Source organism: Streptococcus gordonii (assembly GCF_001553855.1).
Classification (GTDB): Bacteria; Bacillota; Bacilli; order Lactobacillales; family Streptococcaceae; genus Streptococcus; species Streptococcus gordonii.
This window is the reverse complement of record NZ_LQWV01000012.1, coordinates 346,029-403,699: the sequence shown is the minus strand read 5'-3', so window position 1 is coordinate 403,699 and position 57,671 is coordinate 346,029. Positions and strand designations below refer to the sequence as shown.

The window sequence follows — 57,671 nt, the reverse complement described above, 5'->3', positions numbered from 1 at the left end:
CCAGTAAATATCCTGCATGCCTGAACCCATTACAGTGACACCATATTCTTTGGCCAGCTTGTCCAAGCGGTTTGTTTCGGATGGCGATGTCGTCCAAGGATAGATAGCTTCCTCACAGGTCGTGATGATATTAACTCCATGTTTGATGGCTCTTTCAAAAAAATCATACATTTCCGGCATATAGGAAGCAATGGTGACAATGGCAATGTCAGCGTCACACTCTCCAAAGACACGTTCAGCATTATCAGAAATCAGGACACCAGTCTTATAGCCTAGCTCTGCAAAATCACCAACATCCTGTCCTACTACAGCAGGATTGTTATCAATAGCTCCGACAATTTCTACACCGTGATCCAGTAGGTACTTGAAAATCACTTTAGACATCTTGCCGCAGCCATACTGGACAGCACGAATTTTTGTATTTCTCATGGCAAACCCTCCATTAATTGTTATTATTTTCACAATTATAGTATAATATCTCTAGTAACTAGAGAGTCAATAGAGGGTTTTAAAAAATGAAAAAAATTTTGCGTATCGGAGAATTTTCCCAAATAAATCAGATTTCCATCCAAACTCTACGATTCTATGACCAAATCGGTCTTTTAAAACCCTATAAAGTCGATCCAGAAACCAACTATCGCTACTATCACATCAATCAATCTTCTCTGGTTGACTCCATCCAGTACCTGCGTCAACTGAATTTTTCTCTAGAAGACATCAAAGAAATCCTATCTGACAAGGACCATTTTCAACTGCGCCAGCTTATCGAAGAGCGCTATCAGCGCCTTCTAGAGGAAAAAGAGGATTTAGAAAAACAAATCCAAGAAATCGAAATCTTTCGGTCTGGTGCCCGTATCTATGGCGAAAAACAGAGCGAGCAAGAACTGGAAATCCAAACTTTTCCTGAACGGCAGCTGCTTATTTTTGAAATTGCTCAAAATATTTATCAAATGAAAAGTGAAGAATACGAACTTGCTCTCCGCTGCTTCAAGCAAGAAATCCTGCGTTACAGTCCTTTTTTCACTCATTTCAGCCGTGTTGGTTCCATTATGAAACAAGAAGATTTCCAAAAAGAAAGATGGATTTCCAAGCAACTCTGTCTCTTCCATCATACTCCCAATGAACTCCCTCACTTAAATCGAATGTTGCTACCGGCAGGAAATTATGCTGTTGCTTACTGCTCTTCCTTTGCAGATGAACTTAAAGTTCTGCCGCATTTTTACCAGGCTCTGACCCAAGCTGGACATACTCCTGTGGGCGATTATATCTGCGAGGTCATTCATGAACAGCCACAACTCCAGGAGCAGCACCGCGATATGTTCATCCGGATGCAAGTTCGGATAGAGAATTAAAAAGCAAGCAGATGGATGTAGCGGAATTTCTTGCCAGATACTGGAGCATGCTCAGCCAAAAACGAATCACTTCACAAGCCGTAATTATATCAAAAAAGGACGGGAAAACACCCATCCTTTTTATGTGCAAATAACCATTGCTTAGCACCTTAGTCTCCTTGTTTCTTCCTTCCAGCTAGAAGACCCATTCCCAGAAAAGCTAAACCAGCCAGAGGCAGAAACTTATCTTCTTGAGTGCCAGTCTTAGGCAGAGCTGAGTCGGGAGCTGACTGCAATCTCGACGTCGGAATAACTTTTCCTTCCTCACCTTGCTTCAGAGCTTGAGGCTGGGTCCTTGTCAAAGGCTGTTTAGTACTTTCAGCCACCACCACCTTGCTGCCAACTTCTACTAGTTCGTCAACTGCTAGAGAGAGCACTTCCTGACCGAGGATGGTTCTCTGACCCTTCAAGACTTCTACAAAGACTCGCTTTTGACCCTTTTGGCCGGCTACAAGTATCCGCCGCTGCCCTTGTTCCAGTTCTGGATTTTCCTGTTCTCGGGTCTGATATGCAATCTCTTCCATTACGATTTCTAAGAAAGGCTTTTCTTCCACTAGATCCTTTATCCCTTCTTCTGGAGTGACCTGATGACTTGGTTTCACAGCCAGAGTAGCAAGAGCTGTCTTCAGATCCTGTTCTGCTCTATCTAAATCTGCCTGCTCCGCTTTTTCATCTGCCAAGAGAGTCTGGGCTCGAGCCAAGGCTGAATGGTAAGCCTGAACTGCCTCATCTGTGTAGAGGCTTGGATCTAGACTAGCCGTACTGTCTACCACTTTCTGCAGAGAAGCCTTATTAACTGCTGGGGCATGAAGATTGGTCACAAAGAAATTGCGAGCTTCCAAATCCCCATCCCAGAGTCCCAGACCGACGTAGGCATCATTATAATAAGGCTCAACCGCATCAAATTGGTGGTTCAGGTATTCTACACCGTCCACAGATACACTGACACCATTTTTAGTTTTCACTAGCTTAACATGGTGGAACTGGCCGTCATTAAGATGCTTGCTATTCATGCTATTTTCTGCAATCGTCTCCCCCATAAAGCGGTAAAGTCTAATCTTATCATTATCGCCAAATTGAATAGAATAGGCATTGCGAGGGTCAACATTTTCAGACGCATAGAAAATATTAATCAAGCCTTTTTGATACTTGAGCTCCACATCCAAGTTATACTCAGGGAAAGGAATCTTCTGACCTCCCATATAATAATCATTGGCGCTGGTATTCTGATTATAGAGACTTTCACCGTCGACATACCACTTACCGGAAACAGCTTTTAGATCTGGAACATTGGTCTTAAAGTCATTACGGCTAATATTGATGGTGAAGACCTTGGAAAGGCTTGGATTTTCCTTAGAGGTCGCCGTTACCTTGACCACACCCCTTTGCAGAGCAGTCACTCGCAGCTTATTGCCATCTTCCATGACAGAGACCAAGTCTGGCTGATCCACACTCCAGCTGACCGCTTGAGAGACACTTGCTGGCATGATATATGCTTTCAAATCCAAACTATCGCCGACATAAATATTATTTGTTACAGGAGAAGCCTGCACTAGTTCCAGTGGTTTGGTCACTGCCTGTTTGTCTTTCCAGATGCCCTTCAGCGGATAAAGAGCAATGTCAGCCTTAGCTGCACCACCTTCTACAAAAACACTAGCCGCAAGGCTATTTGGTGCAGGGAAAATCTGATTGGCACCCGCTACAGTATACCCTTTTGCAAAGACTTCTAGGCTGGAGCGATCCACATAGAGATGCAGATCTATGCTGCCATCCGCATTGCGCTTGACAGACTGACTATCCACCTGAGCAAATTTATTACTGAGAAGAATGCCGGACTGGCTGCGGTCAATAGAGAGTGTTTCCTTTTCTAAATCATAGGTAACTCTAGTCACTTCTCCATCTCCAACCCGCAGGTTAAAACCGACTTTCTTGGTCGTTTCACTCGGACGGAAAGTAGAGACAATTTCATACTGATCACCGGAAAAATCTTTCAACAGCCCATTCTTCTCACTAACTTCCACGTCTTTATACAACACAGCCTTGTCTTCCTGACGCAGAGACTGATAAGCTGTAATTGGCGTCTGAGTCAGCCGATAGCTGCCGTCTTGCTTGATAAGGCCTAGTTTGAGGTTAAGATTGAAGGTCCCGTTGAACTTCTGACCGACGGTATCAGCTACCAGATTACAGTAATCTTCCCAGGTATTCATCCAGTTAGACGCGATAATGTCGGGTAGGGTTGGATTAGCCTTACTACCAAAGTCCTGAACGTAGTAAGTCATGGCCGCATAAGAATCTTTACCAAAGTTCATGACCTGATCAGCCTGAGCAAACTCAGCATCTGGGACAAAGGTCCACTTGCCCTCCATCTGTCTAAAATCACCGACCTTATAGGAGCGCCCGCCACGAGACAGGACCCATTTTAGACTACCATCATCTGCCAGTAGAGGATAGAGATCTGGGCACTCCGTATGGAGATCCGCATAAGTTGACTCGACCTTCCAATTACGCAGATTATCAGACGAATAAATTCTCAGCGGTCCGCCTGCAACGACCATAAACCATTTGCCCTCCCAACGGAAGACCTTGGGATCACGAAAATCCTGAGACTGCAATGGATCATCCGTCCAGTCAGCTGCAATTTGATCAAGCTTCGTCCAAGTCCGGCCCTCATCTTTACTATAGGCCAACTTGATGCGCTGACCGTTTCCGTCGGCAGTAATCAGTGCGACTAAACCGCCCTGGTCATTGTCAAATAAACCAGAGGAATTGGTAGTATCTGCTACGATAGAGCCTGAGAACATAGCCCCATTAGCATCCGGATAAAAGGCAATCGGCTGTTCTTCCCAATGAATCAAATCCTTGCTGGTCGCATGACCCCAGTGCATAGGTCCCCACTTGGTATCGTCGTAAAACTGATAGAAGAAATGATAGACTCCCTTATAATAAACCAGCCCGTTGGGATCATTGGCCCAACCGTCCTTGACCGAATAGTGGTACTGACCGCGATAGAGCTCATTGTAGTATACCTCATCTGCCTGCCGACGATGGACATTGAGCCGGTAAGTCAGGCTGACCTCCTGCCCATCCGCATCCGTCACAGTGCTGGTTACAGTCAGATAGTTTGCCCCCACTGCCAGCGGAATATTCTTCAAATCACTATAAACCCTACCTGCAGCATCCGTCACGCTTACCTTAGCAGCAGGATTTTTCGCTACGACAGTCAAGTCTACAGTCTCAGCATCATGTTTGACATACTGGATGGTAATAGGAGCAGTAAACTGACCTTTCTGTTCCACTTTCCCAACCGAAGAAGTCACCCTTATATCCTCCAACTCGGGATTAGACTGAGGAGTGATTTCTTTATAAAAGGTATTTTGAAAAAGCAGCTCACTGTTCCAGTTAAGTAAGCCAAAATAGCCTTCTGACAGATAAGTATTCTGCCCCTTATCATCTCTCTGAAGCGTGTAATCTCCTGAGCTGGCCACTAGTATATCATTGACATAGTAAGATACCCAAGAGCCGATAGAAACGACCTTGAGCCGATATTTATTGTCATCCGTTGGCTCAATATGTTTTTCATTGATAAACTGATAATCACGCCCGCCTTGCCAACGCCAAAACTTCACATTGTTGCTGCCACCATCAATATTAACTGCATAGCTGCTCTTGTCATCCGGATTATTATTACTGCGGAAAATGAGGGCTGCCGCCCCTTCCTTACTGAGGAAAGTTACATCCGTTGAGTAAACAAAATCCTTACCCTGACTTTGAGAGTAAAGGAAACTATCACCTTTGCCTCTGGCATCACTATAAAGTCCTTGCTCTCGGACTTCCCAAACTCCATTTTTGTCTCCCTTGGCTTCTGCCAAATTAGTATTGAAGCCTGGCTGCTTATCTACAGTCTCTATGGCAGGGAGTTTTTCCGAAGCAACTTCCTTCGCTGCTGGCTGTTCGTCTTCTTCCTGTTTGGTCTCTTTAGCATTTGCTGTGGCTTGATTTTCCTTATCAGCCTTTTGATTGGCTGACTCTACTGCTGCATCCTGACCACTCGCTTCCATCGCAGCAGTCTCTCCAGCTACAGAGTTTTCTGTCTTATCGGCATTACTTGTAGGAGCAGCTGTTTGCCCACTTTCAGGCTCCGAGACAGCTGATGAATCAGCCTGCAAGACCTGAGCAGGGGCCGGATTAGCCTTACCCTCATCTGCATAAACCACTCCACCGCCATCTAACAAGAAAGCTCCAAAAGCCAGCAGGGCACACCCAAAAAACCAACGCTTACCGCTTTTTCTCATAAACCAATTTTTACACACTTTTTCCTGATGATTTTTCATGACACACCTCAATATTCTAAAAATAAAGTCAGACTCCTCACAACCAAATTACTTCTACATAACGCACTCCTTTCACCTTTTCTTGTTCAAAATGAACACCTTGTTTAGCACCTAACTCCTTTATAAAAAAGAAGCAATTTCAATAATCTAAATATAACAAATCTTTGTATGCGCTTCATCTAACGTTTGTCACAAAAACAAAATGACAGATGTCATATTTTAGAAATGAAGAAAAAACAAAAAGCCTCCAAAACGGAAAGCTTTTGTTTGTTTTAAATTTATTCTGAATAGGATGCTACCAGCTCGTTCTTTAGATATTCTGCCAAATGCTGATGAGCAAAAATCCCTGCTTTTTCTTCAGCTGTAGGATTATAGTTGGTATTGGTGTTCACATCATAGACATAGAACTGACCCGCCTCTGACTCTACCCACTCAATAGCAGCCACATCAATACCAGCCTGAGCTAAGAAGGTTTCATAAGCCTGTCTTTGACTAGCAGGTAGCGGATCTGTGATTTGAAACTTATCCGATGTTTCCAACTGAGCAGGTCTTTGTCCAATCTGACACCCATCTGCCGGACAAAGCTGAAAACCATCTGATGAATCAATCGACACTGTATAAAGAAACTTCTGATTGATGAATTCCGAACGACGAATACGACCATCCACCGGCTTGATATAAGCCTGAAGCAGAGTAATCCCATCCACAGAAGGCTCAAAAGCAGGACTGTCTACATAAGCTTTTAATTCTGCCTCACTATTAAAGAGTTGCACTCCCAAACCTTTCCCAGCGCGATTATGCTTGGTAATCAGAGGATAAATATTGAGTTTTCTAGCTGCTTCCAGAATATTGTCCTGCCCCAAAACAGCTACAGTCTCTGGAGAAGCAATCCCAGCTTCAGAAAGCTTCAAATATTGCTTAATTTTGCTAATTTCTAGATTGATAGCTCCAGTACCATTGACGACCTTACGGCCATGAGCTTCCAGCCAAGCCAGAACCTGCTCTGTAAATTCTGGTGCGTAGCGATGACCTCGAGTATGAGAAGAGGCTGACATCCGATTATAGAAAATTCCTGCTGGAGGCGGACTCTGCAGATCTAAGATCCCACTTGACAAATCCCACAGCTCATAAGGGACATTTTTCTCCTCTAGCCACTTGACCAAGTGCTGCGTCCACTCCAAATTTTCATGAATAACGTATACTTTTGCTTGACTCATAAGTCTTCTCTCCTTTAAGAATACCGAACAGCCAGTTCGCTGCTTTTTGATTCTTCCACTACGTGACCTTCTGTTTTTTCAATCACACTCACAGCCAAAGCCTGTCCTAGAACATTGAGGGCAGTACGACCGGCATTAACAAAGAAATCAACCGCAAAAATCAAGGCAACTCCTTCCACTGGCAATCCCAATTGAGGCGCTGCAGCCAGCAAGACAACAATCGCTCCAGAAGGCACTGTTGCAGCAGTCTTTCCAACCAAGGTTAAAAGTAAGATGGTAAATAAGAGACCAGAAATAGAAAATGCAATTCCATAAGCATGAGCGATAAAGATAGTAGCTACCGAGAAATAAACAGCAGCTCCCTCAAGATTAAAAGTATACCCCAAAGGCACAACCAGGTCGATGACATGTTCGTCGTGACCCTGCTTCTTTAAATCTTTTAACAGGGGTGGCAGAACAACACTGGAGCTACCAGAAACAAAAGCCAAAGTCAAGAGGCTCCAGTTCTGACGAATGCTTGTCAGATAAGGAACTCCGAAAACCAATGCAATCAAAGGAAAAATCACTAAAGCTAGAACCACATAGGCCAGATAAGTTCCTGCTACAAATTGACCCAAACCAATCAACTTATCAACTCCTGTTGTGGCTACATCTTTGGCAATAAAACCAAAGATCCCAATTGGTGATAGCTTGATAATCACACCGACAATTTTGTATATCGCCTCAATCCAAATTTGCAATAAATCAATAAACTTCTGTGACTTGTCTTCCTTAAGACTTCCAAGACCATAAGCCAAGAATATCGCAAAGACGATGATAGGAAGCAAAGCCCCTTCAGAAAGCGACTTAACAATATTAGCCGGAATGAAACTGAGAAAGAACTCATTTAACTGGATACTCTTAGCAATCCCATCAATATTTCCTCCAGTCTGACCGATATTGACACCTTGACCAAAACCTAGATAATAAGCAGCAAAGACAAAGATCAAAGTAATCACCGTCGTGACACCAAAGAAATAGAGCAAACTCTTTGTCAAAAGCTTCCCAAAAGATTTCTTACCAATCACACCAGCCACCGCTACAACAACCACAGGAAATACCAACGGAATAATCACCATATTAATCAGACTGATAAAAGCTTGTCCCAAGAATTGATAGAAAGCCGAAAACTGCGGCCAAATCAATGCCGTTAGCACACCCAGAATCAAGGCAATCAAGAGTTGCAACCCCAAAGAAACCTTTGACCATAAAGAAAAAATTTTCATCCCCAAACTCCTTTTTCTATTTTGATAGCTATTCTACTATGATTCTCCCAACCTGGCTAATATATATTTTCTATGAAAGTAATAGAAGAATTTTATGGGAGAGCCAAATAGGTAAAAAAAAGACACCCAGGAGAAAATTCTTGAATGTCTGTACAGATCGATAACTCCATTGGTTCTGCCAGTAAACTAGAAATGATGATATTATGGTCTCGTTATCTCAAATACTGCTGTATGCACCCACTCATTATGAATTTGTAAGTCATTTTCTATAATCTTACTAAATGTAAAACCATTTTTTAAAAGCACTCTCTGAGAAGCCAGATTATCCCTTGCAGTTCCCGCAATGATCTTATTTAAACCATAAGTATGAAATGCCTTGTCTAAAACAAGTTTAACCGCTTCGCTTGCATAGCCTAAATTAGTGTAATTTTCTCCAATCCTATATCCAAGTTCCGCTGTTTTTTGATCATTCTCTAAGACACTTAAATTGATCCTTCCGACCAAAGCACCTTGCGAATCTCTAATAAGATGCATGTAGACATCCCGACTCGTTTGTTCCGTTAACAATTCCCTTGTAATTTCTTTAAAACCTTCTAAATCAAAATAGTTAGTTGGTCTAGGAGGCAAACTCTGCTCAAAATACTCCCGATTTTCTTTTTCAAAAGAATAGACATCTATACTATTTTCTTCAGAAAGTAGCTCTAAACTTATCAATGTAAAGCACCTCCCATCATCATCTACATCCATATTTTCTGATGTTTACCCAAAATAGTACCCCTATATTTTGCTAATTCTTCATATATCTCAAATAATTTTGCAACAGTACACTATGAACTATGCCTTACCTCTGTTTTGATGGCTTTGAAAAAATTAGTAAATATATTCCAAATACAAACTTAATTGCTGAGTCAATATATGCGATCACCTCTAATGGAATATCCGTAAAAATATATCCTACAGAAATATTAATGACACAAATAAGACCTAAAGATATCATTGATTTTCCATGTACAAAATAATACGGAAAAAAATGTAGTGCAGTTGCCATTAATGCCCCCAACCAAATTAATCTCCAATTTTCAGTCGCAAAAAAAGGACCACCTAGTAAAAACATTAAAATAAATAGTAAAAAAATAGCATATAACGATACTTTATTTTGAAATGTATTTGAAGAACCGTTGGATAATCTATTCAATACTTTTTTATTCATATTGATTGAGAAAAAACTAATAACATACCCAATACTAAACACTGGCATATTTATTATTTGTTTCCCTCCTGTTAAGGTAGCTACTGAAATAATCACCGCTACTACAATTAACCATAGTCCACATGCTCTCTTATAATTAAATTCTAACTTTTCATCTTTATTGTAATTTAAAAAAGCCATAAATACCTCCAGCAACCTCAAATAATTTCTCTTATTATACCACTAGATTATTATTTATTTAAAAATTTTGTGATAGAGTGAGGATATTATGACATCGTCACAATTAACAATTCAAAACACCAATATTTCAATCATAAAAATCATGTTGATTTTTGGACAGAAGATGAATTTCGAAAAGTAATACAATCCCTTGATGAAGCAAATTACTTTTTCAAATAAATACATTGATAGAAGTAACAAATTGTTTTATAATAGCTTGAATTCAAAATTAGGAGAAATGTTTATGAAATTCTATTCATACGACTATGTACTGAGTCAGATAAGCCAACAGAATTGGATCATGATTCTTATATCAACCTTGTTGGTTTTTGTGACTGGATTTTTCGCCTTCAAAGCTTATAAAAATAAACAAGGAAGCAAGTTTCGTGAATTATCCATTATTTCTATTTTAACTTTAGTTGCCTTTGTTCTGATTGCCATTAGTAATTTCCAAAACAATCAATCAAATGATAATCAATTTCGTAGTTCCTTGCACTTTATTGAAATTGTCTCAAAAGAACTAGGAGTTGAAAAAGAAGAAGTTTATGTCAATACTTCGGCTATGACTGACGGGGCAATTATTAAGGTTGGGAAACAATTCTACCGCGCCATTGGCGGAACAGAACAAGATAACTATCTGTTAGAAAAAATTGAATTATATAAGTCAGACGTTGAACTTGTGGAGGTTGAAAAATAATGAGCTTTTTTATCACAATTGCTATTAAGTTAGCTTTGGGACTTGTTTCCTTAGTTTTTGTTATTAATGTAACAGGAAAAGGAAATCTTGCGCCAAATTCGGCAACAGACCAGGTACAAAACTTCATTCTTGGTGGAATTATTGGCGGGGTCATCTACAATAGTTCGATAACAATCCTTCAATATGCTGTTATTCTAATTATTTGGACGATTCTTATCCTGCTATTAAAATGGCTTAACACCAATGTTTCCTACATCAAGCACTTGATTGATGGAAAGCCAACCATCATCATCAAAAATGGACAATTAGATCCAGAAGCTTGTCGCTCAAAAGGACTTTCAGCATCAGATGTCGCTCTTAAATTACGTTCTCAAGGAGTCTTTCAATTGAAAGAAGTCAAAAGAGCCGTAATTGAGCAAAATGGCCAATTAATCATTGTGAGAATGGGTGATGAAAATCCTAAGTACCCTATCGTTACCGATGGTGTTGTTCAGATTGAAATTTTAGAGACTATTGGTAAAACTGAAGAATGGTTAATGGATGAACTCAAAAAAGAAGGATTTGACGATGTATCAGATATCTTCATTGCAGAATATGACAAAGGCGAAATCAATGTGGTGACCTATTAACCCATCATTATTTGCTGTCTAATAATGACTCGTTCCTGCTTTCAGAATACCGTAGCAATAATTTGACTTATCATTTTAAAAAGAATATACTCGTAATAATCTGAGATGAATATATTTAATTTTTAAAATCAACTGTATTGAATTCAGAGAAACAAATCATTCACTTAATGGAGGTGACACTATGTCATTAGAAGAAAAATTTAACCAAGCCAAAGGTTCTGTTAAAGAAGGAGTCGGTAAATTAACTGGCGATACAAAAACACAAGCTGAAGGCGTTGCTGAAAAAGTTGCTTCAAAAGCAAAAGAAGTTGCAGAAGATGCTAAAGGTGCAGTTGAAGGAGCTATCGAAGGCGTTAAAAACATTATCAAAAAAGACGATAAATAATCATCGTCTGTCGTTCTTATAAAAAACACTCTTATCCTACGGTTTTAGTAGAACTATGGATGAGGGTGTTTTTAAATATTGCTAAGGCATTTGATTTTAGAATATAAGAAAAGCATCCCAATAAGGAGATGCTTGGAATAGACCTAAATAAATTTTAACGTATTGAGGCAAACGACTTCGTCGAATTGCAGCTGTATTTCTAAGTGGCTAAAGCCACAACAACTACGTCGACTGCCACAATTTAGGATGAAAGCACAAAAAGAACACCTCGAAAGGTGCTCTTTTTAAATATTGTAATTCTTTCGAATTAACGTTTACTAAATTGTGATGCTTTACGAGCTTTCTTAAGACCTAGTTTGGAAAGTACGAGTTTCAGTTGGATTAAAAATAGCGTAATATCAAGGCTTTTCAGAACGTTATCTACTCATTCATTTCATAAAATTTGAATCAATAAATTATAAATAGGGGAATAGTTTAGGTCTGTAAGCATTAAAATAATACACCTAACTTTGGGCACCGTTTTCTAGTTATTCACTCTTTTTTCAGATAGTGTTTTTAAAGTTATGATGTAAAATGCCGCAATTAAAACACTATACATCATAATCGGAGGATAGAAAATTAAGGATAGAATCAATCCCACTCCTTTAATTATTAGGTCAGGTATCAATAACTTTCTATATTGTGCGGTAGCTTCAAGTAATTCTTTCTGATCTATATTGGGTTTATCAATTACTTTATGTAAAAACCAGTTTGCTACCGTTGAAACAATAACGATCAGTCCATAAAAGAGCTGTGCCGTATGATTCATGAAATGACTACTAACTATTCCAGTAGCATAGGGCATAAATGAAACAAAAAATAAAAGAAACAAATTCCACCAAACAATTTGTTGAGAAATTTTCTCAACCTTTTCCCACAATGTATTTAGTGCCATCCATAACGATCCCAACCAGAAAAAAGAAAGAAAATAAGCAAAGAAATTTTGCCGTAAATCCCAAAAAGCTTGAAGACTTGGTGTCGTTGGTTTTTCTAATTCTAAGATTAGGATAGTCATTATAATTGCTAGAACCGCATCTGTCAATGCAATTAATCTATCTTTCTTCATCAGATTACATCGCCTTTCATTTTGTAGCATTCTATCTCATCGTATAATATTTATTAATCTTAAATATTGGATAGTCACTTCATATTTTGAGTACAAACAGGATACACTAAAAAGCATGTATCTGTCATATTTTATTTAACTTTAGAAATATTCATCCATCTAATCAATAAATATATCATATTTCACAATAAATGACTACTATCAAAGATACATTTTCTTTCAGATTTCTTCCTTTTCAACTTGGCTAACTTGACCTGCATTACCTAGGTCGCTTTGCTTTAAATTATACTTTTTTCTTAAACATTTGCTATGAGTAGTCTTTCTTGTGAGTAATTTTCATCAAAAAATTTCATAGATAAGTCCTATATATAATCATGATAAAGTAGTAAAAATAGTTGTTATCCTAGTTGATTAAAAAAGTCTTTGATTTCCTCATCTTTTATAAAATAATATATAATTTTCCCCTCTCTTCTAGTATCCAAGATGTTTTGATTGGCTAGTTTACGAAGATGGTGGGAGGCAGATGCCATACTGAGATTTAGTAAACAGGCTATATCACAGACACAGAGTTCTTCAACAGCAAGGAGATAAAAGATGATATTTATCTGTTTATTATCGGTAAATTTTGATAAAATGCGAAGTGATTTTTGGACTTTTTCCTTTTTAAGGTAGTTCGTTGCGGTTTTAACATTTTGTTGATTAATAACATCCACTTGACAGATACTATCTTTTTTCATAATTTTTTCTCCTAGCCTAACACAGCCCTTAGCATGTCAAAGCTGTTGTTTTCAATCAGGATATACATCCCCAATCCTAAATAGACAACGGCAATAAACCATCTGCTATATTTTTCCAAAGTTTCTCCAACAGAAGGGACTTGTGCCAATTTTTGGGCAGAAAAAACCAAGAGATAAATCATGACTAGAAAGGTAAGTAAAGCCACAATCAAATTCGCTAAATTTAAGGTAATAAAATATGGGACAAAAACACCAATATTGTCAGCACCACAACTTGCAAAAGTAATCATAGCGACTAGAAAAATCAGGTTTTTATTATCTTTGCGCAAACCATCTTTTGCAATAGCTTCTCCATCAGAATCTCCTAAAAGCAAAACTTTGAGTCCTAGGAAAATTGGAATCAAACCGAGCAAACCTAAAATCTCTTTACTAGGAATATAATTTAAGACAAATGCAAAAAGCAAACTTAGGAATATTAGACTAACAGAGCCTAGAAATTGTCCTAAATAGATGTTAATGATGTCCTTTCTGCTTTTTCTTTTGGCAAAAAATAACATTAGGATAATAAGTAAGTCTACAGCTGTCCCAGAATACAGGATTATTGAAGTAACAATATTTTGAATCATAAAACACCTCATTCAAATATATTTTTGAATGTATTCTAACATTAAACTTTGTAGATGTCAACTTAAAATCCACCAATTAATAATTGCATGTCAATATTTGTATTGTGAAACTAGTTTCAGAAATATATAGTCTTAAAGTATGTCCACTGCCAATGGTTTTTTCAATATTTAAGAGGAGATTTATAATGGTTCATTTCTATAAATTTATAAACGAGTTATATATTTTGTTTAACCAATTATTAACTATTTTTATCAATAATCACTTCATTAATTTGTACTTTTTAATTTTGATTTATTTTTCGTGCATATTTTATATGAATTTAATTCTAATACATTTTAAATAAAAAATACGCAATTTTAATTGGCACTGACCCCCGTAAATGAGAATTAAATAAAAACACCTCCAAGTTGGATTCGGTACAATATAATCAAATGCTCATGGAGGTGGCTTTTTATGGTTAAAAAACGTGTGGAGACGGTGGTATTATTGTCAAGAAAATAGAATAACATGCTATAAAACTGTCGAAATAGGTGGCTTTTAGGATTTTAACAGAAATCAGTTCTATAATAAATTAAAAATCGTGTTGGTAGAAAAATCGTCTACTTCTACCAACACGATTTTACAAAGAGCCATTACTTACATCTCTTTTTCTCCTGTAAAACTATTGTATCTTGATACTTTAAGGAGTTTCAATCATTCGATCTGTTAACCGTTATTTTTTGGATCTAAACTTAATAACATAGCATTAATGGCGACGATGACTGTTGACACAGACATTAGGATTGCTCCTAATGCAGGGCTTAATGTGATACCAATAGGAGCCAAAATTCCTGCAGCTAGAGGGATAGCTATAAAGTTATAACCAGCTCCCCAAAATAGGTTTTGTTTCATTTTACGAGTTGTTTTGTGTGCTAATTCAATGAATGATTCAATATCTCCTGGATCTGATTGAGTCAATATGACATCAGCTGAATCCAATGCAACTTGAGTTCCAGCACCTATAGCTATACCAACATCTGCTAAGGCAAGAGAAGGAGCATCATTTACACCATCACCTACCATGATAACTTTCTTTCCTTCATCTTTAAGTGTTTTAACTAACTCATATTTGTCTTGTGGAGATTGATTTGATCTATATTCAATCCCTAAATCTACTGCCGCGCCTTGAGCCGCTTTTTCATTATCACCTGTTGCCATAATTGGTTGAATATTGTTCTTTTTAAGAGCTTTAATTAACTCTTTACTCGTTGGTTTTAATTCGTCCCCTAAAGCTACAGCACCAATGGCATCATCGTTTTCTACTAAGACACTAAGAGTTGCTCCTTTTGGAATATCCATATCAAGATTACGTCCATAGGCTTTTTGACTGATTAATTGGTAACGGTGCCAACCTGCTTTACCCTCTACTCCAGCACCGGAAATCACATCAATCGAATCAAAAGATGCTGGACGAATATTTTGCTGCTCGGCGAAACTTATAATTGATTGAGCAATTGGGTGGCTAGATCCTCCTTCAATACCTGCCAATAAGGCAATGATTTCCTCTTTTGTATATTTGTCATTAAGAAGTTTTACATCTAATACTTTAAATTCACCAGTTGTTAAAGTACCCGTTTTATCTAAAATCATCACATCTGCATCTTGAGCTATTTCTAAGGCTTGGCGGTCTTTTACTAGTAAGCCACGGCTAGCTCCTAAGCTTGTGCTACGGGCGGTTACCAATGGAATAGCCAGACCCAATGCGTGCGGACAAGCAATAACTAATGTAGTAATAGTAAATATAACTGCCGTTGGGATATCTCCAATAATCATCCACACTACAAAAGCAATTAGCGCGACAATAACAGCAATATAGAAGAGCCACCCTGCAACCTTTTGAGCAATATTTTCTGCTCTGGAAGGCTGACTTTGAGCTTGGCTGATTAAATTCTGAACTTGAGAGATGAAGGATTGATCACCTGTCTCATTCACTTTAATATAAAGAACCCCTTCTCCATTTGTTGAGCCCCCGATTACTTCATCGCCAGGGCCTTTTTTAACTGCTTTTGATTCTCCAGTCAAAAGAGCTTCATTTAAACGTGATTCGCCACGCTCAATAATCCCGTCTGCTGGCACATTTTCTCCGGCTTGAACACGAATTAAATCACCTACCTGTAAGTCAGCAACTGGTCGTGTTTCAATTGAATCGTCTTCTAATACAACGTGAGCATCTTTCGGCACTAACTTAGCCAATTCTGCTTGTGCGTCTCCTGCTTCTCCAATAGCTTTCATCTCAATCCAGTGACCTAATAGCATGATTAATAGTAATGAAGCAAATTCAAAGAAAAAGTCCATCACGTGTTCACCCGTTACGTAGGTAATGATCACAGCATAAATACTGTATAAATATGAAACACTTAAACCTAAAGAAACGAGTGCCATCATTCCAGGTTCTTTTTGTTTAAATTCGTCAACTGCACCTTGATAGAATGGACGTCCACCATAAATAATTAATATAGTAGATAAAATAGCTACTACAATATCAGAATATGGAAAAGTAAACTGGAATGGTAGTTCAAATCCATGCAAAGGGACTAAGAGCATAATAATGATTCCTAGTGGCAATGACTTTAAGAAAAGTTCCTTAAAGCTTCCGTGATGATGGTGGGCATGCCCACTGTGTCCGCTGTGATCATGTCCACTGTGCCCGCCGTGATCATGTCCACTGTGCCCGCTGTGATCATGTCCACTGTGCCCGCTGTGATCATGCCCACTGTGCCCGCTGTGGTCATGCCCAGCATGATGTACTTGATGTTGATCCTTATGGTATCCATGTTCATCTGTGATTCCATGCTCGTGTTTTAACTTATCCATGTCGTCATAATCATGGTGATTATGGGACGAATATTTGTTGTCATTATTCATTTTAAATTCCTCCTTATGCTTAATGATGATGTAAATGACATTCGCATTGTCCTTCTGGACAATTGCAATCCACTTCTTCTACTGCGAAAGATTTTTTCATCTCTAATATTTTTTCTAGTCGATCTATATCATCGAAGCTTAAAACATGATCTTCAATGATGCTTCCTATTACATTTCCGACTTTCTTATTGCAAATACGGTTAAAAATATCTTCTGCATAATCCCTTACGGCTTCTGTCTCTTCAATATTGGCAGTGTAAATAAACTTTCTACCTTCATGCTCTGTATTTAGTACGCCTTTTCCAACTAATCGACCTAAGATCGTTTTGATAGTGGATTGTGTCCAGTCCATTTTTTCTTGCAATACGGAAATGACTTTTTTACTAGTTACTCGATTATTTGCCCAAACTACACGCATGACTTCCCATTCTGCATCTGTGATATAAGTATTAAATTCTATTGTGCTCATTCTCCTTCCCCCTAGTCGTTTACAGATGTAAACAAATATGTTTAAAATAAGTTTACCGTTGTAAACGAATTATGTCAAGTCTTTTTATTAAATTCTCACTTTTTGGGGTCAGTCCCTTAAAACATGCTATTTTTATCATTGATAAATATTAATAGCTAACTTTCCGAAAAATAAGTATTTTGCGACTAAAGTCGTTAGAGCTAGCCTAATTGTGTACCGCCAGTTCTCATACAAAAAATACCTTGCAAGTTGCAAAGTATTTTCGTTTGTATTGTGCTTCCCAGCAACGAATTAACGTTTTGAGAATTGTGATGCTTTACGAGCTTTTTTCAAGCCTGGCTTGGAAAGTATGAGTTTCAGTTGGACTAAAAACAACGTCATATCAAGGCTTTTCAGAATGATATCTACTGATTAATTTCATAAAATATGAATCAATATTTTTTAAATAGGGGAATATACTACCCTCTTTTATACGATCACTTCCATTATCCCTTCAATCAGCTCCGTAAAACTTTTTGCCACATAGATAATCTCATCAGGATCATGAATGTAGCAAATAATCTGCCCTTCTTGCCCCTCCTGGTCTGGATCAAAATCAAGCATGAGATAACAAGAATCGCAATATTCCGCAAAAGGAAGCCATTTCTTATTAAAAAGATAGGGTTTAACTCTACTATCACGCATTTCTTCAACATCTTTGCTCGAAAAATAGTCGGGAAATTCCGTTAACAGGGCATCCCTATTTTGAAAATATCTTTTCCCAGCTTCTATTTCCTGCAAACTCATCAGAGAAAAAGCCATTTCTCTTTGGTCAATCACACAGGGTAAGACTGCTAAGAATTTACTGCCGTTTTTGTAGCGATAGACTTCCTTAAGTTCATCGGGGAGAGAAATTCCAAGTCTCTTCTCAAACTCCTGAATTTCCTCCTCAGATGCTCCAGAAATTTCCTGATAATCTTCCAGGTATCCTTCCTCTACAGGATCATCCAAACCCCAGTCTTCAAAAGCTTCACAAATATAAGTTGCTATTTTCTTAACTTGGTCAACTATACACATAAGAACCTCCTTTTTTGATTTCTCTTACCCATCAAATGTTTCATCTCAAAATATGTTCAAAATATTGATAGAATTCCAATTTATTAAATTAGAATATCACAAGAAATACATTAAATACTTATCACTTACTTAAGTTATATCATAATTTATGGCCAAATTCTAACTTTTAATTACCTAACTTGTAAAATTAAGCTAGACAGAAAAAGCATCCCGTATTTTTGATACGAAATGCTTTCAATAAGTGTAAATAAGTTTTAACGTTTACTAAATTGTGATGCTTTACGAGCCTTTTTCAAGCCTGGTTGGAAACATTTCTATTTGAATAAGTTTCAAGATGGGCTTAAAATCAATGTTTTCCCACGTTTTCAGAAAGAACAATTTCATCTAATTTGGATATATTTCATTTAAATAGTGTGAACTTTATCCTAAAAATACACGAATTGAGCTGATAAATACTAAAAAGTTCACACCATTAGTTAAATTATTTTTTGTTACATACATTTTTTTAGATGATAGACCTCCTAATTTATTTCTTATAGCATTTGAGCAAACCTCCGTTATCAAAAAACAACCAGAAAGAANNTTCTTTCTGGTTGTTTTTTTATAAATTGAATTTTCAGTAAAATACTTTACTCATTTATACTACCCCTTACTTCTATGTACTTTCTTTCATCTAAAGAAAAATCTCGTATTCATCAATTTTATTTCGTTATAGGTAAGAAAGAAGAACAAACAAGAAAAACACGGCATAAAAACCTATTCAGTTCATCGTCCTCAATCCTTGTCTGCTTCATTTTCTTTTACGAGATCGTTTTGTGAATCTTTTTCAGAGAGTTTTTGATCGATATACTTGTCAATGTTTTCGTAAAATTCCTTGGTCGTCTCACTATCTAATTTTGTCGAATTATGGACTTGATTGACTTTCAATTGAACAGATTGAATACCGTAAGAGGCTTGTTTTTGGCGAATGGTTTCTAATTCTTCTTCTGAAATTGGATCTCCAACAACCGTCAAGACCAATTCATTATTCCTTGACTTGTAGACTTGATTAATGACCGTATGATTGGCGAACTCTTTTCCTACAAACTGTTTGATCCCTTCTTTTCGCGCTTGATCTATCGTCAGAGTGACTGCTGAATAACTGGCTGGAAGAACCAATAATACAATCAAGGATATCAAGCCAATTTTCATTTTAATGTTTAGCTCTTTAAATGAACTTAAAGGAGATTTTCTCATCAAAATTCTTGTTCCAACAATGTTGGTTAGCATGATAAAGACACAGTTAATCAAGAAAAGATAGAGAGCCCCAAATAAAAATCGTACATTTCCATTAGCTAAACCATAGCCTGCAGTACAGATAGGTAGCATCAAAGCTGTTGCAATGGCTACTCCTGGCACGATATTGTTTGCTTCTTTTTTTCTTGAACCAATGACACCTGCTATCCCACCAGCAATATCAATGAGAACATCCCAAATGGTTGGAGAGGTTCGTGCAATCAACTCGCTACTTGCATAAGATAAGGGAGAAATCCAAAAATACAGAGTCGATACAAGCAAGCTGACCATCTCTTTGAGCTTATTGAAGAAACAATTTCTTGTGTAAATCCTATTTTTCAAACTGTTTTTAAGACCTTTTTGAAAGATAAGGGCAAGATCATAAATGCACTAGAACCGCCCTACTCAAACGCAAAACTAGAAGCTACTAATAACCTCATCAAGATCATCAAACGAAATGCTTTGGCTTCCGGAACTTTAAAACTTCAAAACTAGAATCCTCATTGCATTGAACATCAAAAAGGAGAGAACCAATTTGGTCCTCTCCAGGGTATAATTTTCCATCAACCCACTACAGTTGACAAAGAGCCGTTATTCTCAAATGAGACAACTCCTTTTAGTTTTTATAACCTCAGGTTCTCGGTCTCTTACCTACTTTTAATAGAAAGACTACGAAGGACGATTCTTAAAGTAGTCAGATTGTGCAATATCGAAAGATTAGATGGGCTTAACCAATTTAACAACCCAGATCCAATTAAACTTCCATTTATTACAACTGTTTCTTGAATATTTCTTTGAATTAATTCCTGCAACGATTCAGATAAAGAATTCAATTCCTCGAAGAAATCTAAACGATTATCTAATAATAAAATATCACTCATCTGCTTAGAAATATCAGCACTTTCATTCATCACAACCCCAATATCTGCAAGCGTCAAGGCAGCAGAGTCGTTTAACCCGTCTCCAACCATCAAAATAGTTCGGCCAGCTTTCTGTAATTCCTGAACTAACTGAAACTTACCATCTGGTTTTAAATCAGTATAGACGTTGTCAAATGGCAGATCTTTAACCAACTCTTCTGTTCTAGCCAACGTATCACCAGTTGCCAGAATCAGTTTTTTCCCTTGGCGTTTTAGCTTTTTCAATGCAGCTTTCGCCTCGCTTCTCAAGGGAGTGTGGATACAAAACATCCCAATTAATTCTTTCTTATAAGCCAAAAACAATAAATTGTAATGAGTCTTATATTGCTCAATCAAGGCCAGCTGCTCAGAACTAATTCTTACCTGTTCGTCTTGCATTAGTACATAATTTCCAATGACAACCGATTGACCATCAATTTGCGATTTAATCCCTTTGCTTGCAACATACTGAAGCTTGCCATGCATTTCTTCGTGTTCAATGCCTTCAATTTCAGCTTGTTTAACAATTGCATTGGCAATAGGATGATAGATATGTTCCTCCAAACATGCACTTATTCTTAAAATATCTTTCTCAGTATAATCTCCGAAAGGAAGAACCTTTTCAACCAAAGGATAACTCGTCGTGATGGTACCCGTTTTATCAAACAAGAAAGTATCCACTTCCAGATATTTTTCTAATACATCACCATCTTTAATAACCATTTCTCGATTTAGACCTTCCTTTATGGCCGTAAGGTAGGCTACAGGTGTGGATATTTTTAGAGCACATGAAAAATCCACCAATAAAAAGGAAATGGCTTTTGAAAACGAACCTGTTAACAGATAAGTCAAACCAGCACCTAAGAAGTTATATTTTACAACCTTGTCTGCCATCCTAATAAAATGACGTTGTTTTGTCTTCTTACTCTCTTCAGATTTTTTCATCAGATTGATGAGTTGCAAAATACGACTGTTTATCTGATTATCAGTCACACGAATTCTTAACTCTCCTGTTTCCAAAACAGTATTCGCACATACAGAATCTCCCTCTTTCTTTTCAACAGGGAAGCTCTCTCCAGTCAAGGAACTCTCATTGACCATGCCTAATCCTGAAACCACTTGGCCGTCAAACAAGATTTCATTCCCTTGGGAGACAACTAATACATCACCTACTTGAACATCAGAACTCTTGATGCTGATGACCATGTCTCCCTGCACTAAGAAAACATCACTTTCTTTAGCAAGAAGGCTTTGTTCCAAATCTGTTGCTGTTTTTTTCAAAGACCACTGATCCAGATGATTACCCAGATCAAGCATAAACATGATGTTGCTAGCTGTCTTGGATTGGTTCATAAACAAGGACAACAAAATGGCCGAACAGTCCAAGACTTCCATGGTTAGTTCCTTGCGCGCTAAAGTTTGATAGGCTTCTTTGACATAACCCAAAGCCTGATAACAAGTCCAAATATAACGAATAGGGTAGGGTACAAAACTTCGAAACAGACAACGCTTAATCGCTGCACCCGATACAATTGAATAAGCACTCTCTTCTCTACGAATGGGAAGAGTCATCAAGTCCGAAACTTTCCCCTTATCAATTCTTTTTAAAAAGGCCTCTGCATTTTCTAATACAGAGAAGCCTTCTCTCATACGTAGAGTAAAGTGCTGCTGATCCATATAAAACTGAATAGAGTCGATCCCTTTTTCATCTCTAGCCAAGGAACGAAGATAAGCTTGAATATCCAAGGTCAGTGAAAACGAGGATGACAATCGGATATGTTGATATCCTCTGTGTAGCACTTTAAAAGACATATTATTCACCTATCAGGCTATCTAATTGTTCTTCTTTCTTTTCCTGTTCGTATAAATATTTAGCGTCTTGTAAAACATCATCACCGTGTTGTTTTACAACAGAAACAGATGCATCCAGTCCATCTTTCAATTTGTAACCTTTAGCCAAGGCCTTAGAATAGGCTTTTTTAGCTTCTTTACTTGCTAAGACTTTCAAGCCAAGCGTCCCAAATGCTACCCCTCCTAAGAAGAGAGATGATTTTTTCGCAACTTTTGCGACGTTTAATACTTCTTTTAACATGTTTATTTCCTCCTTGTAACTATTGTAGCGAAAAATGACAGCAAAAGCAATTGCTGATATCTGATATATAGATAAAATTCTCTATACTGATATCTAATTATATTATAATGAAAACAATATACTTTATTTTTTGATACTGTCAATAATTATGTGTAAACACTCAAGTAGAGTTACGGAGTGTTAATCAAATAAGGATTGAAGCAAAAAAATATGAACTAGAACTTCAAAATAAGATTGATAAAATTCATAGTGGAGATTCAGTCTCATTAGAAAATAGTGGTTCTATCCTTTTTTCAGATTTCTATCAAAACGTTTGGTGGGAATCCTACAAAGCAGGTCAGACTACTTCTACTGCTAAACCACCTTCTCAAGCAACTATAGTTGGAACAGAAATTGCTTTTAGAAAACACATCTTACCCTTACTTGGGAATTATTCAATAGACTTTCTTAATCAAAATAAGCAAGTTGTACTAAATCTATTGACTCAAAAGGCTGAAGAATATGCAAATTTCAAAGTTATCAGGAGCTACGTTAACTCTATCTTTGACTGGGCAGAAGAATTAGAGTATATCGAAACTAATCGCTTATCAAAAACTATAAGCCGTATCAAAGCCACTAAGAAAATCAAGCTACAGGAATCTAAAAAAGATGAAGATTTATTTCTATCTCAAGAAGAACTTCAAGCATGGTTTACAGCTTTTGAAAAGGATTTAGAGACTGAAAAAATTCTATTCAAAGACTATGTTTTGTTCTATACTACCTTCTTTTTAGGAGATAGAAAGTCAGAGAGCTACGCTTTGCAATGGAAACATATTGATTTCAAAAATAAACAAATTCAATTGGTTCAAGCCTTAGATCGATATAAAAATCAAAAGTCAACTAAAAGGAATAAAAAGACGATTTTTTCGATTCCACAAGAACTTACCGACTTGTTAAATTCTTGGAAGAAACAACAAAAATCTGAACTGGCTTCATTTAACATCATGCAAACTCCTGAACAGTATGTTTTTACGTATATTGATACAAAGGGAAATGTAAACAGTTGTCTCCATGCTGATTATCTTAACAACAAGATGAAATCTGTTAAGCGTCGTCATCCAGAACTCGCACATGCAACCCCTCATAAATTACGACATACAGGAGCTACACTCGCTAAACAGGCTGGAACCTCTATGGAAGCTATTTCTGAAGCACTCACTCATAGTGATACGATTACAACTAAGACTTATGTCAACACTTCAAACGTAATCCCAATGGCTGTTGGAGAAATTGCCTTTCGTAATCTTAAAAAGTAATGGTGTGAATTTTGCTAAAAATCATCAAAAAAACACTCCATGGTGTGAACCATGAAGTGTTTCGAAACGTTGATATAATCGTATTGATTAACGTTTTGAGAATTGTGATGCTTTACGAGCTTTCTTAAGACCTGGCTTCTTACGTTCTACCATACGAGCATCACGAGTAAGAAGTCCAGCGCGTTTAAGAGAATCGCGGAAGTCTGGGTCTACTTGAAGAAGGGCACGAGCGATACCGTGACGGATAGCTCCTGCTTGTCCTCCATAACCACCACCATTAACGTTTACGAAAACGTCGTATTGACCAGCAGTTGAAGTAACTGCGAATGGTTGGTTGATAACCAAGCGAAGGTCAGCGTGTGGGATGTACTCTTCAACATCTTTTTTGTTTACAGTGATTTTACCAGTTCCTGGAACAAGGCGAACGCGTGCAACAGCGTTTTTACGACGTCCAGTACCTGCATATTGTGCTTGTGACATAGCTTATTTGTTCCTTTCCTTAGATAAGTCCTGAAATATCAAGAACTTCTGGTTGTTGTGCAGCGTGAGTGTGCTCAGCGCCTACAAATACTTTCAATTTCATACCTTGAGCACGGCCAAGAGTATTGTGTGGAAGCATACCTTTAACTGATTTTTCGATCAAACGAACAGCGTTCTTAGAGCGAAGTTCACCAGCAGTGATAGATTTTAATCCACCTGGGTACATTGAGTGAGTGTAGTAAACTTTATCAGTAGCTTTTTTACCAGTCAATTTAACTTTTTCAGCGTTGATAACGATTACGAAGTCACCTGTATCAGTGTGTGGTGTGAATGTTGGTTTGTTTTTTCCACGAAGTACGCTTGCTACAACAGCAGAAAGGCGTCCAAGAGGTACATCAGTAGCGTCAACTACGTACCATTTGCGTTCAACTTCACCTGGCTTAGCCATGTATGTTGTTTTGTTCATGATTTCTCCTATTTGAATATCGTTTTTGTTTACAGGGCGGATGTTCCGGTCCGCAAGTTATTTGAAAGGTTCCGGGGCCTTACAAATGGGGTAAACAATACCGCCTACTATCATACCAAATTTTTAGGCCAAAAGTCAATATCTTTGCCGGAAATATTTCACTTTTTAGCTTGTTTTCGTTTTCAAGTTTGTTTCTTAATCTCGGTCGTTTTTTGCGAAGCCAAATAAGGCTAAGGTTCCTGGTCCAACGTGGGTTGCAATAACTGGTCCAAGCGGCTCAATCAAGACTTCTTTCACTCGACCATCTGCTAAGAGCTGTTCCTTCAGATTCTCAGCATCCTGATCAGCATCTGCATGAGCAATCACTGCCCGATCATCTGCTATATTTTCTAAAAGCATGCGAACACACTCTGCTTGAGCCTTCTTCTTTCCTCTCACCTTAGCAATTGGTTTCAAGCTCCCATCCGCTTGAACTGCAATAATTGGCTTGATACTAGCCAGACTACCGATCATGGCAGCTGTTTTTGAAATCCTTCCGCCCCGCACCAAGTGATTCAGATCATCCACTAAGAAATAGGTTTGAACTTTTGGTCGCAAAGCTAGTAAAATATCCAAGGTCTCAGCTAGTGATTTACCTTCTGATCGTGCTTCGACAGCCTTCATTACCAGAAGCCCTTCCCCCATAGAAGCAGCCCGACTCTCAAGAATCTCAATCACAGCTTGAGGATAGTCTTCCAAGACTATGTCCCGAGCCATAACTGCACTTTGATAGGTTCCAGATAGCAAGGAAGCAAAAGCTACATACAACAGCGGCGTGCCAGCTTTTGCGTATTCTCTAAAGACATCCTCAAACTGACCTACATTAATTTGGCTGGTAGTTGGTTGACTTCCTGCCTTCATCTTTTCAAGTAAGGTTTTACTGGTTAGTTTGTTTTCCCCTACTGTTTCATAGGTCACTCCATCCAGCTGAATGGTCAAGCCTAGGATTGTAACATCGTGTTCAGCTGCCCATTTTTCAGACAGGTCTGTTGTAGAATCCGTTAAAATTTTAAAGGTCATCTTATTTCTCCATCATTTTTTAGTTCCCACAGAGAGGCTTCTCCATGGACATAAGCGGGTTATTAGTGGTGCTTTGAATGACCACCTTATTGGGGCTAACTATTAAACATTCTTGCTTTTTAGGAAAGTTATTTCGCTCGGTCAATCTAAAACAGGACTGACACCTTGAAAGCCTTTCAAATCAAAAATATATTGAAAATATTCATCTTGTGAATCTTTTAAAATCAGGTTTGCTCTATCATTAAGCAATTCAATACAGGTCCATTCCCCATCTAAACACTCAACATCATATTTTTTATCTTCTAAAAATAAATTTGTTAATTGTCCTTCTGGATATTTATTTTGAAAAGAAACCATCCCAGAGTTGTCACTTCGGTAAGCAAGCACAGGAACTTCAACTTTTTGAGCTCCCATATAAAAGGAACTCATACACCTCTTTTCAGCAAGGTACTCATATTTTCCTTTTACATAATTCACAATCTCTTTATTTAAAATTGTAGAAAAATTGAGAATGCTGATGAAATCCGCCTTATCAATGGATAAGGTTTCGACCTCAATTAGGTATTTCAAAGCACCATTTACCTGACTTCCTTGACCGTATAAATCCGTGCAATTCAAGGAATATTGGGTCAATAAATCCTCTAAGGGATACTGATCTGCTTCCTCAGTGATTTCAAAGCAAAAGCAATAATTATCTTCTCCTTTATTATGATAGATATCATAAATAATCGGTTCAAACTTTTCTGTTTGATATTTTTCTAACTCATAACTTCCAAGCACTTGCATTAGCCCACCCGATTTCTAAAGACTTCATACATGAGAATAGCTGCTGCGACGCTGGCATTGAGGCTTTGGACATGGCCATTCATGGGAATCGTCAGCATTTCGTCCACCTGCTTCTTGATGTTGCTGGAAATACCCTTGCCTTCATTGCCAATGATGAGGGCTAGCTTGCCTGCCGTATTCCATTTATGGGAAGGCGTCCCCTGCATATCTGTACCGAAAATCCAGAAACCAGCTTCCTTGAGCTTGTCCAGAGTCTGGCTGAGATTGGTCACACGAGCAATAGGAATATGCTCAATGGCACCCGTTGAGGTCTTAGCCACAACTGGTGTCACACCGACTGCCCGGTGCTTGGGAATGATGACTCCAGCCACATTGGTTGCGTCAGCCGTCCTCAAGATAGAGCCAAAATTGTGCGGGTCAGTCAGCCCGTCCAAAATCAATAAGAGAGGATTGTCTTCCTGCTCTGCTTTTTTCAAGAGTACCTCAAAGTCAGTATAGGCGAACTCAGCCACTCGCAGAACAAAGCCCTGGTGAACGGCTCCGTCAGTCATTTCCTGCAAGGTCTTCTTGGGCGTCCAGGAGATCGAAACCTTTTTTTCTGCAGCTAAATCTTTGATTTTATCGACCTTTTTACCACGCAGATCGTCTTGAATGTAGAGTTTATTTCCAGTGTTAGCTGCGAGAGCCTCTATCACCGCATGCACACCATAGACAATATCGTTTTTTTCCATGTCTTCAGTATAACATAAATGCCTCCTAAATTGCGACAGCTTTTATTGAACAGAACAAGAAATCCGAATTGAAGGAATCATCCTAACCAACTTTATACTCTAGTCATGATATAATAAAGCGACTCTAGAAAAAGAAAGTTGACGCATATGTCCCTTCTCCACCGAACGATCAAACTGATGCTCGCCACCTGCCTAGCGGCTTGGCAAGCAAAAACTTTAGGATTAGCTTATTCAGTCTCTGCTGGTATTATTGCTCTTTTGAGTGTTAGCGATACTCGCAGGAGCACAGCTAGACTAGCCAGAGACCGCTTTTTATCGACCATATTGGCTCTGGCTATTGGAAGCTTAGCCTTTCGCTTTCTAGGCTTTAATCTCGGAGCATTGGCCCTCTATATCGCAATCTACGTTCCGCTAGCTTTTCAACTTGGATGGGAAATTGGCATTACCCCCAGCACTGTCCTGGTCTCTCATCTGCTCTTAGAAAAATCCACCTCTTGGCTACTTCTTGGTAACGAGCTTGCTCTATTTCTCATTGGAACTGGCTTTGCTCTTTTAGCCAATCTCTACATGCCCTCGCGCCAAGAGGAGATTGACAGCTATCATGAGCAAGTGGAAGAACAACTGAAAAAGATTCTCCTTCGCTTTGAATACTTTTTAAAGTCTGGAGACGGCCGAAACGAAGCGACCCTAATAAAAGAGCTTGATACCACTCTAGAACAGGCCTTACAGTTGGTCTATCTGGACCACTCCAACCATCTCTTCCATCAAACCAACTACCATATTCACTATTTTGAAATGCGAAGAGCACAGAATCGCATCTTGCTGGATATGGCTGGTAATATCAATACTTGTCGCCTAGCGGCTAGTGAAAGCTTCATATTGGCTAAACTCTTTTTAAAAACAGCCAAACAGTTAAGTCAAGAAAATCCAGGCCATGATTTGCTGGATGAAATCGAGGAATATCTGGCAGTCTTTCGAAAACGGCCACTTCCTAAGACTCGTCAGGAATTTGAAACCCGCGCTACGCTCCTTCAGCTCCTGCGGGACTTGGAGACCTTTATTGAGTTAAAGGTTGATTTTTATAGGAATTATCAAGAAGAAACAAACTAACTCTTTCTACACAAAATACAGAAGGAACCAAAACAATTTGGTTCCTTTTTTACATTAAGAAAGTAGTTTATTCTTTTAAGTGATAAGAATAGCTTGCGACTACAATATCTTCGTACCACTTTAGATAATATTTCAATTTTAAACTCATTTGATTATGAAGGATATTTTGCCAGCTCTTTTTCGGGATAAACTGAGGAACCAAGACTGTCACTGTCCTTCCTTCTTTTTTAGCCCGCTTTGCTACCTTGATCACATACTGCACTGTTGGAGTAATGATATTGCGGTAGCTAGTCGTAACAGTCTCAAATCGAATATCAGGGAAATAGTCAGCAAATTCCTCTGCGACTTCAGCATCCTTTTTAGCAGTTTCAGTTGTTGAGACGTGCATTGCGACGACATCGTCGCCAATACTGCGAGCATAGCTCATCGCCCCAACACTAACTCTGGTAACATTTCCGACTAGTACAATTACTGTATTGCCTGTGTAATTCTGACGCTCAATATGTTCTTCTAATCTCAGCTGTCTCGCGACCCTATTATAGTGCTGTTTAATAGCTAAGAACAGCCAGGTCAAGACAATGATAATGGGAAAGAAAGGCCAAATATCTCGCAGACGGAATAAAAGTAAAATAAGAACAATCCCGTAACAAATAACAGCACCAAGGATATTCGCAATTGAATGCTTCAAGAAATCTTTTCCAAACTTTTTCTTCCAATGGACAACCATACCAGTTTGAGAGAGGGCAAAGGGCACAAATACACCAATGGTATACAGTGGGATCAAACGCTCTGTATTCCCCTTAAAAATCCACAAGAGAGCAATGGCACCAAAGGCTAATGTAAAAATCCCATTAGAATAGCTGAGTCGGTCCCCCTTTTCCATGTACATATGTGGCATATATTTATTCTTAGCCATATTGTAGGAAAGCACTGGAAAAGCTGAGAATCCTGTATTAGCCGCAACTGCCAAGATCAAAGCTGTTGACAATTGAAAAATATAGAATAAGATACGACCAAGTGGAGAACTTCCCAAGATAGCCTGAGCCATCTGAGCCAAGGTAGTTACACCTTTGACAGGAACAATCCCAATCCAATAGTTTAAAAAAGTGATTCCTGCAAACATGATTCCTAGGATTAAAGCCATAATTGATAGGGTTCTTGCAGCATTGTGAGCCTTTGGCTTCTTGAAAAAGGGAACTGAATTAGATATGGCTTCCACTCCAGTCAAGGAAGCTGAACCACTGGTAAATGCACGGAGCAACAAGATCAAACTTACTCCAGTAATAGGAGTGCCAATATGAGCAGTTGCGTGATATTCCAAGTTTCCTGTCATGATTTGCACAAAACCAAAACCAATCAACAGTAACGTGCTGACAATAAAAAGATAGACAGGAACCATTAAGGAAGTCGCTGATTCTTTTAGACCTCGTAAATTCATTAGCATCAATAAGAGGACTAGCAAGACCGAGATGTGTAAATTGTAAGGGTGTAAGACAGGAATAGCTGAGGTAATGGCATCCGCTCCAGAAGCAACTGAAACAGCTACAGTCAACATATAGTCTACCAGTAAACTTCCACCCGCAATTAAGCCAGCTGTTGGAGAAAGATTTTCTGTCGTTACCATATAAGCTCCTCCTCCTTGAGGGTAAGCATGGATAACCTGACGATAAGAAATTGTTAAACTCGCTAATAAAACCAATACAACAATTCCTATAGGAAGTGACCACCAAATCGCTCCGACAGAAACAGAAGTTAAGACCAGAACTACCTGCTCTGGTCCATAAGCGATGGAAGATAAGGCGTCACTAGAGAGCATAGCCAAGGCCTGTAGTTTTGTCAATAAATGACCATCCTCTCCTTCTTTACCGGATTTTAATGGGCGTCCAATAAAAAATCCTTTTAACTTGGAAAACATAAGTTCCTCCTCAATTAAAAAATAAGGGCTATTTTACTCTTTTTCAGAAAACATGTCAACAGTTTTCTGGTTTTTTTCAAGTTTTAAACAATATTTCTTTATTCAACAGTGTGAGCTAGTAGCAATTAATAGATTGTGAGAAAGATTCATTTATCTTATCCTTGAAGATGAGAAGTGAAGCTCCTCATCTCTAATGAAATAACTTCGAAGAACAAATTCATATTTCCCAAAGTTCATTTGCTATCACTTATAAAAATAACCTCTTCAACTATGAGGTTTTGAGCCTATCAAGTATGGATTGATAAATCTTGACAGAAAAAAACGAGCATGGATGTCCAAGCTCGTTTTTGATAACTAAATTTTCTTCATTGTAGAAAACATTAATAAACTGTTTTTTCAGTTTCTTTATCGAAGAAGTGCGCTTTGTTCAAGTCAAATCCAAGATCGATTCCTGCACCTGTTTGCAAGTAGTCACGTGCATCTACTTTTGCGATAAATTCGTTTTTACCAACTTGGCAGTACAAGTGAGATTCTGAACCAAGCAACTCTGATACAGAGATTGTTGCGTGTACTACTGAGTCAGGGAAAGTTTCAAGGAAAGCAGGCTCTGTATTGATATCTTCTGGACGGATACCAAAAATCAATTCTTTACCTTCGTAGCCTTTTTCTTTCAGAACTTTCAAGATCCCTTCTGGCACTTTCAATCTTACACCTTCAGTAACGATCTCGTTGCCTTCAAGCTTCACATTGATGAAGTTCATAGCTGGGCTTCCGATAAAGCCGGCAACAAATTTATTGACAGGGTGTTTGTAAAGTTCTTGTGGTGTACCAACTTGCTCTACGCGACCAATTGTACCAGTTCCTGATGGATTCTTAGTTGCTGACATGATAACAATACGGTCAGCCAAAGTCATCGCTTCTGTTTGGTCGTGTGTTACGTAGATAGTTGTTGCTCCGATACGACGGTGGATTTTAGCGATTTCAGCACGCATGGATACACGAAGTTTTGCATCCAAGTTTGACAAAGGCTCGTCCATCAAGAATACTTTTGCATCACGGACAATAGCACGTCCCATGGCAACACGTTGACGTTGACCACCTGAAAGGTCAGCTGGTTTACGGTCCAAGAATTCTTTCAAACCAAGGATTTCAGCAGCTTCTTGAACACGTTTGTCAATATCATCTTTACTGTATTTACGCAATTTCAAACCAAAGGCCATGTTGTCGTATACAGTCATGTGAGGGTATAGGGCATAGTTTTGGAAAACCATGGCAATATCACGATCTTTTGGTGCCACATCGTTAACAACTCGGCCGTCAATTGAACATTCGCCTTCTGTGATGTCTTCAAGTCCAGCAATCATACGAAGAGTTGTAGACTTACCACATCCTGAAGGTCCTACAAATACGATAAATTCTTTGTCTTGAATTTCCAAGTTGAAATCTTCAACAGAATAGTGTTCACTATTTGGATATTTCTTGTAAATATTTTTTAGGTTTAATTCTACCATAATAGGCTCCTTTTAAATTTATACTCTTATTATATTTGAAAGCGTTCTACAATGCTATGGCAAACTGCCTAAAATAAAAAAAATGTTTTGTGCAGCCTGCACAAAACATCAAAATAAATCTTTCAAAATGATATGGTAACAGAGTGATAAATCCGTCAACTCTTTTAACTGCAAGCCTGTCAACTCCTCCCACTTATCCAAACGATATTGGAGAGTATTCCGATGAATATAAAGTTGCTGAGCTGCCTTGGTCACAACTGCTCCATTTTCCCACAAGGCTAAGATAATCTCGGTTAATTGCTCTTGCCCCTCTATAAGCTGATGCAGTTTCTTCTTCAAAGGAAGAAGAGTGTCCTTAGCCTCGTCTAAGCCCCATAAAAAGAGCTGTGAGAAAGGTAAAACCAAAGACTGCTGATAGCGATTCAACCATTGAGTGAAGAGGTTGTTCTCAGCTTGATAGAGTTGTGGCAACTCGTCTTTCACCGATCTGGGCCAGACTTGTCCAATCAAAACAGCCAAACGCAGGTTAAAGTCATATTCAACAGCTGACAAGACATCCCTCAGCAAATCTTTAACGGCCAATTGTTGCCCCTGATCAAGAACAAAAATATAGTCTTGCGGGCTAGTCTGAAAATAAGCGATTTTATTGGTCAAAAGAGTTCGCATCATATCTAGCCAGGCCGAAATAGATTCTGCCTCATAATGAAAAAGGTGACAATGAATGAACTGTAGCGTCTCAACCTCATGGGGGAGCGTTTCTTCAGACTCAGATACTAAATACCTATACCAGGGATTTTGTGAAAAAACGGACTCTTTTTCTGTCAGCAGAGTAAGCAGTTGCTGTTCTCGATCTGTTAAATCTTCTGTCGCCAAAACTAGCCAATGTTGCCGATCAAGACGAAGCGAGACTTTCTGGCTATCTTGACTGGGTTTATCTTGTAGACTAGCCTTTGGAAATAAAGCCAGCAATTCATTTGTTTTCATGAGTAGCTTCCTCCACTCGTTTGACACACCAGTCAATTAATTCTTCTAAGCGTTCGATTGCTCCAGTCATATGCAGGTAGCCCATGACTGCTTCAAATCCTGTAGACATGCGGTAGGTAACAATATCCGCATTCTTAGCCTTGGTGTGGCTGTTGGCATTGCGGCCACGCTTGTAGATATCCTCTTCCTTCTCCGTCAGAATCCCTTCTTCCAGCATGAGAGAGATGAGATTAGCCTGAGCCTTGGCAGAAACGTACTTGGTCGCTTCCCTATGCAGCTGATTGGGCTTGGTCAATCCCTGAAAAATCAGGTGACGTCTTATATACATGGAGTAGACAGCATCTCCCTCAAAGGCGAGGGCAATACCGTTAATCAGGTTGACATCAGTCACGGGTCCACCTCACTCCGTCCTTAGTATCCAAAAGCTTGATACCCTGAGCGGCCAAGTCATCTCGAATACGGTCTGCAGTCGCAAAGTCACGATTGGCACGCGCTACTTGGCGTTCCTCAATCAAGCGCTCAATGTCTGCGTCCAAAACTTCTTCTACAAAAGCAATACCAAAAACTTCTAAGAGCTTGGCAAAGGCTGCCTTAACTTCAGCGGTGTAATTGCCAGAATTGATCCACTTGGCTAACTCGAAGACAACCGTGATACCATTGGCTGCATTGAAATCTTCGTCCATAGCAGCGGTGAATTTATCCAGAAAGGCTTGCAGCTGATCAGAGTCTGCCTGACCCGTGAAAGGCTGCTCATAGGTATTCTTCAAATACTTAAGATTGGTCGCTGCATCATGAACTGCTTTTTCCGTGAAATTAATGGGCTTGCGGTAATGCTGGGTAGCAAAGAAGAAACGCAGCACCTGACCATCAATGGTCTTCAGGGCATCGTGAACAGTGATAAAATTACCTAAGGACTTGGACATCTTAACATCGTCAATGTTGACAAAGCCATTATGCATCCAGTAGTTGGCAAAAGTCTGACCAGTCTTGGCTTCTGATTGGGCGATTTCATTGGTGTGATGCGGAAACTCAAGGTCGGCTCCACCACCGTGGATATCAATAGTATCGCCCAAAATCTCTGTTGACATGACCGAACACTCGATATGCCAGCCCGGACGACCAGGTCCCCAAGGACTGTCCCAGGAAATCTCGCCTGGTTTTGCAGCTTTCCAAAGGGCAAAGTCTACAGGATTTTCCTTGCGAGCCGTTTCTTCATCGGTACGACCTGAAGCACCCAGCTCCAAATCTTCCAAGGTTTTATTGGCTAACTTGGCATAATTGTGAGACTTTTCCACGCGGAAGTAGACATCGCCCTCTGACTCATAGGCGTAGCCTTTGTCAACCAAGTCCTCAACAAAACGGATGATGTCAGCCATAAACTCCACCACCCGCGGATGACGAGTCGCAGGTTTTACACCCAGAGCTGAGACATCCTCGCGAAAAGCTGCGATATACTTATCAGCCACTTCTTTTGGTGTGATGCCTTCTTCCTTGGCGCGATGGATAATCTTATCATCTACATCTGTAAAGTTGGAAATGTAGGCAACTTCGTAGCCCCGATACTCAAAATAGCGACGAACTGTGTCAAAAGCTACTGTTGAGCGGGCATTGCCGACATGGATATAGTTATAAACCGTCGGACCGCAGACATACATGCGAACCTTGCCCTCTTCAATGGGCACAAATTCACGTAGGCTGCGGGTCATGGTGTCGTAAATTTTAATCATGCGGTCCACTCCCTTCTCTATTTCTGACTTTTTCGGCTGAAAACCAGCTCTGCAAAAGGGCCAAATTGTCTGAGGCTATCCAGTTGGTAAAAGCGCTGCCCTTCCTCTTGGGTAAAGAGGGGAACCCCCTTTCCTAGGATAAGGGGCGCTATCTGAATAATGAGGTGGTCGAAAAGATCCGCATCCAAGAGCGGTCCTACCAAGGAATTACCACCAATCACAAAGACATTTTTGCCCTTGTCAATCTGGTGAACAAAGTCCACCACATCCCCAGCTACTGGCTGGTAATTGCTGACAGGCAGGTGCCTATCATGCGTAAAGACATAGTTTTCCGTAGCTTGATAAAAACTTTCTACATCTTGCAAATCTTGGATTTCCTCAAAGGTCCGCTTGCCCATGATGGTGATATCCATTTGCCTGTAAAAGTCATCATAGCCTGTATCCTCTACAGAACCAAGCTGATGCAGCCAGTCTATCCTGTGCTGGCTGTCTGCCAAGTAGCCATCCATGGTGATACAGCCGTAAAAATATACTGCCATTCTTGTAGTTACCTTTCTAGTTCCTTTGCTATTGTCAAAGCGATAGTGAAAAAAGTCATGGCATCAGCTTTCCGCTCTTCATGGCGGACATCCCAGGTTCGGTTATGATGATCCACATAGTCAGCTGTGTAGAAAAACTGATAGACTTTACTCTTGCGAAATTGACTCCAAGCCATGATACCCGAAGCTTCCATGTCCACCACTTTGGCTCCAGCAGCCAAGCGACGCTTGACCTTATCAGGCGTTTCCCGATAAAAGGCATCGGTCGTCCAAGACTTGGTGCGGATATGCTCGATATCGTGCTTGTCAAAGGTAGCTTCCAGCTCGATTAGCAGAGACTCATCATAGGCGACTTCATCACCCGGTGGGGCATAGTGATAGCTAGTCCCTTCATCTCGCAAAGCAGCAGCTGGCAGGATGATCTTATCCGCCTCAATTGAGCGGTCCAAAACACCACAGGAACCTAGAATGATGAAATTTTTGAAGCCTCTGGCCGCCAACTCCTCCAGTTGGCCAACTATCATGGGAGCCCCAATTGGAGCCAACATAACTGCTAGCTTGCTAGGTCCTTGGCGGTAAATATACCATGGATGCTGGCCGTTTATGCTTTTCAAATAGCCTCCTGGATAGACTTCTTCTGACTCAATCAAACGTTTCAGAATTTCGCCATTAAAGGACAGGATGATGGTTTCGCATACCTCACCCTTGTCATGGACAGGCTTTTCAGTTGGCTCAATAACTGCTGCTACATCTTCAAATTCCTCTAATAGCATAACTTCTCTTTCTTTAAGGCTCCAGCAAATCCAGCTTCATCTTTTCTATGCGACGCAGCTTGGTCTCATCTTTTTTGGCTTCACTGATATAGCGAGCCCATTCGCGCTGGTGGCTAAGCGGCAGTTTTGTAAAGCGCTCCTTGGTGGGACCGTCCAAACCTTCTTTCAGTTCAAGGACTACTTGGGTCAAAATAGCATCTGATAAATCTGACATGTCGGTTCCTCCTGTCATACTTCACCTCGATAACTTTGCCCTTTTCTACAGACTTGATGAATGGTGGCTGGCCTCACGGGCATGCTCTAGTTTGTCTAAATAATATTCTCGTTTTTCTTCTACTTCATGGATAGTTGGCTCGTCCTTCTCGCCGTGGACACGGACAATTTTAGCTGGAACTCCGACCACCGTCACATCACTAGGCACATCAGATACAACCACTGCACCCGCCCCAACTTTGGCTTTCTCTCCAATTTCAATAGGGCCAATCACCTGAGCGTGGGCCGAAATCAGCGCCCCTTCTCGGACAGTCGGATGACGTTTGCCCGTATCTTTTCCTGTACCACCTAAGGTAACACCGTGGTATAGCATAGCCCCCTTCTCCACAACAGCTGTCTCTCCAATCACTAGACCACTGCCGTGGTCAATAAAGACACCTGATTCAATCTGGGCTCCAGGGTGAATCTCTATCTGGGTCCAAAAACGCCAGAATTGACTGTGCATTCTTGCTAATAACTTAAAACCATGCTTCCACAAAAAATGAGAAAGACGATGAGCTGCCAAAGCTTTAATACCTGGATAAGTCAGGAGGACTTCCAGAGAATTTCGAGCTGCTGGATCATTTTCTTTTACAATATCAATGGTTTCTTTCCACCATCCCATCTTCTTCTCCTTTCTTGATGTAAAAAACAAGGGAGCTGGCCCAAGAATTGCAACGCAACTGAGCCCTACTACTCCTTGTTTGTCTTTTATTCTTCTGTTTGAGTAAGAGGTGCTTCTTCATGTTTCTTATGAGGATGCCCCTTACCATGATGCTTATCATGGTGCTTGTCTGATTTTTCAGGTTTAGGCGGACGTGGCAAAAGAGCCTTCATGGAAGCATCTACCCGACCTTTGGCATCAATCTTGATAACCTTGACATCCACTTCATCGCCGATTTGTACGACGTCCTCGACATTGTTGGTCCGAGTCCAAGCCAGCTCTGAGATGTGAACTAGGGCATCTGTCTTGTCAAAGAGATTGACAAAGGCACCGAATTTCTCAATCCGAACAACCTTGGCATGGTATACTTCATCCACTTTTGCTTCGCGGACCAAGCCAGCAATGATTTCCTTGGCACGATTAATGGCGTCTTGGTCGCTAGAGTAGATGGACACATTTCCTTCTTCATCAATGTCAATCTTAACGCCGGTCTCAGCGATAATCTTATCGATGGTTTCCCCACCTTTACCGATGACAATCTTAATCTTGTCCACATCAATCTTGATGGTATCGATTTTCGGAGCAGTTGGAGCCAACTCAGGACGCGGAGCTGGAATCGTCGCTTCAATCAAGTCCAAAATTTCAAAGCGAGCTTTCTTAGCCTGAGCCAGAGCTTCTGTCAGGATTTCTGCTGTAATTCCTTCAATCTTGATATCCATTTGGAGAGCTGTAATACCTTCACGAGTACCAGCCACCTTAAAGTCCATATCACCAAAATGGTCTTCCAAACCTTGAATGTCCGTCAGAACCGTGTAGTTGCTGCCATCTGAAATCAAGCCCATAGCAATACCAGCAACCGGAGCCTTAATCGGCACACCACCGGCCATCAGAGCCAAAGTGCCCGCACAGATAGAGGCCTGTGAGGAAGAACCGTTTGATTCCAAGACTTCTGCTACCAGACGGATAGCGTAAGGAAACTCTTCCAAGCTAGGCAAGACTTGCTCCAAGGCACGTTCCCCAAGAGCACCGTGTCCAATTTCACGACGACCAGGAGCACCATAACGGCCTGTCTCCCCGACAGAGTATTGCGGGAAATTATAGTGGTGCATGAAGCGTTTCTTGTATTCCGGATCCAAGCCGTCAACGATTTGCGTTTCGCCCATTGGCGCCAGAGTCAGGACAGACAAGGCTTGGGTTTGCCCACGAGTAAAGAGACCAGAACCATGCACGCGCGGCAGGTAATCCACTTCCGCATCCAGCGGACGGATTTCATCAACCTTACGACCATCAGGACGGACCTTATCTTCGGTAATCAAACGCCGCACTTCTGCATGCTCCATTTGCTCCAAGATTTCAGCCACATCACGCATGATACGGTCGAATTCTTCGTGGTCCACGTATTTCTCTTCATAGACTGCTGTGACTTGGTCTTTAACAGCCTGAGTTGCTGCTTCACGCGCCAGTTTTTCTTCAACCTGAACAGCCTTTTGCAAGTCGCTGTTGTAGGCTGCGACAATCTCTGCCTGCAGTTCCTCATCAACATGCAGCAATTCTACTTCTGCTTTTTCCTTGCCGACTGCTGCGACAATTTCTTCCTGGAAAGCAATCAATTCTTTGACCGCTTGGTGCCCTTTGAGAAGAGCTTCCAGCATGATATCTTCAGACAGTTCCTTGGCTCCAGATTCTACCATGTTGATAGCCTCTTTGGTACCAGCCACTGTCAGTTCCAAAAGCGAAACTTCTTTTTGTTCCTTGCTAGGATTGATGATGAATTCACCGTCTACGTAACCGACCTGAACTCCTGCGATAGGGCCATTAAAAGGAATATCTGAGATAGAGAGAGCCAGAGAGCTACCGAACATAGCAGCCATTTGAGGCGAAGCATCTTCGTCATAAGAAAGAACGGTATTGATAACCTGAACTTCATTGCGGAAACCTTCCGCAAACATAGGACGAATCGGACGATCAATCAAGCGGGCGGTCAAAGTCGCATCTGTTGACGGACGGCCTTCGCGCTTGTTAAAGCCACCAGGATATTTCCCAGCTGCATACATTTTTTCCTCATAGTTGACCTGCAATGGGAAAAAGTCACCAGTAGCCATCTTTTTGGACATGGTTGCCGCAGTTAAAACGGTACTTTCTCCATATCGAACAACGGCGCTGCCATTTGCCTGCTTTGCAACCTGACCGGTTTCAACTACCAGCTCACGACCTGCAAAAACGGTTTTAAAAACTTGTTTTGTCATAAAGACTCCTTGCCGAGCACATGCTCAAATTTTTTTCATACGCCTTGGCTACAAAGATCAAGATACTAAGACCGTTAAAAGCAAAGTAAAAATAGGAAACTGACGAAGTCTTCGATGAAGACAAGACAGTTTATCTTTTTTACACAGCTTTTAGGTCGTGTTCATTTCATCAAGATATTAAGCCCTTAAGCAATTCATAGGACGTGTTCAGTTAGCACTGTGACTTTAATATCATGGTCTTAGTAGCTTATTATATCCTCATCTTTGTATCAAGCACGTACAGACCTTATTTTACCACAATTTCAGGCAAAAGAAAAAGACTGAAAATGGCTTTTTTTCTATAAAAGTACTGAAAATCTATTTTTCTTTTCTATAGCTGATTATAGTTGGCTGGCTGAGTTCATTTTTTCCTTTCGATTCATCAAATAGGATGGCGGTATAGCCACTATTCACTTTTCAAAGAGAACTTCTTGCTTTATAATAAATACAGTGATTCATTTCAAACATGTAAAGGAGACAATCGTGCCAAATCATCAAACAGTTGAAAAGAAAGATTTTTTCTCGCTCCTTGCGACAGCCTTAGTCTGCTTTGCAGGCATCTTATCTGAAACCAGTATGAATGTAACCTTCCCGCATCTAAGTAAGGTCTTTGGGTTAGGATTGGGAACACTTCAATGGATTACAACAGGGTATTTACTAGCAGTGGCCATTACAATTACTTTAGGTGCGACCTTAGCCCACAATTGGAAAGAGAGAACCATCCTCTTTACTGCTTTGGCCAACTTTTGCTTTGGCACACTGATTGCCATGCTGGCTTCAAGTTTTCCCATCTTGATGATAGGGAGAATCCTACAAGGAGGAGCTACCGGATTAGCCATTCCTTTGCTCTTTAACTTGATTGTTGAGCGTGTTCCTAAGCAAAAAATTGGAACCTACATGGGCTTGTCTGGGATGGTGGTCAGCCTAGCACCAGCAATTGGACCGACTTACGGTGGTTTTATGATTAGTCGTTTTGACTGGCATATGATTTATACCTTTATTCTTCCTGTCCCAATCATTTCCTTTATCCTTGGCTTTTTCTTTTTAAGAAATTCCGAGAAGTCTAGGAAACGCGCCTTTGATATCCTCTCATTTACCCTCTTAGCAAGCTCACTCGTCTTTGCTATTGTAGCCATCTCCAGCTTAGAAGAAGGACATATCGATTGGCTCTATCTTGTTCTCTGCATAGTGCCACTAGCTTGCTTCATCTATCGGAGCTTGAAAATTGACCATCCCTTCTTAGATATTCGTATCTTAAAGCAACCAACGGTCTTATTGGCTATTTTACCCTTCTTTATTTTTCAATTTATAAACCTATCGACTAATTTTCTGATTCCCAACTTCCTAGTCATAGAAAAAGACATTTCAACCGCTCAGGCAGGCTTCGCACTGCTTCCAGGAACCATGCTCGGAGCCTTCCTCTCTCCTGCCTTTGGCAAACTCTATGATACAAAAGGTCCTAAACCAACCCTTTTTACAGGAAATTCACTTCTTTTCCTGGCTGTACTCTTGCTCCTTATCTTTACAAAAGAACTCACCTTAACAGCTGTTATTGCGATTTATATTTGCTTTACCTTGGGGCGAAACATGGCCTTCAATAACACACTTGCCCTAGCCACGACTCAAGTTGATAAAGAAAAAACTGCAGATACGACCGCGCTCTTTCAGCTGGCCCAGACCTTTGCGGGCGCTATAGGTACTGCAGTTACAGCTGTCATCGCCAACCAAGCTCCCAATATGACAAAAGGAACTCAAAACGTCTTCACCCTGCTATTAGGCCTGGTTATCTTCGTCTTCTTATCTTATCTACTGCTTTTTAAAAGGATTGCAGCAAAGAAACATTGACTTTTATCCTTGACCTGATAAACATCTAAAATCTCCGACTTATCCTTCTCCCCCAAAGACATTTTGGGGGATTTTTTGCTATACTATTTCTATATATGACAAAAGGAGTATACTATGGAACAAAAACATCGTTCTGAATTTCCAGAAAATGAACTCTGGGACCTAACGGCCCTTTACCAAGACCAAGAGGACTTCCTCCGGGCCATCGAGAAGGCCAGAGAGGATATCAAAAAATTTGTCCGCGATTACCAAGGTAATCTCAGCACTTTCGAAGATTTTGAGCGGGCATTTGCTGAGTTAGAGCAGATTTATATCCAAATCAGCCATATCGGCAACTACGGCTTCATGCCACAGACCACTGACTTTGGTGACGAGAGCTTTGCGCAGATTGCCCAAGCAGCCATGGAGTTTGAGACCGAGGCCAATGTCGCACTCAGCTTCTTTGACGACGCCCTGGTCGGTGCAGACGAAGCTATCTTAGAAAAACTAGGTCAAGAGCCCCATCTGACTTCAGCCATCCGCCAGGCTAAAATCAAAAAAGCCCACTATCTGGGAGCGGATGTCGAAAAAGCCTTGACTAATCTGGGCGAAGTCTTCTACAGTCCTCAGGATATTTACACTAAAATGCGGGCTGGCGACTTTGCTATGGCTGACTTTGAAGTGGACGGCAAAGTATACAAAAACAGCTTTGTCACCTATGAGAATTTCTACCAAAACCATGAAAATGCAGAAATCCGCGAAAAATCTTTCCGATCTTTCTCTGATGGCCTTCGCAAGCACCAAAATGCCGCTGCAGCTGCCTATCTGGCTCAGGTCAAGTCTGAAAAACTGCTAGCTGACATGAAGGGCTATGACTCTGTCTTTGACTACTTGCTAGCTGAGCAAGAAGTTGATCGCTCTATGTTTGGCCGACAGATCGACTTGATTATGAGCGAATTTGCCCCGGTAGCTCAGAAATACCTCAAGCATGTCGCTAAGGTAAACGGACTTGAAAAAATGACTTTTGCCGATTGGAAACTGGACTTGGACAGCGAGCTCAATCCCGAAGTCAGCATTGATGATGCCTACGACCTCGTCATGAAGTCAGTCGAGCCACTCGGACAAGAGTATTGTCAAGAAGTTGCCCGCTATAAGGAAGAACGCTGGGTTGACTTTGCGGCCAATGCTGGAAAAGATTCTGGAGGCTATGCTGCGGATCCTTATCGGGTTCACCCTTATGTCCTCATGAGCTGGACTGGTCGCATGAGCGATGTCTATACTCTGATTCACGAGATTGGCCACTCCGGTCAGTTTATCTTCTCTGACAATCACCAAAGCTATTTCAACGCCCACATGTCCACCTACTATGTGGAAGCTCCGTCTACCTTTAATGAGCTCCTGCTCAGTGATTATCTGGAACGCCAGTTTAATAATCCTCGCCAGAAGCGCTTCGCCTTGGCTCACCGTCTGACGGATACCTACTTCCACAACTTCATCACCCACTTGCTGGAAGCTGCCTTCCAACGCAAGGTCTATACTTTGATTGAAGAAGGCGGAACCTTTGGCGCAAGCAAACTCAACGCTATCATGAAAGAAGTCTTGACGGACTTCTGGGGCGATGCCGTTGAAATCGACGACGACGCTGCCTTAACTTGGATGCGCCAAGCCCACTACTACATGGGGCTGTACAGCTATACTTACTCCGCAGGTCTGGTCATCTCTACTGCTGGCTACCTACATTTGAAAAATGACGAAAATGGTGCCCGTGACTGGCTTGAACTGCTCAAATCTGGCGGCAGCAAGACTCCACTTGAGTCAGCTATGATTATAGGAGCAGATATTTCAACAGACAAACCACTCCGCGACACCATCCAATTCTTGTCCGACACAGTTGATCAGATTATCGCCTACAGCGAGGAGTTGGGGGAATAAGTCCATATCTTTAGAATCAGACTCAGATTATTCATCTGGGTCTGATTTTTGAATCCCTTTAGAAAATTTTAAAAAAATCTATATTTTAAATTTTTACAAAAATATCTATTGAAAACGCTTCCTTTTTGTGATATGATGTCCTTGGATATATATCCAAAGGGAGAAAAATTATGAAAAAATGGTTATTTTTAACAGCTTTGACTGCACTACTGCTTGGAGCTTGCTCAACAGAGAATGAGGTTTCCCAAGAAAACACCGATAAACAGATAGGCTTCGTTCAAAAAGAGGATAAAAATAGTTTAGAGAAAGCGGAAAAAGAAAAATTAGAGAAAGATAAAAAAGAAAAAGAACAACAGGAAAAAGAGAAAAAGACTGAGGAAGAAAGAAAACTACGAGAAGAAGAGGAAAGAAAAAAACAAGAAGAAGAGAGGAAAGCTCGCGAAGAACAAGAAAGAAGAGACGCGGAAGCCAAACAAATTGCAGAGCAAGCAGAGGCAGCTGTTCAACAACTGGAAAACAATCAAGTTCAAGACTACGTTGCTCCAGCTCAAGCTGCAGTTGAACGTGTTGCTGATGAAAATATAAAGTCTAAATTGGTATATCGTATTGGACTTGTCCAAAATGCGATTAATATTAGGGCCCAACAAGCTGCAGAAGCTGAACAAGCACGCCAAGCTGCAGAGAGACAAGCTACAGAAAATCAGATAGTAGAACAGCAAGAATCAGTAGCTGCCGGTGGATATTTTAAAGATTATAGAGGCAGATGGCATCGTCCCAACGGTCAATACGCTTCAAAAAAGGAAATAGCAAATGCAGGGTTGGCATGGTAACATTAGATCTGCTCAGTATCCATCAGGCAATATGTATATGCTTAACCACTCCGCGATACTATCCAGTTCTTGTCTGACACAGTTGATCAGATTATCGCCTACAGCGAAGAGTTGGGGGAATAGATGAAGAGTAGGCTCGCTATATCATAATGCTTTTCGGCTATTAATCATTCTTGAAATTGGCTTATCTATAGCCATTCTCAAGAAGGCCGTTGAAGTTCGTGATGTTAGAACTGAACTTGCTATTTAGTTACTACTGAAAAAATTTGATGTTTAAATAATATAAAGTCATCTACGGATGGCTTTTTGATAAGTTACTAGAAATGTAGAGGTGCTAAGGATGTATCAAGAATTACAAAGAAAAGTGACAGAAGAAAGACCAAGCTATAGCCAAGAAGAAATCCAGTGGTTACTGAAGCATTTGGGAGATCCCTCGTCAGAAATTCGCGATGACCTCGTTTTTATAAGCTTGGCTAGAGGGATTCAAGAAGAACTATTTACAGAGAAACAATTCCATTTCATTGCTGGGGAAATTTTATCTGATGGAGGACTAGAGAAAGAGATTCACAAGATAGGGTTGCCAACGCTTGAACGTTCTTTTAGGGCACTTATTTATGCAAATCTCCTGTCTGCAGATGCCAATCAGCAATCGATTTTTTATCAGGAATTAAAAGGAGAAATTCGCAATATCATTTTAAATCAAGGCTTGCACTATCTTTCAAAAGAAAAGGATACAACAGGTTTTTCAAGTCAATATGGTTGGGTTCACGCTTTTGCGCATGGTGCTGATCTCTTGACAGAGGTAGTTTGTCATCCAGAATTTCCTAAAAACAGAGTTCATGAAGTAATTGACATACTTGACCAACTATTTAAAAGAATTTCGATTCGTTTTACAAACGATGAGGATTGGCGTTTAGCAAGAGTACTTTATGAACCCATTTTACAAGGAAAGTTAGAGCAAGAACAAGTAGTTTCTTGGATAAAAGCTATTGATTTTACGTTAGAAGAGACTGAAGATTTTTATAAATTTTCCAACTTCAGATCCTGTCTGTTGGAAGTTTATGTTCAACTTGATCAGAGAAACATTTTACAAAATGAGTTAAGAAAAGCTATTCAATCTTTTCAATACTAAGGATAAGCTAGTCGTTTTATGATTTTCAAAAAATTTTCAAGTCACTTTTCTTGAATCCGATTACTTCTTTTGATAGACTAGTGCTTAGTTTTAGAAAAAGGAGACAGAAAATGAAAAAGTTTTTTGCTGAATTAATCGGTACATTCATGCTTGTGTTTGTAGGAACAGGCGCAGTTGTTTTTGGTAATGGTGTAGAGGGCCTTGGTCAGCTTGGAATTGCCCTTGCCTTTGGTTTGTCAATCGTTGCTGCTGCTTACTCTATCGGTACGATTTCCGGAGCTCACCTTAATCCTGCAGTATCTATTGCTATGTTTGCAAACAAGCGTTTGTCGTCTAAGGATCTTGTCAACTACATCCTTGCACAAGTTCTTGGGGCTTTTATTGCTTCAGCGACAGTATACTTCCTCTTGGCTAACTCAGGTATGCCAACTGCCAGCCTAGGTGAAAATGCCTTGGCAAATGGTGTAACTATCTTTGGTGGCTTCTTATTTGAAGTCATTGCAACCTTCTTGTTTGTCTTGGTTATCATGACCGTGACTTCTACAAGCAAGGGCAACAGCTCAATCGCTGGCCTCGTAATTGCCTTGACTTTGGTAGTGATGATCTTGGTTGGTCTCAATATCACAGGCCTTTCAGTTAATCCAGCTCGTAGCTTGGCACCAGCTCTTCTTGTAGGTGGTGTAGCCTTGCAACAAGTTTGGATCTTCATCTTAGCACCAATTGTTGGTGGCCTTCTTGCAACAGTAGTTGCCAAAAACCTTCTTGGAACAGAAGAATAATTGAAAATAAAAAGAGCCTTGCTCCTTATCTTGAGGAACAGGGCTTTTTCTTTAAATATTAAAATACACTCCCATTTTACTTACGGGAGTGTATTAACTTTAACTCAATTCAGCAACGATTGCTTTGATTTGTTCTGCAGTATGAACACCTGCAACTTGTTTAACTACTTGGCCATCTTTTTTAAATAAAAGTGTTGGAATAGACATAATTCCAAAGGAACGAGCCGTCAGTGGATTTTCATCCACATCTATTTTGACAATTTTAAGTTTATCTTCTGAAAATTCTTCCGACAGTCTATCTAGCACTGGTCCTTGCATTCGACAAGGTCCACACCATGTTGCCCAAAAATCAACTAAAACTAAACCATCCTTTGTTTCTTGCTCAAATGTTGCATCTGTAATTGCTTTTACCATTATTTTTATCTCCTTTTAATCAAACTTTGTCAAATCCTGCTTCATCAGGAAAAAGAATACATCGCCATAAGTCCCATGATAATCCAAATCGTGCCCATTATAGGTCAGTTTCTGAACCGGATAATAATCCGCAACCCCAATCAAGCAGGCCTGCTGAGACTGTTCAAATGCTTGATAGGACTCAAAGGTCATCTTCCGCTCTTGCTTGACAGCATCCAAATAAGTAATTTCAATCATAACTTCTCCTTTTTCAAATTACTCTTGTAATTTTTTATTTTATGATTATATTGTAACTATCTTTATTACATCTGTCAAATAAAACGACTCAGAGAAATTCATTCACTTTTAAAGTTACTCACCGATTGACTGACAAACAAAAAAAGCCTCCCATCGGAAGACCTTTCCATAGAAATAAGAAAAAACAGGCTCAATGCCCCTTGTGCTTTTCCAATCGTTTTTGCTGTTTGAGTTCAAATTTCCTTTGCTTAGCCAGTTCTTTCTGCTGCTTGCGCTTGACTTGAGCGATTTTCTTTTGCTCTTCAAATTGCAGCTTCAGCGCTTCCTGAGACTTTGAAGACCGTGAAGCCATCTGCTCCTTTTTAGCCTGTCTCTGCAAGCGTTTAGGACTGACCGACTTAGTCTTTTCCTTCACCCTGATGCTAGGACTAAACTGCAACCGATGATAATAACGGTTTAGAAAATCCAACAATTCCTGCGTGCTAGGCTCTGCACCAAAGGTTACTCGGCAAACTCTATAAAATTGAGCATGTTCCTGCTCGAAAAGACCGTGCCAAAAGCCCTCTTCAAAATAAACTGTCAGCGTCATTGAAATCTTATCCATGACAGCACCTCCTTTAAAAATCCCTAAGAATGGACAACCAAGGAGGAAGGTTACTGACAAAAAATAGATTTTGCGTCTGGACTACCAACCAGAACTGTGTTTTTATCTTAGTAGCTACAGTCTAGCAAGATTTTCTAAAAAATTCAAGATTCTCGGAATCTCGCTTAGATAAGTGAATTGGATTTTCTTGCATGAAATCCAGAAAAATCAAAAAGTAAGAAAACTCTCTCCTTGTAAAATAACTTCATTTCCGCTATAATACTACAAATACTGAAAGGAGAGAACTATGAAGTATATTTGGGCTTTCTTAGCAACCTTGGGCTTAGCCGGACTTGTACTTTTCTTCTACTTGTCCCAAACCAAACCAATTCATACTCCTCCTAAGCCAGAAACCACACAAACAGCTTCTAGTGAGAAGAGTGACAAGCAACCGACTCCGACAGAAGATATCGTGTCTGAAGACTATAGTGTTTCATACGACGGCAAGCAGCTCTACGGAAAGATTACTGCTCCTTCTGACTACAAGAGTAAAAAATTACCGACTATTGTTATCGCACATGGATTGAATAACACCCTTGAGCAATATGAAATGTATAGCCAGCTGTTGGCAAAGCAAGGTTATCTGGTTTACAGCTTTGATTTCTACGGCGGCAGCCGTCAGTCGAAAAGCGGTGGACAGGATATGCTGAATATGTCGGTCAAGACCGAACTCACTGACTTGACCCAAGTCATGGAAAAGCTGAGTTCCGAGGCCTTTGTAGATAAGAGCAAAATGAGCTTATTCGGCGCCAGCCAAGGCGGTGTCGTTGCCAGTCTCTATGCTGCTGCTTATCCGGACCGCGTACACAAACTTCTGCTCATCTTTCCGGCTTTCGTTCTTTTTGACGATGCCAAGGAGACCTATCGTGAGCTAGGGAGTCCTGACTTCGACCAACTTCCCGATAGCTTGACAAACCAAAATGTTACTCTAGGGAAGATTTATCTAATTGATGCTTTAGGTATCGATATCCAATCTGAGCTGGCCAAAATTACAGCTCGGACTCTGATTATCCATGGTACTGATGATGCAGTCGTTCCCTACCAGTATGCGGTCCAAGCCAGCCAGACCATTCCAAATGCAGAGCTAATCACTGTAGAAGGCGGGGAGCATGGCATCGACGAAAGATTTGCTATTACTGCCGTTCCTGCCATTCAAAAATTCTTGAAAGAGTAAATTTGCTGATAGAAAAAGTTCTTCTAAAGGATAGAAGGGCTTTTTATCTGTAGAATTGGAAAATTTAGCTTAGAAAACGATATTTGAAGAGCTTAAAATAAATTAAGGGGAAAGAAGAATAATCATGCTCCGAAACCCAGAAAACTGTTTTGAGCTCGGGCTAAAATCCATGAAAAAAGCTACCCAATTAGAGTAGCTTCATTATCAAGATGTGCTCAATTGAACATGGCCTAAGCACTTGGCAAAAAAGATAAAATCTCCTAGAAAGTGAAGTTTCTTCGTCAATTTTCCTATTTTTACTTTGTGCTTTTGACGGCCTTAGCATCCTGTTTCTTGCTGAATAAAACGTTTATAGACTAGGCGACGAGCCGAAGATTGTACGAAAATTTTAGTGAAACAAAAAATCTCCCCGAAGGGAGATCATTCTGGTTTATTTTACCTTACAGTGCTGGGAACCGTAACCGAAGATAATACTTGAGTATATCAAGGTAAGGTGACAAGGCAATGTAAGTGGAAAATAAAGCAGATTAACGACGAAGTCCTAGAGAGTTAATCAACTCACGGTAACGGTTAACGTCGTTTTTACGCAAGTATGCAAGCAAGTTACGACGGCGACCGATTTTCTTCATCAATCCACGGTAAGTAGCGTGGTCTTTTTTGTGTTGTTTGATGTGGTCGTTGAGGTGGTTGATTTCCCAAGTAAGGACAGCAACTTGAACCTCTACTGAACCTGTGTCACCTTCGTGACGTGCGTATTGTGCAATGATTTCATTTTTTTTCTCTTTTGAGATTGCCATGATATACTCCTTTTCTTTACGCTTCATCCGAGTGGCAGGTTTGGCATGGCCTGCAACCAAGAAGAAGTTATTTGTCTCTACGACATTCTTATTCTACCAAGAAGGACCAGCTTTGTCAAATCATCCTACTTTAAATCGTCTTGGTCATTGATAAACAACCCTAGCCACATAGTTCCCGAAAATTAGCTAAAAAAGAAGTGTTGCAATAGGCAGAGCACTTCATTTTTTATTCATCAGTTGCAGCATCATAGAGAGTCAGTACAGTCTGGTCTTCTTGACCCTCATTTGCAAAACGAATAGATGGTTGGTTTGTTAAAGGAGAGATAATTCCTATAGCAACCTTATATCCCTTATCCTTATCCATCAAATCAGAAGTTGAAAGTGAGACTTCAATCTCTTCCTCTTTATCTGGTAAAAGTTTGGTCAAATCAAGAGAAAGTTTCTTAGTTTCTACAATCTCCCCAGATTTATCAAGAACATAGATCTTAGTTTCCCAATTCCGATAAAAAGGAGCCACTCCTTTGTTTGCTAAAGTAAGATTCAGCTTGGTTTCATCGCCTTGAAGCTTCAAGGACGCTGAAGGAACCCACAATCTATAACCCATGTTTTTCAACACTTCGTTATAGCCCGTATCATCCTTCTCATCAAGCACCTCAGCAATCTTAGGTCCCAAGAAGCTTGTATGCGATTGTTGAACTTCTTTAATCGTTTGTTCTAAATTATTCTTGAGAATGTTTTTCATGCTCACTGCACTAGTAAACTCACCACCAATCGGTGCAGTTTGCCAGGCGTCAGGCATCGCTACAAGGCCATCCTTCGCTTCTTCCTGGTCATAGTCGCCACCAGATTTTATCCAATCCAGCCAAACCTTAGTGCTTTCTTTCTCTCCGACCATATCATTATAAAGGCCGAAGCCATGCTTCTTCGCAGCCACAAAAGGCCGGCGCATTAAAATATTGGCTTTGGGAAAAGTTTGAGTCCATGGAGTGATAAATTTTTCACGGATTGCTGCTTCTGGTAATTTTCTGATGTTTACCTCATCATTGACGTGCCATTCTCCCCAATGGCCGAGAACCCCAAGCTGAATAAAGGCAATTTGCCCACTTTTAGCCCAGCGCTCTCCCATAGCAGCAACAGCTTTTTGATAATAAGAAATCAAGGTTTTATCTGAATAATTAGGAGAAAAGCCTTTTCCATAGTCAGACTCATAGCGGTCCCCTGGATCAGACATTTCTTTTATGAGCCAAGAAGGAATATCTTCATGAGAAGTACTGGAAGGATAGTCTAAGACAAAACGTAGAACAATATACTTTCCTTCCTTTTTCCAGCGTTCCATCTGGTTGCTTTCTTCTATCTTTTCCCAATCATATACACCCTTTTGGGCTTCTAATTCTTTCCAAGTGACATCCATATATACCAGTTGAACATCGTCAGAAAGCTCCGATTCCTCTGCTGATGGCGCATAGCCCATCAAGGGATTTGGAATTGCCTCTTCAGAGTAGGTGAAAGTACGGTTTACTTGTTTTTTATTATTCAAGGAACTTAAGAAAAAACTACCAAAAATCGTGGCTACTACTAAAATAATTAAACTGTATCGCAACTTTTTATTCATTCCATTTCCAATCATGCTATCCGTGATACTCACCGTTGTATTGGATAAGTGTCACGTCTGAAACCTGTTCAATATTCCGAATGCGTTCTACAAATGTGAAATCGTCTTTTTTGCAGAGGACTTCAACTGCCATTTCAACAGCATCTCCTCTAAGGGTCTTGGATTTCACAAAGTACTTGATCTTACCAAAAGATTGGATGATGCGGTCTCCTGTTTCATCTCCTTGGTAATGAATAATGAGAATGAAGACCCTACCTTGGTGCTGCATCCGACTAAAAATGAGTAGCATTGCAAAAATGACAACAGCTGTCACAATGGCTAAGATATACATACCTGCTCCAACTGTGATTCCTGTGGTGATGGCCCAGAACAAATAAAGCAGGTCCATGGGATCTTTTACAGCCGTCCGGTAACGCACAATGGAAAGGGCACCGACCATCCCCAAAGAGATAACAACGTTGGTACTAATTGCCAAAGTAACCATGGCTGTTAGGATAGACATACCAATCAAGGTCATGGCAAAACTTCTTGAATAGACTACTCCAGTGAAAAATCGCTGATAAACAAAGTAAATAAAAGCTCCTAATGCGATTGCTAATAAAAGAGTGGCAAGAATTTTTACAGCATTTTGGGAAGTAAAATTCTCAGATTTTAATATTGATTTTTTAATCATATCTTGAACACTCATTCTTTTCTCCTATCTCTCCTAATAATCTGTGTCAAACCAGTACTCAAAATCATGCAAATATCTTGTCTTTTCATAGCAAAGAACGTATTTTGATACCGCGATAAACTCTGAAGCCCCGGGGGGAATAATATCTTTGATAATCTGCGGTTGCATCTCTGTATATTTCACCTCAAAAACTAACTTGCCCTCCGGAAGAACTGGTATAGTCGGTAAGTTAGGATCAAATATATCATAGCTACCAACAGCTGCTCGAACATTTGAATCAAAGGTCAAGCGTACTGTCCCTGCATCGTAAACCCACGGTTCCCGCTCGTAGTCAACAATTACACGGGGACGCATAACATTTGTCACACATTCAAAATAAAATTCCCGACAAAGAGGGTGGGGACTATGGAGTAGAAATCCATAGTCGCCTTCAATAATTTTTTCCACCTCTTCTCGTGTTAAAGGTGCTGCTTCCTTATAGATATAATTTTCAAACTTTTTCTTTCTTTCCAACTTGATGCTACGATCGCTAAAATTATAAATCCTAATTCGATATTTCTTTCGCATCAAAATCCCTGCAGCCTTTTCCTCATAACTACTATTCCAGTAATCGTCAAAATAAAGACTGCGAATGGTGTACCCTCCGTTTTGAGCATGTCTATCCAAATTTAGAATAGACTCAAACCGTTGGGTCAGTAAGGCTTTTTCTTTTAAACCGATGAGATATTTCGCTTCATGGCGAAACTGCTCCTTTTTATCTGTTTTCATAAGTGTCAACCTTGATTCCCCCATCTTCCATTACATAGAAGCCTGAGACACCAAATTGTTTGGTGGTGTCTGTACGATAGTAGTCAAAGGCCGCTTGTGAATTACCTGTTTCATTTGTAGCGAAAATTCGGATAAAGTATTGCCCTTTAGGTAAACGGTCTGTCTTAATGCTGAGTTCCTTGATCCCCTTCTTATCTAGTATTTTCTCTTTGAAGCTTGGATCCTTGGCAAGTTCTACATGATAGGTAATCTCTTGATTATTAAAATCATAAGATGGTAGCCATCTTAAGACAAGTTTCTTTCCTTCTACTTTAGGTTGGTCAATGTAGAATGGCTGAGGCGATTGCAGACTCTTCTTATAATCATGATAATTTTCCTCTACTTCTTTTGGTAGAGCATCCAAGACCTGATTATACTGGTCTTCATTAAAATACAAATGACCCAAATCTGGCATACGAGACAGATATGGTTTTACTATTTTAGCATAATTTTTACTCAAATCGCCAATATTTTCTGGTTTCAGCTGATTTTTATATAACTCATCAACTGTTCTTTCCAAACCGGTTCTGAATCTTTCTGATTTGAGCAAGCGTTGGAACAAGTGATTTCCCCAGTAGTTGCTGACTCCGTATTGCCAACTATTTTCTCCCAATGCATCTGGCTTACGAATTGCATACTCACTTTTGTGTAGGGAATCGTCCAAGTCCCAAGGTAAGATATACCAGCGTGTCCCATTCTTTGGACTGTAGAGGAACATGTTCCGGTTTTGACTGTCAATATTGCCCATCAAAATCTGAAAGGCCATCCAGTACTGGACATTTTGCGCATCAAAATATTTTTCTAGGAACTCATCACTTGAGACTGACTCATCGTTTAGTTTATCCAACATGTCAATAAGCTTGGTATGGTCCTTGTCTCCTTTAACCTCTAAACGAGACTCGAATTTTTTCTTATCAAATTTAGGATCATCTTCTTTTCGAATAGCATCAGGCTCTCTGTAGAATTCGAAATTATTAATCTTATAAAGGTGACCGCTTTGGTCAAGACCATGAGCTTCAAGAGCCGTCTTGTTTAACTGTTCAACTTGCGTGTAGATGCCGTAATCTTCAAACCCCTTCGATTCTTCTCCTGTCTCATCTTTGACATAGAGATGGATAAATTGGGTTCGTAGTCCTACAATTTGCGGAATTCCTTCTATTAGCTTAAAAGCTAGCTTATTACGGAAACGCAGATAGTCATAGGGATGCTTATTTAGGTTAATGGTCCGTTGGCCTTCCCATCTTCCCTTGCTCCTTTTTATCTCAACCTTATAATTCTTTTGACTGGCTCTACTAGAGCTCTGACCACGGATCTGAACCGTAGCATTGGGAACTTCTTCTCCAAAACCGAACTGCCCTGATTCAGGTCCTTTTTCATTGCCCACTTGAAGGAGACCTTCGACTTGATAGCGTTTCACACCCATTTTTTCATAATCATAAGCTGAATATTGGTTGACTTCACTCCAAGAATGATTGGTGTTTTCGACTGTATTCCCCCGTCTAACAGTCAAATACATGGTAATGACATCTGGATCCCCTTGGTTATACAAGGTTTCTTTATCATAAAGATGCAAATCATTAATATTTTGCACCTTTTCCTTCTTCACCTTTTGGGTCACTTTGTCTTTTCCAGTATTTCCTGTGTTATCAAAAACTGCTAAAAGAATAAAGGCGAGGGACATCAATCCAAAGACTAGTAGAAATTTACCCCACTTATTATTCATCATTTCCCCTCGCTTCCAATGTATTATACAGCTTAGTAAAGAATCCTACTTCTTCACGTGAAACGACATCCTGACTTCCTAAAACACGGTAAGGAAGGTCTTTGGTATATTCAGTCAAACGAGCACTTGTTGTTAAATAAAGTATTAGTGAAGCTAATAAAAAGCCATAACCGATAAAAGATGTATCCATAAACTGAGTCAGAATACTAAAGATAACTGAAATTCCTGCAAACCACTTGGCGCAATCTTTACCCCCTTCATAGTCTACGAAATAAAGAAGTAAGAGTAAGTTAACATTTCCTACAGCATAAAGTCCGTAGCCCAAACAAAGGGTCTGAAAATAGCCTTTCATCTGACTATTAAAGCCTAGGGGTAGAACCCCCAACAAAACTATCCCCACAAACATCGCTAGCAAGGTTGCTAAGAGTTGCTTCCAAGATAAATATTTCAATTCATTTCGGAGAGTCCGAAGCATATCCACTTCCGTCTGGTTGATTTTATCAACACTTCCGACCCCATCGTACAGCTGGTAATATTTCCTAAATTTCGGATAAAATACAACTTCTACCGAAACCACAAAGCTCACTGTTGACACCAAGGTTACAAGATAGGCTAACATAGCTGACACATCATAGACAGGAGCCGTACGAAAAAGCCCTCCAATCCCTTTGCTCAATGGTCCGAACCAGTTAATCACAATATGGGCAAAGAGCCCAATAAAAAGATAGATTCCAACCTTAAAAAGATTGAAATATTCATCAAACCAGATCAGAAACTCGAAATTGGCCTCATAGCTTTTCGGAAAATACCGATACATTATGCGAATCATTTGAATTAGGATATATGCATAAGCGATACAGGTACTTAGAAGCAAACCATAAGGGATCGACAAGGATAAAGCGAGGAATCCTGCTCCAAGCGTAATCAGGATCGCCATTGCAAATGTTTTTAAGATACTGCGATAGTCTTTAACAGCTGTTAGGTAATTGACAGCGTGCCAAATCAAGCATAATTCACTAAACAGTAGCAAGTTTAAAACAATCTCCAGCAAGGGAATGCCTGATAAGAATAAGAACAAGCCGTAAGACACAAAGCCAATCCCCAACATCATGGCACCAGAAGAAAAGTATGAGGGCAGAACCCTTTCAAACTTTTCTTCATAGAGCATATCGGAGACATAGCGGGTCACAACCATAGAAAAAATATTGGTAATGGCTAAGGAAGCTAAGATTGAGTAGGAAATCAACCCCAACAGATGGTCGCGTTCACTGTTGCCAAAACGACCAAAAACACTGAGATAGACAACTGCAAGAATCGGTAAAATCCCAAGAATCATTGGTCCAACATAAATAATGCCTGCATAGCCATATGCTTTTTGCTTGGCCAGGAAGCTTCCCTTATTATATACCTTTCTTAGTTCAAATCCCAATCCTGCCATTACTTCACATACTCCTTATACATTTGTCTATATTGGTCAATCATTTGATCATATTGGTAATATAGCTCGGCTCGTTTTTTAGCAGTTTTCCCCATCACCAGCCTTTCTTCTTCCACAGAAGCCATCCGTAGCATAGCATCAGCTAGGCCACTTAGATCAGTAGGGGGGACACAATACCCTGCTGGCCCCAAATTATCGTCTTCTCTTCCCTCCAGCAATTCTCTACAGCAACCAACGTCTGTCGTTACACACGCTTTTCCAGCTGCCATTGCTTCTAGGACAGAAAGTGGCTGTCCTTCAGAAATACTGGTTAAAATCATAAAGTCCATTCTTTTGAGGTATTCTTTGATGTCAACTCGACCAGTAAAAATCAGGTTATCTAACTTCAATTTTCGAACTAGATCATAACATTCATTGGCATACGCTTTATCATCTACACCTCCCATAACATAGAGACGCACATTAGGCATTTGGGCAGACACTTCATAAAAGGCATAAATCATGGTTTTAATATCCTTGATTGGAGCCATTCGGACCGCTGCACCAATGTTGATAAAGCCATCCCCCTCATGAGGAATTGTTGAAAAAGCTTCGTAGTCAATTCCATTTGAAATGACTCGACACTTTTCTGGATCACAACCCATATCTATCTGAATTTCTCTAGCTTTTGAAAATAGGCTGGTAATACAGTCTGCTTCTGAATAGACAGCATCTGAGAGAGTATAGAAAAAATCAATCCATTGTTTTCGCATAGACGGCAAAATCCAATCTGCTCGGATGATCTCTTCCTCACGCTCCCGTGTATAAATCCCGTGTTCAGTCAAAAGAAGGGGTTTCTTTGTCCGAACGCTCGCTAGTGTGGCCAAGATGCCACCATATCCTGTCGAAATTGCATGATAAGCATCTGCAATCGGAATATCACTAGATAAAAGGGTCAAAAGCGGAAAAAGCATGGAGCGGATGGTATGAAACACATCTGACATCGGTTGCATGGCGTATCTTTCCGTACACAATTGCTGGATCATTTGGAAAAATTCTTCGCTAGCTAAGAAGCTATCCCGCTGGATTTTTCCATCTTGAAGCAAGTTAAAAATCAAAGACCAATCTGGTTTTGCGCAAAAAACTAATTGTTTTAGGGCTTCGTATTCTGCATCTGTTAATTCTTCAGATTCCTTATTCCCTACTTCTGATCCAGCTAGACTATCTAGGAAAACCTCTCGAACTTCTACTACATTAGGAGGAAATTCGTAGACAAATTGGCCTTTCTTTTCCTCGTTCGCCCCTATCACCCATACGATAAACTCGTGTTCTTTCATCTCGGTGATATACTGATGCATCCAAGTAGATACACCTCCGTGAACATAGGGATAAGAACCTTCTAAAACCAAACAAATTCTCATTTTTCTTTTCTCTTCTATGTTTATTTGACCTCAATAGATACTTTGGCTGATGTTGCCTCCAGCAGGTAGAGATTACCTGTTAAATGTTCGAGTTTGCCACCCTTGACTTTTCCAGGCTCGCCCTCGTTTAATCGAATCATTACATAAGCTTGATTATGGAAGTTTCCAAGTTCTAGCTCTAGGTCTGTATCTGTTCGATTCTGATTAATGGTTAAGATAGCATAGCGTTGGACTGCTCCAGCCATTTCAGAACCCGTCAGGCGTCGAATATTTGGAACAACTTTATATAGGCTCTCAATTTCATTTTGGAAATCTTTATAGAGTTTGGACCAGCCTAGTTTCGCACCTCGATCTTCATCCATGACATCGTCAGGATGAAGGAAATGAGTAGTGACATAGTGCATGTTTAACTCAGAAAATACGGTCAATTTTGAATAGGCATCCCATGAAGCACCCGAAACAATCCGGGGTTGTTCAATCATACCATCATCTGCCACTTCAAATTCCTGTGAATAGGTGAATTTGCCTGGGAAATAATTACTAGCAATACTCTTGATTTCTGGGAATTTTTCTCGTAGAACTTCCCTTCCTTCTTTAGATAGAACGTTTGAAGGCGGGATATAAATCGACTTTTCTCCCTTTGGAAAGAGTTCTTTTGTAAAGCGAAGCAGTTCACTGATTGCAGAAGCCATAGCTTTCTTATCTTTCCAAGTTTTATAGGTTGGGAATTCATCACCATAGTCAACTCCCTTAGGTGTTAAAGGCTGGTGATTATAACCATGGTAACTGATCTCGCCTCCATTAGCCAAAAGTGACTTACCAAAATATTTAAATCGGTCTACGTCTTTTTGACTATGAACATTTCCTGATGTGTCATCCTCATAATTTTCGATAACCCCGCCTGTATACTTAATTCCATAAGTTTCAGCCAACTTCAGCAAATCAGGCCACCAGATATTGGTATAAAAGTCCGAGATGCTCATATTATAGTCACGTTTAATATAAGTCGCATCTCCTGCAGGGACTGGAGATGGGAAGTCATCTAGGTAAAAAGTTGTCCCATTAATAACTGGATAAGCTGTTGCGGACGTCATCAAGCTATAGGAAGCTGCATAGAGGCCACGTACTGCCCTTTCATAAATGCCAAAATTATCAACTACAAACTTACCTT

At 40.0% G+C, this 57,671-nt stretch carries 52 protein-coding genes and 2 pseudogenes (2 of these 54 cut by a window edge); 13 read left to right on the top strand and 41 right to left on the bottom strand.

Going from position 1 to position 57,671, the window contains the following annotated elements; all coding sequences use genetic code 11:
- Window positions 1-429 carry the beginning of an NAD(P)H-dependent amine dehydrogenase family protein gene (locus tag AWH02_RS04915; RefSeq protein WP_060553065.1) on the bottom strand. It extends 606 nt beyond the left edge of the window, so 429 of the gene's 1,035 nt are visible here — the first part of the coding sequence; it begins with the start codon at window positions 427-429; the stop codon falls past the left edge of the window.
- 86 nt (window positions 430-515) lie between these two features.
- Between AWH02_RS04915 and AWH02_RS04910 the strand changes: the two genes are divergently transcribed.
- A complete protein-coding gene (locus AWH02_RS04910; RefSeq protein ID WP_060553066.1) occupies window positions 516-1,352 on the top strand; it encodes a MerR family transcriptional regulator in 837 nt (278 codons plus the stop codon).
- A gap of 149 nt (window positions 1,353-1,501) precedes the next feature.
- On the opposite strand, the gene AWH02_RS04905 is transcribed toward AWH02_RS04910, so the two are convergent.
- The 5 genes from AWH02_RS04905 to AWH02_RS04885 all read right to left on the bottom strand — a co-directional run bounded on the left by AWH02_RS04905 (window position 1,502) and on the right by AWH02_RS04885 (window position 9,594).
- Window positions 1,502-5,722, bottom strand: a complete 4,221-nt coding sequence (locus AWH02_RS04905; protein WP_060553067.1) for a GH32 C-terminal domain-containing protein — start codon at window positions 5,720-5,722, stop codon at window positions 1,502-1,504.
- A 278-nt stretch (window positions 5,723-6,000) separates the two neighbouring features.
- Window positions 6,001-6,939, bottom strand: a complete 939-nt coding sequence (locus AWH02_RS04900; RefSeq protein ID WP_060553068.1) for an ATP-grasp domain-containing protein — start codon at window positions 6,937-6,939, stop codon at window positions 6,001-6,003.
- A 14-nt stretch (window positions 6,940-6,953) separates the two neighbouring features.
- On the bottom strand, window positions 6,954-8,204 hold the full coding sequence (locus AWH02_RS04895; RefSeq protein ID WP_060553069.1) for a dicarboxylate/amino acid:cation symporter: 1,251 nt from the start codon (window positions 8,202-8,204) through the stop codon (window positions 6,954-6,956).
- A 201-nt stretch (window positions 8,205-8,405) separates the two neighbouring features.
- Window positions 8,406-8,918, bottom strand: a complete 513-nt coding sequence (locus AWH02_RS04890) for a GNAT family N-acetyltransferase (RefSeq protein WP_060553311.1) — start codon at window positions 8,916-8,918, stop codon at window positions 8,406-8,408.
- Window positions 8,919-9,045: 127 nt separating this feature from the next.
- Window positions 9,046-9,594, bottom strand: coding sequence for a DUF6609 family protein (locus AWH02_RS04885; protein WP_011999894.1), 549 nt, complete (start codon window positions 9,592-9,594; stop codon window positions 9,046-9,048).
- Between the two features lie 283 nt (window positions 9,595-9,877).
- On the opposite strand from AWH02_RS04885, the gene AWH02_RS04880 reads away from it, so the two are divergent.
- The 3 genes from AWH02_RS04880 to AWH02_RS04870 all read left to right on the top strand — a co-directional run bounded on the left by AWH02_RS04880 (window position 9,878) and on the right by AWH02_RS04870 (window position 11,344).
- Complete coding sequence (locus AWH02_RS04880) at window positions 9,878-10,330, top strand: DUF3290 family protein (RefSeq protein ID WP_060553070.1); 453 nt, start codon at window positions 9,878-9,880, stop codon at window positions 10,328-10,330.
- Window positions 10,330-10,959, top strand: coding sequence for a DUF421 domain-containing protein (locus tag AWH02_RS04875; protein WP_053794149.1), 630 nt, complete (start codon window positions 10,330-10,332; stop codon window positions 10,957-10,959). The genes AWH02_RS04880 and AWH02_RS04875 overlap by 1 nt, the downstream gene beginning before the upstream one ends.
- A gap of 181 nt (window positions 10,960-11,140) precedes the next feature.
- Complete coding sequence (locus tag AWH02_RS04870) at window positions 11,141-11,344, top strand: CsbD family protein (RefSeq protein WP_008808393.1); 204 nt, start codon at window positions 11,141-11,143, stop codon at window positions 11,342-11,344.
- Window positions 11,345-11,867: 523 nt separating this feature from the next.
- On the opposite strand, the gene AWH02_RS04865 is transcribed toward AWH02_RS04870, so the two are convergent.
- From AWH02_RS04865 to AWH02_RS04835, 7 genes and pseudogenes are all read right to left on the bottom strand, one after another.
- A complete protein-coding gene (locus AWH02_RS04865) occupies window positions 11,868-12,449 on the bottom strand; it encodes a TMEM175 family protein (RefSeq protein WP_045634328.1) in 582 nt (193 codons plus the stop codon).
- A 398-nt stretch (window positions 12,450-12,847) separates the two neighbouring features.
- Window positions 12,848-13,186, bottom strand: coding sequence for a Cd(II)/Zn(II)-sensing metalloregulatory transcriptional regulator CadX (gene cadX / locus AWH02_RS04860; protein WP_060553071.1), 339 nt, complete (start codon window positions 13,184-13,186; stop codon window positions 12,848-12,850).
- 11 nt (window positions 13,187-13,197) lie between these two features.
- Window positions 13,198-13,812: a CadD family cadmium resistance transporter gene (locus AWH02_RS04855; RefSeq protein WP_045634330.1), complete on the bottom strand. Its 615-nt coding sequence runs from the start codon at window positions 13,810-13,812 to the stop codon at window positions 13,198-13,200.
- A 706-nt stretch (window positions 13,813-14,518) separates the two neighbouring features.
- Window positions 14,519-16,717 (bottom strand): heavy metal translocating P-type ATPase, encoded by a 2,199-nt coding sequence (locus AWH02_RS04850; protein ID WP_060553072.1) that lies wholly within the window; start codon window positions 16,715-16,717, stop codon window positions 14,519-14,521.
- A 19-nt stretch (window positions 16,718-16,736) separates the two neighbouring features.
- Complete coding sequence (locus AWH02_RS04845; RefSeq protein WP_045505575.1) at window positions 16,737-17,186, bottom strand: CopY/TcrY family copper transport repressor; 450 nt, start codon at window positions 17,184-17,186, stop codon at window positions 16,737-16,739.
- A gap of 468 nt (window positions 17,187-17,654) precedes the next feature.
- Window positions 17,655-18,242 (bottom strand): SMI1/KNR4 family protein, encoded by a 588-nt coding sequence (locus AWH02_RS04840; RefSeq protein WP_060553073.1) that lies wholly within the window; start codon window positions 18,240-18,242, stop codon window positions 17,655-17,657.
- A 774-nt stretch (window positions 18,243-19,016) separates the two neighbouring features.
- Window positions 19,017-19,808 (bottom strand): annotated as a pseudogene (locus AWH02_RS04835) (DUF389 domain-containing protein); the annotation flags it as partial.
- Between AWH02_RS04835 and AWH02_RS10670 the strand changes: the two are divergent.
- Window positions 19,794-20,073: pseudogene (locus AWH02_RS10670) on the top strand (transposase); the annotation flags it as partial. The pseudogenes AWH02_RS04835 and AWH02_RS10670 overlap by 15 nt on opposite strands.
- Before the next feature lie 91 nt (window positions 20,074-20,164).
- Here AWH02_RS10670 and AWH02_RS04830 read toward each other — a convergent pair.
- Both AWH02_RS04830 and AWH02_RS04825 read right to left on the bottom strand, forming a co-directional pair.
- A complete protein-coding gene (locus tag AWH02_RS04830; RefSeq protein WP_060553074.1) occupies window positions 20,165-22,228 on the bottom strand; it encodes a heavy metal translocating P-type ATPase in 2,064 nt (687 codons plus the stop codon).
- 1 nt (window position 22,229) lies between these two features.
- Complete coding sequence (locus AWH02_RS04825) at window positions 22,230-22,508, bottom strand: DUF6110 family protein (RefSeq protein ID WP_003075836.1); 279 nt, start codon at window positions 22,506-22,508, stop codon at window positions 22,230-22,232.
- Between the two features lie 188 nt (window positions 22,509-22,696).
- Between AWH02_RS04825 and AWH02_RS04820 the strand changes: the two genes are divergently transcribed.
- Entirely contained in the window at window positions 22,697-23,803 is a 1,107-nt protein-coding gene (locus AWH02_RS04820; RefSeq protein ID WP_060553075.1) for a tyrosine-type recombinase/integrase, read from the top strand.
- Window positions 23,804-23,890: 87 nt separating this feature from the next.
- Here AWH02_RS04820 and rpsI read toward each other — a convergent pair whose 3' ends face one another.
- The 5 genes from rpsI to rlmB form a co-directional block, all read right to left on the bottom strand.
- Window positions 23,891-24,283: a 30S ribosomal protein S9 gene (gene rpsI, locus AWH02_RS04815; protein ID WP_008808378.1), complete on the bottom strand. Its 393-nt coding sequence runs from the start codon at window positions 24,281-24,283 to the stop codon at window positions 23,891-23,893.
- Window positions 24,284-24,302: 19 nt separating this feature from the next.
- Complete coding sequence (gene rplM / locus AWH02_RS04810; RefSeq protein ID WP_003026230.1) at window positions 24,303-24,749, bottom strand: 50S ribosomal protein L13; 447 nt, start codon at window positions 24,747-24,749, stop codon at window positions 24,303-24,305.
- Between the two features lie 195 nt (window positions 24,750-24,944).
- Window positions 24,945-25,808 carry a DegV family protein gene (locus tag AWH02_RS04805; RefSeq protein WP_060553076.1) on the bottom strand — a complete coding sequence of 288 codons (864 nt, stop codon included), beginning with the start codon at window positions 25,806-25,808 and terminating at the stop codon, window positions 24,945-24,947.
- A 141-nt stretch (window positions 25,809-25,949) separates the two neighbouring features.
- Window positions 25,950-26,594 carry a hypothetical protein gene (locus AWH02_RS04800; RefSeq protein WP_060553077.1) on the bottom strand — a complete coding sequence of 215 codons (645 nt, stop codon included), beginning with the start codon at window positions 26,592-26,594 and terminating at the stop codon, window positions 25,950-25,952.
- Window positions 26,594-27,325: a 23S rRNA (guanosine(2251)-2'-O)-methyltransferase RlmB gene (gene rlmB / locus AWH02_RS04795; RefSeq protein ID WP_060553078.1), complete on the bottom strand. Its 732-nt coding sequence runs from the start codon at window positions 27,323-27,325 to the stop codon at window positions 26,594-26,596. The genes AWH02_RS04800 and rlmB overlap by 1 nt, the downstream gene beginning before the upstream one ends.
- A gap of 147 nt (window positions 27,326-27,472) precedes the next feature.
- Here rlmB and AWH02_RS04790 point away from each other — a divergent pair, with 147 nt between their 5' ends.
- On the top strand, window positions 27,473-28,435 hold the full coding sequence (locus AWH02_RS04790) for an aromatic acid exporter family protein (RefSeq protein WP_060954910.1): 963 nt from the start codon (window positions 27,473-27,475) through the stop codon (window positions 28,433-28,435).
- 67 nt (window positions 28,436-28,502) lie between these two features.
- Here the strand turns inward: AWH02_RS04790 and AWH02_RS04785 are convergent, their stop codons facing one another.
- The 10 genes from AWH02_RS04785 to pnp all read right to left on the bottom strand — a co-directional run bounded on the left by AWH02_RS04785 (window position 28,503) and on the right by pnp (window position 39,046).
- On the bottom strand, window positions 28,503-30,350 hold the full coding sequence (locus AWH02_RS04785; protein ID WP_060553080.1) for an APC family permease: 1,848 nt from the start codon (window positions 30,348-30,350) through the stop codon (window positions 28,503-28,505).
- 380 nt (window positions 30,351-30,730) lie between these two features.
- Window positions 30,731-31,861: an ABC transporter ATP-binding protein gene (locus AWH02_RS04780; RefSeq protein WP_008808371.1), complete on the bottom strand. Its 1,131-nt coding sequence runs from the start codon at window positions 31,859-31,861 to the stop codon at window positions 30,731-30,733.
- Window positions 31,862-31,969: 108 nt separating this feature from the next.
- Window positions 31,970-32,845: a helix-turn-helix domain-containing protein gene (locus tag AWH02_RS04775; protein WP_060553081.1), complete on the bottom strand. Its 876-nt coding sequence runs from the start codon at window positions 32,843-32,845 to the stop codon at window positions 31,970-31,972.
- Entirely contained in the window at window positions 32,832-33,236 is a 405-nt protein-coding gene (locus AWH02_RS04770) for a Mini-ribonuclease 3 (RefSeq protein WP_045634341.1), read from the bottom strand. The genes AWH02_RS04775 and AWH02_RS04770 overlap by 14 nt, the downstream gene beginning before the upstream one ends.
- Window positions 33,229-34,572, bottom strand: a complete 1,344-nt coding sequence (cysS, locus tag AWH02_RS04765; protein ID WP_060553082.1) for a cysteine--tRNA ligase — start codon at window positions 34,570-34,572, stop codon at window positions 33,229-33,231. The genes AWH02_RS04770 and cysS overlap by 8 nt, the downstream gene beginning before the upstream one ends.
- 17 nt (window positions 34,573-34,589) lie before the next feature.
- Window positions 34,590-35,111, bottom strand: coding sequence for a dihydrofolate reductase family protein (locus AWH02_RS04760; RefSeq protein WP_000301974.1), 522 nt, complete (start codon window positions 35,109-35,111; stop codon window positions 34,590-34,592).
- Window positions 35,112-35,119: 8 nt separating this feature from the next.
- Window positions 35,120-35,884, bottom strand: coding sequence for a nucleoside phosphorylase (locus tag AWH02_RS04755; RefSeq protein ID WP_060553083.1), 765 nt, complete (start codon window positions 35,882-35,884; stop codon window positions 35,120-35,122).
- 13 nt (window positions 35,885-35,897) lie between these two features.
- Entirely contained in the window at window positions 35,898-36,116 is a 219-nt protein-coding gene (locus AWH02_RS04750; RefSeq protein WP_060553084.1) for a YdeI/OmpD-associated family protein, read from the bottom strand.
- A 27-nt stretch (window positions 36,117-36,143) separates the two neighbouring features.
- The gene (gene cysE, locus AWH02_RS04745; RefSeq protein WP_060954909.1) at window positions 36,144-36,761 is read right to left on the bottom strand and encodes a serine O-acetyltransferase; all 618 of its coding nucleotides are present in this window, start codon (window positions 36,759-36,761) and stop codon (window positions 36,144-36,146) included.
- A gap of 86 nt (window positions 36,762-36,847) precedes the next feature.
- A complete protein-coding gene (gene pnp, locus AWH02_RS04740) occupies window positions 36,848-39,046 on the bottom strand; it encodes a polyribonucleotide nucleotidyltransferase (RefSeq protein ID WP_060553086.1) in 2,199 nt (732 codons plus the stop codon).
- Window positions 39,047-39,568: 522 nt separating this feature from the next.
- Between pnp and AWH02_RS04735 the strand changes: the two genes are divergently transcribed.
- The 5 genes from AWH02_RS04735 to AWH02_RS04715 all read left to right on the top strand — a co-directional run bounded on the left by AWH02_RS04735 (window position 39,569) and on the right by AWH02_RS04715 (window position 45,582).
- The gene (locus AWH02_RS04735) at window positions 39,569-40,930 is read left to right on the top strand and encodes an MFS transporter (RefSeq protein WP_060553087.1); all 1,362 of its coding nucleotides are present in this window, start codon (window positions 39,569-39,571) and stop codon (window positions 40,928-40,930) included.
- 114 nt (window positions 40,931-41,044) lie between these two features.
- Window positions 41,045-42,841, top strand: a complete 1,797-nt coding sequence (gene pepF, locus AWH02_RS04730) for an oligoendopeptidase F (RefSeq protein ID WP_060553088.1) — start codon at window positions 41,045-41,047, stop codon at window positions 42,839-42,841.
- Window positions 42,842-43,011: 170 nt separating this feature from the next.
- Window positions 43,012-43,671, top strand: a complete 660-nt coding sequence (locus AWH02_RS04725; RefSeq protein WP_060553089.1) for a hypothetical protein — start codon at window positions 43,012-43,014, stop codon at window positions 43,669-43,671.
- A 340-nt stretch (window positions 43,672-44,011) separates the two neighbouring features.
- Window positions 44,012-44,803, top strand: coding sequence for a DUF2785 domain-containing protein (locus AWH02_RS04720; RefSeq protein WP_060553090.1), 792 nt, complete (start codon window positions 44,012-44,014; stop codon window positions 44,801-44,803).
- 110 nt (window positions 44,804-44,913) lie between these two features.
- Entirely contained in the window at window positions 44,914-45,582 is a 669-nt protein-coding gene (locus AWH02_RS04715; RefSeq protein WP_060553091.1) for an MIP/aquaporin family protein, read from the top strand.
- 99 nt (window positions 45,583-45,681) lie between these two features.
- On the opposite strand, the gene trxA is transcribed toward AWH02_RS04715, so the two are convergent.
- From trxA to AWH02_RS04700, 3 genes are all read right to left on the bottom strand, one after another.
- Entirely contained in the window at window positions 45,682-45,996 is a 315-nt protein-coding gene (gene trxA / locus AWH02_RS04710; protein WP_045505534.1) for a thioredoxin, read from the bottom strand.
- 15 nt (window positions 45,997-46,011) lie between these two features.
- Window positions 46,012-46,233 carry a DUF4649 family protein gene (locus tag AWH02_RS04705; protein WP_008808355.1) on the bottom strand — a complete coding sequence of 74 codons (222 nt, stop codon included), beginning with the start codon at window positions 46,231-46,233 and terminating at the stop codon, window positions 46,012-46,014.
- A 190-nt stretch (window positions 46,234-46,423) separates the two neighbouring features.
- Window positions 46,424-46,837: a YjdF family protein gene (locus tag AWH02_RS04700; RefSeq protein ID WP_048777346.1), complete on the bottom strand. Its 414-nt coding sequence runs from the start codon at window positions 46,835-46,837 to the stop codon at window positions 46,424-46,426.
- 286 nt (window positions 46,838-47,123) lie between these two features.
- On the opposite strand from AWH02_RS04700, the gene AWH02_RS04695 reads away from it, so the two are divergent.
- Window positions 47,124-48,050, top strand: coding sequence for an alpha/beta hydrolase family protein (locus tag AWH02_RS04695; protein WP_060553092.1), 927 nt, complete (start codon window positions 47,124-47,126; stop codon window positions 48,048-48,050).
- Window positions 48,051-48,577: 527 nt separating this feature from the next.
- On the opposite strand, the gene rpsO is transcribed toward AWH02_RS04695, so the two are convergent.
- From rpsO to AWH02_RS04650, 8 genes are all read right to left on the bottom strand, one after another.
- The gene (gene rpsO, locus AWH02_RS04690; protein WP_004193424.1) at window positions 48,578-48,847 is read right to left on the bottom strand and encodes a 30S ribosomal protein S15; all 270 of its coding nucleotides are present in this window, start codon (window positions 48,845-48,847) and stop codon (window positions 48,578-48,580) included.
- A gap of 226 nt (window positions 48,848-49,073) precedes the next feature.
- Entirely contained in the window at window positions 49,074-50,459 is a 1,386-nt protein-coding gene (locus tag AWH02_RS04680; RefSeq protein WP_060553093.1) for a DUF4832 domain-containing protein, read from the bottom strand.
- Between the two features lie 16 nt (window positions 50,460-50,475).
- A complete protein-coding gene (locus AWH02_RS04675) occupies window positions 50,476-51,147 on the bottom strand; it encodes a DUF4956 domain-containing protein (RefSeq protein WP_045505526.1) in 672 nt (223 codons plus the stop codon).
- Window positions 51,148-51,165: 18 nt separating this feature from the next.
- Entirely contained in the window at window positions 51,166-51,900 is a 735-nt protein-coding gene (locus AWH02_RS04670) for a polyphosphate polymerase domain-containing protein (RefSeq protein WP_020992807.1), read from the bottom strand.
- Entirely contained in the window at window positions 51,887-53,662 is a 1,776-nt protein-coding gene (locus AWH02_RS04665) for a CotH kinase family protein (protein WP_048774755.1), read from the bottom strand. The genes AWH02_RS04670 and AWH02_RS04665 overlap by 14 nt, the downstream gene beginning before the upstream one ends.
- The gene (gene pelG / locus AWH02_RS04660) at window positions 53,655-55,100 is read right to left on the bottom strand and encodes an exopolysaccharide Pel transporter PelG (protein ID WP_060553094.1); all 1,446 of its coding nucleotides are present in this window, start codon (window positions 55,098-55,100) and stop codon (window positions 53,655-53,657) included. The genes AWH02_RS04665 and pelG overlap by 8 nt, the downstream gene beginning before the upstream one ends.
- Window positions 55,100-56,500, bottom strand: a complete 1,401-nt coding sequence (gene pelF / locus AWH02_RS04655; RefSeq protein ID WP_060553095.1) for a GT4 family glycosyltransferase PelF — start codon at window positions 56,498-56,500, stop codon at window positions 55,100-55,102. Before pelF ends, pelG begins: the two co-directional genes overlap by 1 nt.
- Window positions 56,501-56,520: 20 nt before the next feature.
- Window positions 56,521-57,671 carry the 3' portion of a DUF2194 domain-containing protein gene (locus AWH02_RS04650; RefSeq protein ID WP_060553096.1) on the bottom strand. It continues 679 nt past the right edge of the window, so 1,151 of the gene's 1,830 nt are visible here — the last part of the coding sequence; its start codon lies off the right edge, out of view; it ends in the stop codon at window positions 56,521-56,523.

Bases quoted from the DNA above. Each gene is read 5' to 3' on its own strand.
- AWH02_RS04675 (WP_045505526.1), bottom strand. From the start codon at position 51,147: ATGAGTGTTCAAGATATGATTAAAAAATCAATATTAAAATCTGAGAAT.
- trxA (WP_045505534.1), bottom strand. From the start codon at position 45,996: ATGGTAAAAGCAATTACAGATGCAACATTTGAGCAAGAAACAAAGGAT.
- AWH02_RS04780 (WP_008808371.1), bottom strand. From the start codon at position 31,861: ATGGTAGAATTAAACCTAAAAAATATTTACAAGAAATATCCAAATAGT.
- pelG (WP_060553094.1), bottom strand. From the start codon at position 55,100: ATGGCAGGATTGGGATTTGAACTAAGAAAGGTATATAATAAGGGAAGC.
- AWH02_RS04830 (WP_060553074.1), bottom strand. From the start codon at position 22,228: ATGTCTTTTAAAGTGCTACACAGAGGATATCAACATATCCGATTGTCA.
- AWH02_RS04695 (WP_060553092.1), top strand. From the start codon at position 47,124: ATGAAGTATATTTGGGCTTTCTTAGCAACCTTGGGCTTAGCCGGACTT.
- AWH02_RS04880 (WP_060553070.1), top strand. From the start codon at position 9,878: ATGAAATTCTATTCATACGACTATGTACTGAGTCAGATAAGCCAACAG.
- AWH02_RS04875 (WP_053794149.1), top strand. From the start codon at position 10,330: ATGAGCTTTTTTATCACAATTGCTATTAAGTTAGCTTTGGGACTTGTT.
- AWH02_RS04715 (WP_060553091.1), top strand. From the start codon at position 44,914: ATGAAAAAGTTTTTTGCTGAATTAATCGGTACATTCATGCTTGTGTTT.
- rplM (WP_003026230.1), bottom strand. From the start codon at position 24,749: ATGAACAAAACAACATACATGGCTAAGCCAGGTGAAGTTGAACGCAAA.
- AWH02_RS04825 (WP_003075836.1), bottom strand. From the start codon at position 22,508: ATGTTAAAAGAAGTATTAAACGTCGCAAAAGTTGCGAAAAAATCATCT.
- AWH02_RS04910 (WP_060553066.1), top strand. From the start codon at position 516: ATGAAAAAAATTTTGCGTATCGGAGAATTTTCCCAAATAAATCAGATT.
- AWH02_RS04670 (WP_020992807.1), bottom strand. From the start codon at position 51,900: ATGAAAACAGATAAAAAGGAGCAGTTTCGCCATGAAGCGAAATATCTC.
- AWH02_RS04790 (WP_060954910.1), top strand. From the start codon at position 27,473: ATGTCCCTTCTCCACCGAACGATCAAACTGATGCTCGCCACCTGCCTA.
- AWH02_RS04800 (WP_060553077.1), bottom strand. From the start codon at position 26,594: ATGCAAGTGCTTGGAAGTTATGAGTTAGAAAAATATCAAACAGAAAAG.
- AWH02_RS04865 (WP_045634328.1), bottom strand. From the start codon at position 12,449: ATGAAGAAAGATAGATTAATTGCATTGACAGATGCGGTTCTAGCAATT.
- rpsO (WP_004193424.1), bottom strand. From the start codon at position 48,847: ATGGCAATCTCAAAAGAGAAAAAAAATGAAATCATTGCACAATACGCA.
- cysE (WP_060954909.1), bottom strand. From the start codon at position 36,761: ATGGGATGGTGGAAAGAAACCATTGATATTGTAAAAGAAAATGATCCA.
- AWH02_RS04840 (WP_060553073.1), bottom strand. From the start codon at position 18,242: ATGTGTATAGTTGACCAAGTTAAGAAAATAGCAACTTATATTTGTGAA.
- AWH02_RS04785 (WP_060553080.1), bottom strand. From the start codon at position 30,350: ATGTTTTCCAAGTTAAAAGGATTTTTTATTGGACGCCCATTAAAATCC.
- AWH02_RS04885 (WP_011999894.1), bottom strand. From the start codon at position 9,594: ATGGCTTTTTTAAATTACAATAAAGATGAAAAGTTAGAATTTAATTAT.
- rlmB (WP_060553078.1), bottom strand. From the start codon at position 27,325: ATGGAAAAAAACGATATTGTCTATGGTGTGCATGCGGTGATAGAGGCT.
- pnp (WP_060553086.1), bottom strand. From the start codon at position 39,046: ATGACAAAACAAGTTTTTAAAACCGTTTTTGCAGGTCGTGAGCTGGTA.
- AWH02_RS04805 (WP_060553076.1), bottom strand. From the start codon at position 25,808: ATGACCTTTAAAATTTTAACGGATTCTACAACAGACCTGTCTGAAAAA.
- AWH02_RS04760 (WP_000301974.1), bottom strand. From the start codon at position 35,111: ATGGCAGTATATTTTTACGGCTGTATCACCATGGATGGCTACTTGGCA.
- AWH02_RS04725 (WP_060553089.1), top strand. From the start codon at position 43,012: ATGAAAAAATGGTTATTTTTAACAGCTTTGACTGCACTACTGCTTGGA.
- AWH02_RS04750 (WP_060553084.1), bottom strand. From the start codon at position 36,116: ATGACAGGAGGAACCGACATGTCAGATTTATCAGATGCTATTTTGACC.
- AWH02_RS04755 (WP_060553083.1), bottom strand. From the start codon at position 35,884: ATGCTATTAGAGGAATTTGAAGATGTAGCAGCAGTTATTGAGCCAACT.
- AWH02_RS04700 (WP_048777346.1), bottom strand. From the start codon at position 46,837: ATGGATAAGATTTCAATGACGCTGACAGTTTATTTTGAAGAGGGCTTT.
- cysS (WP_060553082.1), bottom strand. From the start codon at position 34,572: ATGATTAAAATTTACGACACCATGACCCGCAGCCTACGTGAATTTGTG.
- AWH02_RS04895 (WP_060553069.1), bottom strand. From the start codon at position 8,204: ATGAAAATTTTTTCTTTATGGTCAAAGGTTTCTTTGGGGTTGCAACTC.
- AWH02_RS04900 (WP_060553068.1), bottom strand. From the start codon at position 6,939: ATGAGTCAAGCAAAAGTATACGTTATTCATGAAAATTTGGAGTGGACG.
- cadX (WP_060553071.1), bottom strand. From the start codon at position 13,186: ATGAAAAAAGATAGTATCTGTCAAGTGGATGTTATTAATCAACAAAAT.
- AWH02_RS04855 (WP_045634330.1), bottom strand. From the start codon at position 13,812: ATGATTCAAAATATTGTTACTTCAATAATCCTGTATTCTGGGACAGCT.
- rpsI (WP_008808378.1), bottom strand. From the start codon at position 24,283: ATGTCACAAGCACAATATGCAGGTACTGGACGTCGTAAAAACGCTGTT.
- AWH02_RS04705 (WP_008808355.1), bottom strand. From the start codon at position 46,233: ATGATTGAAATTACTTATTTGGATGCTGTCAAGCAAGAGCGGAAGATG.
- AWH02_RS04850 (WP_060553072.1), bottom strand. From the start codon at position 16,717: ATGAATAATGACAACAAATATTCGTCCCATAATCACCATGATTATGAC.
- pepF (WP_060553088.1), top strand. From the start codon at position 41,045: ATGGAACAAAAACATCGTTCTGAATTTCCAGAAAATGAACTCTGGGAC.
- AWH02_RS04665 (WP_048774755.1), bottom strand. From the start codon at position 53,662: ATGAATAATAAGTGGGGTAAATTTCTACTAGTCTTTGGATTGATGTCC.
- AWH02_RS04845 (WP_045505575.1), bottom strand. From the start codon at position 17,186: ATGAGCACAATAGAATTTAATACTTATATCACAGATGCAGAATGGGAA.
- AWH02_RS04905 (WP_060553067.1), bottom strand. From the start codon at position 5,722: ATGAAAAATCATCAGGAAAAAGTGTGTAAAAATTGGTTTATGAGAAAA.
- AWH02_RS04775 (WP_060553081.1), bottom strand. From the start codon at position 32,845: ATGAAAACAAATGAATTGCTGGCTTTATTTCCAAAGGCTAGTCTACAA.
- AWH02_RS04680 (WP_060553093.1), bottom strand. From the start codon at position 50,459: ATGAATAAAAAGTTGCGATACAGTTTAATTATTTTAGTAGTAGCCACG.
- AWH02_RS04870 (WP_008808393.1), top strand. From the start codon at position 11,141: ATGTCATTAGAAGAAAAATTTAACCAAGCCAAAGGTTCTGTTAAAGAA.
- pelF (WP_060553095.1), bottom strand. From the start codon at position 56,500: ATGAGAATTTGTTTGGTTTTAGAAGGTTCTTATCCCTATGTTCACGGA.
- AWH02_RS04720 (WP_060553090.1), top strand. From the start codon at position 44,012: ATGTATCAAGAATTACAAAGAAAAGTGACAGAAGAAAGACCAAGCTAT.